The sequence below is a fragment of the Acinetobacter chengduensis genome, assembly GCF_003664645.1.
GTDB classification, from domain to species: Bacteria; Pseudomonadota; Gammaproteobacteria; order Pseudomonadales; family Moraxellaceae; genus Acinetobacter; species Acinetobacter chengduensis.
In genome coordinates this window covers 57,672-115,342 of the sequence record NZ_RCHC01000002.1, presented here as the reverse complement: position 1 = coordinate 115,342, position 57,671 = coordinate 57,672, and the positions used below count along the sequence as shown (strand labels likewise).

The window sequence follows — 57,671 nt, the reverse complement described above, 5'->3', positions numbered from 1 at the left end:
GAATTTTCGATATTCTTTTGAGCCACATGAGGAACAAATATTTTTTGAATAAAAACCAATTTTTTCTGCTTCTAATCTAAGGCCAAAATTTTCAAAACAACCACTACAAGCTATTGGCCTAATACTTTGAATTTTCATCGAACAAACCATTAAATCTATTACTTAACTCATTAAAATGCACTCTATCCATATTGATCAATAACTTATATCAAAAAATATTCATTTAAAATTTACGTATCATTATAAAGATCGAACACTTAGGACGTATCCAACTTTCAAAGTCTTTTTTATGCGTGACTAGAACCCTCATCCCCCCTTGCGTAACAGTGTTACTCATCCCAAAGGGAAAAGGCGCTTTCATTGCGAACTTAATACCGTCATAAATTTTGTAATGAATATTCCCTCTTCTGAGCGAGTTTTAAAGCACTGCTTTAAAACGAAGTGCAAGTGAGGGTTAGGGAGAGGTCAAATAACTAATACTTTAAAAAATTCTCCAACTCATCCGCCCGTTCTGCTGTCATATCCATGAAACAGCCAGCACTGGTCACCCGTACAATCGAACCACCATCAGGGTCATAATAAAACTTACAGTTTGCATCTCGATACTTGATCCATAAGCGCTGTGTATTTTGTAGCTCTTTTTTGCGTGTTGTATCTAAAGTATTCGTCAAATTTTTATAAGCCTTATTCAAGCGGACATCTTGCAATTTGGTTTCTGCGACTATGCACTCAACCATACTCGTTGTCACACCACCAGCTTTGTCCATACAGCCATTAAATTGCTTACTTAAATTAGACTCATTCGCCTGTGCCATTTGGCTAGCACCCACAATAGATAGCAACAAAAATATGATTTTCTTCAACACAATTCCCTCTGATTTTTAATTTTTTTTAAATATTTATAGCTTAAAAGCATTTATATAAATTTAAATGCCACAGCATTTCAAATGTACTTCAAAATACTGTGGCTCATTACGCATTCAAGCAAATCAGCTTTGAGCTATCGAACTTAACGAATTACGCCCAATTTATTAAATAATTCAGGCGTTAAAAAAGTCGTGACGATTTTATTTAAATCGATATAACGCACTACACCTTTTAACTGATCTTTTATTTCAGGCGTTTTTAAAATTTCTTCACCCGTAATACTACCAAGTTCCTGAAAACTTTCTCCTACAGCTTGAAAACCTTCGGCTTTAATTACGGCTTGCGTTTGGGTAGAACATTGCTCAGTTAAAATTCGTTGCAAAGTTTGCGCTAAGTTTTTATCTAACTGCGTGCGTTGCTCATCATTTACGTTACTAAATTTTTTTAATTCAGGATGTGCCGACAAAGCCACGAAGGTCCACTGCAATACTGCTGTTTTATCGGCTGCTGTAGTCGACTTGACTAAGCACTGACTAAGCTGGTCCACAGTTGGCCCTGCGTTAGCCGATTGCACACCAGCCAATAAGGTGAATGCCATAACAGCTGAATAGATGAAACCCGAACGTTTAATTTGTTGATTGACCGCCAATGCCATGTGCTTACTCCAAAACGAAAACAGCCTAGTTGTACCATATTGGCATAACGAGGCTGTTATTACTCTTGTAAATATTTAAACTAAGAGACTTACATTTGACTCAGCATGTGCTTGGCACCTGCATGGTTATAATTTGTGGCAAGGTTTTGTAATACACGTTTCGCTTGCCCTTTGGCATTAGGGAAGCGTGAGTTATAACTCGAAATACTGGTTAAACAACGTGCTACCAACATGCCAGACTCGGTATAAATACGCGTGCCGTCCGTACCTTGTTGCTTGCCATAGTTATAAGCCAATTGAGCATTATTACAGGCATTGTTTAAATTTTTACCACTATTAATATCACGACGCGCAGAAACATACAGCTTCATCTGCTGTTGCTGCGAACTTTCAACGCGTGTAGCTTGCATAGGTTCTGCTATAGGTGACTCTTTTTTTTCAATCACGTCTTTTTGTTCTTTTGCTAATGATGCTTTTGTAGGTGATACTTTGGATGCAACTGATGTCGATTTTTTAGTATTTACTACACTCGAAGCACTATTTTTATAAAATTGTTTAGCTTCATTGGCACTCATCAGTTGTACATTTAAACGAATGGCGCGTGCATCTGCATATTGTGCTGAGCGTATGTCTGCCGTAGGTTCAATCGATACAATCCAGCTATTGGTTTGTTTACATTGATATGCACCAATTGCCTGCTTCACATTCGGCTCACTAGCTAGGCTCGCTTTAGTTTTACTATTTTTAATATAAGCCAAATTACTTTTATGCAATAAAGTAAAATGTCCACCTTTGGCATGACAGTATTTCGCTAGCTGCGCGCGCGGTATAAGTGATTGTGGCTCTGCCTGCTGATTGGCACGCCCCCATGCATATACATAGTCTTGGTCGTTTAAACGATTTTCTGTAATCAATTGCTCTGCAGATGTATAACGCGTTATCGGGTCTGTGCCCAAAGAATTCATCGTTGCACAGCCATGCAGTAGCAAAGTTGCACTGCCAATCAATACCAAAGCTCTAGCTTTCACAGCCATCTACTCAATGATGATGGAAAGCTAAATTTATACGAAACGATATGAAAATTCAATTATAAGCAATTGTTTTTAAAGTTATTATTACATGAACACTGTGGTGTTTTTAGTTCAAAATAGCGATACAACTGACGCTTTTTAGTTTAAAAATGACTTGGCTAACGCTTCTATAAAAATGTCGAAGAACGTATAAAACTTCACTTATCCTGCTTAGCCGTTTCTGCTGTACCAGTCATTTTTATAAACTATTTAGGCCTATACAAATTAGCCAATCCTAAAAAAGCCTGCAAAGTGCAGGCTAAAATTCAGTTGAGTTTATTCATCCAGTGTCGATTCAAATGCTTTTAAACGCTTATAAATGGACAATAACTCAATAATTGTTGGCCACGAAGCAATTAAGTATTGGAAAGATTCTCGAACTTTTCCAAAAACGTTAACAATCTGCATCATTAAACCTAAAGTAATGGCACCTGCTGCAATACTTGGGAACAGTACAAAAATACCGTACAAATTATCCAGTTGCATATACCAAATACGCACTAAATTAAAATAGGCATAATGAAAATACAGTCTAAAATAATTAAAACGGACTTTGCTAAATAACGCTTTAAGCGTTTGTGGATCAGCACGGTTTTCATAGTCTTCGCCATAGACCAATTCTTTACGATAAGCAGCTTCCACTTTCTGATTATTAAATTCCAGCCCAGGCAGTTTATACCCCACCAACATTAAAATGACTGTGCCCAATACAGCCCAAGAGATCGCCGCCCATACCAAAGCATGAGGGATTTCACCAACGATAGGTAATGCCTTTACATGCGAAGATAAACTAAATAACACAGGCAAAAAGGCTAATAGTGTCATAAGTGCTTCAACCAAACTCACGCCTAAACTTTCCATAGTTTTGGCAAAGCGCATGGTATCTTCCTGAATACGCTGTGATGCACCTTCAATATGACGTAACTGTTCCCAATGCGCAGTGTAATAGTCATTCATAGCTGTACGCCAGCGGAACACATAATGGCTCACAAAGAACATATTAAAGACCGCAGTGGTGACATACACCATCGCCACATATAAAAAGGTCAATACACCAGTATAGAGTTGATTAACATCACCTCCACCGCTACTGAGCATTTTTTGAATGAGGTCATAAAATGGGTTATACCATGCATTTACCACAACACTCACTTGCACACCAAACCAGATGTTAAACAAAATGAAGGCCGAGCCCCATACAGACCATGCTTGCCACGGGTTATTGGATTTCCATTTCCAAAACAATGCAAACAGTGCACTGGCAACAAAAAACCATAAATAGAACCATAAAAATGATGGCGACCAAAAGCGACTTACACCAATGGGAAGCTCGGCCGTGGCATAACCTTCAGCAAAGCCTAAATAGCTCCCCCAACTTTCTCCACCGCTGTACCACAGGGATAAATTAATCACAAACCACAGAATAAGCGATCCAAAAAACCATTTTGGATTTGGAAAAAAAGACTTAAACATAACCGAATACAGTTCCTTTTATTATTGCTCTTAGCATAGGGGCTGATCATAAAGCTTAAATCAATTTTTTATTATGATAATTTCAGTATTTTGATGATTTGTTTGTAAAATTTAAGTCTGTTTTCAGCTCAGTAGGATTTTATTCTCAACGTATGCCTATAAAGTATTCATACTGATGATCATCTCTCAATTTCAACATAAACGTGATATTTTTTCTAAGCATAGTTCAATTTACCTTTTCTTTTTGACGCTCAAGCCATTGTTTTCTTAAAAAATGTATAAATAAACTCAACCGAAAAGATAAAAATTTGATTATTTTATCAACCCTCATAAATTATTTTAACCGGCTAAAAAATTAGAGACAAATATTCAATTCAAAGAAATATTTTATAAAATCACTATTTAAAATATACCTTAATGATGATCACATTTATGTATTAAAGCATGACCAACTTATTATGAATTTTTTATTTTATTGAACTATCGCTCAATATTTACAAAAATGGTTAAATAATAAAAATTATGCTATGCTGATTAAAAATACAACACCACTCGGGGAGGTATATATATGGAAAACCTTATCATTGAATTGCTTAAGCCTGTGACGCTTAAAAAAGAAAACTGTAATCCCATGATCTTTGAATCAGGTACTGTCCTTAAAGTACTGATGCATACACCTGAAGGTCTATTGGTTTGTGATGACTCTAATTTTAACTTTACGATTTCGATGAAAGATCAAAATACCATCTGGCGTGAAATCTAAAGCAGAACTGTATTGCTGTATCTTTGCTGAGCTTCCCCCAAAGCTCATTCCACTTTTAGGTACAGCATTCATTTTTTACAAACATTCAGTACTCTTACAAAACTGCTCTCTTGCTTCACTCAATTTCTTAACCACAGCTATCGTCAATATATTCCGTTAGATTGACGATTGAATAACTTTAGCTTCACATCAAACTTATATTCAAATTGTTCAAGCTGTTATCATTTTTCTAATGCATCTTAATATGCATTGAGTTTATGGTGCTCTATATATTTTCTGCCTATATATCAAAAGCTTGATTTAATGTGCAATCAATATATGCATATTCATTTAGCAACACCTTATTCTGTAAATATGCTCAATCTAACAGTCATATAAATCTGTTTGTATTTTATACAATTATATTTTTCATCAATAAATGAATTAGAAATTTATCTACCGACCAAAATCGGGAAAAGAATTTCATCAGTAACTGATACATTGCCATTGGTATTTAAAGCTAAAGCTCGATGCAAATTTACAGATCCCACGCGACGATGAATGCATTTAAAATTAAAAGACTTTTCAGTAATATTCTAACTGTGATAGGTATATTTCTAGCTTTTTAAAATCAAACATCAGGAACGTCAAACTATGTCGTTTAGCACTATAAAAACATTTCTACCCTGTTAAAATATGCATATAAAGCAAGCTCTTGCTAGCAACAATATATTATTTCGTAGTGCATTTTAGAAAAAAACCAACTGATCAGCATATTTCAAATAAATGACTCATTTTTTAAAATTTTATTTAGAGGGGTGATGAAATTTCTAGTTTAGAACTCGCCATTGCACTGGCAAAACAACACCATGCGACTCAAGTCGATAAAGCTGGCCAACCCTACATTGAACATCCCATGCGAGTGATGCACCACGTTGAAGGGACAAAGGCCAAAACTGTCGCGATCATGCATGACTTATTAGAAGACACTGCTGTGCGTAGTGCTGACTTAATTGACTTGGGCTTTGAGCCAGAAATTTTACAGGCACTACTTGCTGTGACGAAACAGCCCCATGAAAACCGCTTTACGGCCGTACAAAGAACCAAACAAAATGCCTTAGCCTGCAAAGTAAAGCTGGCTGATCTAGCAGACAACATGGACTTATCGCGTTTAAAAACCATTCATAGTAAAGATCTAAAACGACTAGCGCAGTACCGCATCGTCAAGATGCAGCTTGAGGAAGCAGATCAAATTTATTCTTTGATTCAGGCGCTGAATGTCGATCAGAACTACCCTACTTTTAGCTATTCTACACGGGCCAGTAATTATCAATATCTGTTGAATTTAATGTTCGATCAGGCCGTGCCGTACCCTGCACAAGAATGGTGGATTTTATTTGAAGATGCTTCTGGGTATTTAAGCTGGTGTAAGCGCCATCATCAAGTGGCTAAACTGTCTTATTTTTTAGCCTTAATTACTTGCACAGACCATGTATTTTTTGATGATCAATTTGCTGATACTAGTAGCCAAGCATTATTTAAGCAAATGTTTGAGCAATTTCAGCTGGCTATTTTTAAATCATAAACCAAATAACCAAATAACCAAATAACCAAATAACCAAATAACCAAATAACCAAATAACCAAAGCATGGTAAATTTTAAATTAAGTGCTATACACAGGCACATGAAAATAAGCACTTAAATTATCAACACAATCCCTTTCAAATCAATTTGATGCTATTGCATATACAAGCATAAATATCAAAAGCAATCTGAAAAGGGATTATGAAAAAATACATCTGCGTAGTGTTACACACAAAGTTCCAAATTGTACATTTCGCGCTCACGTTCAAATCCGCAAGCGCGTGACTTCACTATAAGGCGGTTTTAGACCAAATACTGCCCGCCTCCGCATTGCGCTGTCGCACCTTGGCTTGTTGATAAAAGCGTAAAAATGCGAATGCAAACAACAATGCCATCAAATCAATCCACCATAAATTCATAGGAGTAGACGTAATCAGGCTAATGACTAAGCTAACTGGAGCAAGCAAGATAAGTACAACGGCAATCCCCAACAGTAATTGAGGTAAGGCTTTTGCGACGCCAACTATAAAGCTGTAAATTACACACACGATAAAGATGAAATAATAACTATATACCAGCACGTGATTCATACTTTCTAAGCCAAGATTGGCTAGACTTCCCCATCGACCAACCGCCATACTTACAGCCACAGCCAATACACAGCCCAAACATGTCCCAATGCTTAAATTTGCAATAAACCGCACATCTTTACGCTGTGCTACAGGTGCAAGTTGTGGATTTTTTTGCCGTTTAATTCGCGATTCAATCCATAAAATATTGCCTGAATAAAATAAAAATGCACCACCGATACCCAGAACAAAATACAGCCAACGGGTTAAATCCCCCCCATAATTACCAAAATGTAAACTAAACATCGAACGGATGACTTGATCCATCGGTGTTGCATGCGTATTTAAATTATTGGTTTTATACGGTTGGGTTTGATATGGATTAAACATCATCACATCAAAGCGATCACCGCGTAGCATTTGCTCTGAGCTATATAAATTGACACGTGCCGAGGCTTTTTCAGGTTTATCCAAGTTGTTAAAACTAATGGAACTAATTTGATACTCAGGAGCTTGGCGCTGAATATTCACAAAGATTTTTTCTACATTTAAAGGCTCGACAGGCTCAACCACTTTCATCGCAGGTGGGCGTACAGATAGAGGTTTATCTTTGGATACTAAGCCTCCAATTGCGTCATAAATAACATCATGGAAGGCAAATGAAATGACTGTAACGCAAATTAAAATATGAAAAGGTAAGCTGGTAATACCCACGACATTATGCGCATCTAACCAAAAGCGCTTTTTATTTTTACCTGCGCGAATAGCAAAATAGTCTTTCACTAGCGTTGGCAATAATACAATCAGACCAGTCATTAAGGCTAAAAAGTATAAAACCGACACAATGCCCATGACATACACACCCAAGGTGTGATGGCCTAATGAACCAGGAATACCTGCCGTTTCATGTAATTGCTCAATGAGCCAACCCAATTTAGACAAATTTTCTTGTTCAACGTGTAAAGTACCCTCGCTATTGAGCGTGGCAAGCATTGCATTTTGATGTAAATCAACTCCCTCTTCAGCTTTTTTTTCGATGGGAGCTTTCCACTGCATAGGGGCATAATGGAATTCTTTAGAATCCAAATTTAACTGAAAACTTTTCAGTGTTTCAGGATATTCCGCTTGTACTTTTTGTACTAAGTCATTGTATTGTGTACTAGGAATTGAGCTTAAACTTTGTTGACTCGGAGTTGCCCATTTACTCAGATCATGTTGAAACATGCTGAGTCCACCCGCAAAAAAGCAGATGAATAATAAAATGCCAGATGTAATGCCAACCCAAGTATGTAGCTCTTTGGCATGACGGATAATATCGGTACGGACTTTCACAATGCTTACCCTCGAATGCCCAATAAAATGCCATAAGCAATACAATTGAATACGCTATAGATCAAAACTGCTTGCCAGCCTTTGGGAATAAAATATGCAATAAAAACCAAAGGCAAATACAGCCAAGGCACAGACCACATGCCTACTTGTGGCGCTAAGGATTTATCTAAATGATTCACTCCCCACATGGTGATAAAAGAGGCAAGCGCAACTGATAGACTTAAGCCTAAAATCCAGCCAGCAAAGCTTTTCGACCACCAGTCAGGCTGAATTTCGTGTTGAATTTGCTTTTTCATCTGGAATATTTTTCTTAAATAAAACAACAAAAGGAATGAATGTCCATGCCACGAGCATAGTCATGAGCCACATATATACGGCAACCAGTTTAGGAACAGACAGAAACAGTACAAGCAGGGAAATAACGATGAAGCAGATTCCCACATAAGAATAGCGCTTGCTCAGCGTCTGCTTGAATAAGTTTTGATGACGATGACTAAAATAAAAAAGCAAGCAACCGATCAAACAAAGAGTGATAGCAAAGATTTTCACGGATAATTATCCCAATCGAGATATCTAATGATGTCAAAACAGCATTCGCTGATATAGAAATGAGACAGCCTTTTGGGGTGGCTGTCTCACTACAGTTTTGATGAATGCTAAAGGTCTAAATTAGAAGTCGAAACTTACGCCAAGCTTATAGGTACGGCCTGAACCAATAGTTGTGTATCCGCTGTTAAATACACCAGCCCAATATTTTTCATTGGTCACATTGTCCACATTGGCACGGAAAGTCGTGTCTACACCGCCAATATTGGTTTTGTATTTTGCGCCGACATCAAGCAAGGCATAGTCTGGCAACTCTAGGGTATTGGTATTATTTAGATATTGATTATCAACATAATTACCACGTGCATTGATACTTAAACCATCCACAGGAAGTTTATATTCAACACCCAGACCCGCTGTAAACTCAGGCTGCCCTTCAACTGTTTTACCAACAATATTTGCCGTCGTATTTTTGGTATATTTAACATCAATATAGGCAAGGTTACCCCAAATAATCACGTCATCTGTCACATTACCTGAGAAGCCATATTCCACGCCTTTCGATTTTGTTTCAGCGCCATCAGTTGTAATCTGAGTGATGGTTGAATTACTTGGATCAGAATATGGAGAAGTTAGTGTACTTGGCTTCTCAATTTGATAAGCGGCTAAAGTGTGTAGCCATGAACCATGTTGATATTTGGCGCCAACTTCATATTGTTTAGTTTCGAAAGGTGCAAAAGTTTTACCATTATTTGCATCAATAGTGCTGTTAACTGTACTGCCTTGAGAAAGACCTTCGACATAACTTGCATATAAAGAAATATCTTCACCCCAAGGTTTAACTACAACGCCTAAGCTTGGAGAAACTTTATCGGACTTGTATTCAGTATTTTTAAATGGATTCTTTACGTCCACATCTTGATAACGTAAACCCAAAATGAATTGCAACTTTTCATCTAATAATGAAATTTGATCCGTTAGAGAGTAGCTAGTGAAAGTATTATCCGCAAGATTGAACATTTCAGGTGCATTAACAGGCATAGCTCCTGACTGACTTGGATTGTACAAGTTGGTGTCAAATTTAGTTGAATTTGCAGCATCATGCTGTTTTGTATCTCTATGCAGGTAATCTGCTCTTAAGCCAACAACATGCTGAACCGATCCCGTATTAAATGCACCTTCTAATCCTAAATTTGCGGCGGTATTGCGCTGATTCATTTTCACGTGAAAATACTGAGCATTTTTAACATCACCTTGCTCATTACTTACAATCACACGTGTTCCAAATAAATGCCCTTGATACTTTTGTTCAGTCGTTCCTACGCCTGCAATCACTTTTAGATTATCTAATAATTTATATTCCCCAGAAACTCCAACATGCGTTGCAGACTGATTACCAAATAATTTAGGGAAAAGATTTGTTCGACCATCTGGTGCATCAAGTACAGGAACTCCACTTGCAAATGAGACCATCGCAGGTGAGCCGCCTTCACGTTTATCTTTTGTAGAATAAGCGTCAAAATTAACTTTGGCTTTATCAGTTGTCCAATCAAGACCTAAAACAGCAGAAACTGTTTCATCTTCTAAACCATCGACAACATGCTCACCCTGACCATAATTGGCACTTAAACGTGCACCAAATTCCTGATCTTGACCAAATCGGCGTGCAACATCAAAACCTGATTTATAAAACCCTTCTTCTTCAAAGTTGGCAGTCACACGTGTCAATTCTTTATCTGCACGCTTAGTATTGGCAATAATAACACCGCCCACACTGCCCCCAGGCGCCATACCAGCAACTAAAGCATTCGGGCCTTTTAGCACAGTGACTGAGCCTAGAATGTCTGTCGATACTCGACCTGATGGTGCCATACCATAAGCGCCATTTAAGTTAAGGTCATCCCAGTTAACATTGAAACCACGAATATTAAAGTTTTCGTTTAAATGACCACTATTGGTTGTAGTACGAATACTCGGGTCAATTTTCAACACATCCATAATGGTATGTGCATGTGCATCTTCAATCGCTTGTTGACTGTAGTTACGAATGGTAAATGGCGTATCTAAAACGTCTTTTTCACCCAAAATATTGAGCGTCGCTTTTCTTTTTAACTTACCCGTGACATCGGTTTCTTGTGAATCTGCCTTCACTACAATTGTAGGCAATGAGAAATTTTCAGCCTCTGCAGCCACTACAAAACACGGACAAGAAAGTAAAGCTAAAATTAATATCTTACGTTCCACAGTCACTACCCCTTAGTCGAAAATTGAATTTATATAAATTTAGGGCCAAACTATATCATAATAATAATAATTCTCATTCATATTATTATTTAATATGTCTTTTTAAAAAAATTTATATAGATCAAAACTATGCTTTTTAAAGCATGCTTAAGTTAAATCTAAAGCGCTATATAAAAAATCAATATGTATTTGTTTTATTTTAATTTTATTAAAATTTTAAAATAAAAAATATGTACATATCAGTAGAAAAATATTTTTATTCTTTATCGCTCAACCCACCAAAACAGAAGAATTGAGTCGCCCGCAAAGCACGCATCAATTCTTCTAAATGGATCAAATCAATTAAAACTTCCACGTATAGTCAATATTCACACGCTGCTCTTTCGCTGGCTGGAATGTCGCTTTTGGACCAAAATCATTTTTATAGTCTTCATGACGTAGACGAATGAATAAGCCCTTTAACTTGGTACTTTGTAATTGATAACTCAGCTCAACCCCATATTTACGTTCGTTCAAGACTTCACCTGGCTTTAAGTTTTCAAGCTTAATATCCGTTCCTTTGGTATAACGTGTCATGAGCTTTAAACCTGGTATTTGATTTTTAAAATCATAGTCATAACGGACAGACCATGCTTTTTCATTTGGGTTTAAAAAGTCGGTCGCCCATGCATCAATATAGGTATTGGCCTCACCACCACTTAAATATGGAAAACCGGTATCGCCTGAGTTATGAATATAACCCGTGGTAAATTTATGATTATCTACGCCTAAAGCCAAAACCATATTGCCATGATGGCTATCGACCTCGCCTGCGAGTTCTGCACCTGATTCCACTGTACGGAAATAACGAAAATCGGTGAATACATTTACTCGCTCATTGAAGTGATGTGTGTTGCGCACCCAAAAGGTATATTGATCATAAACATCGACTAAATTTGCCGTATATAAAGCAAATGTCGTTTCAGGGCGTAAATAATAATAGCCCCCTACATAATACAAACCATCGGTTTCAACTGACTTGTACTTCATATTGGCGCCAGACAAGCGAATTTTTTCCCAATCTGTGGAGTTACGATGATTGACTCGATTCACGTAACCCGCTTCAATTTTAATGTTGTCTACATCTTTAGATTCGACTGCCACACCACGGTATTGCTGTGGCAGTAAGCGCGCTGGTGAACCCACAATCACTGGATTAAGTGGCTGTAGAGTGCCCACTTTAACTTCGGTTTCAGAAATTTTTGCCTTGGCTGTTAAGCTTGCTTCTGACCATGTATCTACAGGATCGCCATTGTCTTTGAGTGGCGAAAGCCCTACAACACCTGGAGCATATTCTTTATTACCCCACAAGTTAATTCCTGTACCTGCATATAGATCGACACCAAAACCCACTGTTCCTTCAGTAAAACCCGATTTGGCATTTAAAATAAAACCTTGCACCCACTGCTTGGCAGCCGGTGATGCCGCGCCTGGCTCTGTAAAGTTACGGTCTAGGTAAAAGTTACGTGCTGTTAATGTGACAGATCTATCCTGAACAAAATCAGCAAAACATAAACTTGGTAATATCGTGGCTATGCATAGAGCCGATAGTGCAAATCTTTTCATTGTCGTTTCCCTTAGACAAAAAAATCCCTATTCCATTGATGTATCAACAATAGAAAAAGTAATAAAAATGAGTGGTGTAAAATTTAAATTGCCTCTCGGCAATGCATTAGCGTGCGTTATAATCTTTCATTGAACTCTCCATATAACCCGAATAAAAACATCATCCTGATGCCTGAAAATGGAATACCCATCTGTGATGGATATTCCAAAACTTAATTACACGATGGTAAATGCCGCACTGGCTTTAGCCACTTCTTTACCATTTTGATAAGCCACACTTTCAATATTCGAAATTTTGCGGCCTTGGCGTACGAAGTACACTTCAACATCTACAGCTGCGATATTGCATGGGCGTAAAAATGAAACATTCATGGTGACGGTTGCAGAGGGTTGACCTTCTTGGGCAATAATGGCAAATAGCCCCATGGCATCGTCCAACATTGAACAGATCATACCGCCTTGCACATGCCCCATCGGGTTGGCAAATTCAGCACGTGGTTGGTAGCTTATACGCGCTTTCCAAACTGGTTCATGCTCTACATGCTCAACCTTTCCACCCAAAAATGTATGAATTGGCGGAGCTTGCAGATGGTCTAAGAAATCTTGAATATCAAAACTCATGGTTTATTCACCGAAGTAAGCATTATCAAATGCTGTTACAGCAGTACCTGCATGTTGCACGCTATAGGCCAAACCATGAGTTTCTGGTAATACCATGCTGTGGTAGAAGTGTGCTGTTTGAATTTTGCCTTTTAAGAAGTTGATATTAGTGTCACCAGTGGCAAGCAGTTCAGATGCTTTGACTGCACTTTGTGCCAATTGCCATGCACCTACAACATTGCCTACCAGCATTAAATACGGAACCGACACAGATAAGGCTTGTTTAGTTGACTGAAGAAATTGAGCTGCAATCTGCTGGCTATTTTCAGACAAAATATCAATCGCCACTGCAAATTCTTTGGCAATATCAGCAAGCTCTGGATTGGCTTGTACTTTTGCCAAGGTATCTTTCATCAAGCCGATTAAAACATTTAAGTTTTTGCCTTGATCTTTCACCACTTTACGACCGACCAAGTCCGCAGCTTGAATAGCCGTTGTGCCTTCATAAATCACGCTAATGACTGCATCACGTAAATACTGCGCCACGCCTGTTTCTTCAATAAAACCAAGACCGCCATGTACTTGAATACCTGTGGTGGTGGTTTTAAGTGCAGTTTCTGTTGCCCAAGCTTTAAACACAGGAATTAGTAAATCCACCAACCCTTGATTGTGTTTACGCACCTCTGCATCGGTATGACGGAAGCTAATGTCTTGTGATTGCGCAATGAATAATGACAAAGCACGCATCGCTTCAACATTGGATTTCATGCTCAATAACTGACGACGTACATCTGCATGTTCAATAATGGCAACAGATTGACCTGTTTCTACATCGACACCTTGTACACGCTCACGTGCATAATCTAAAGACGCTTGGTAAGAACGTTCTGTTAAAGCAACACCTTCCATACCTACGGTTAAACGCGCCATGTTCATCATCACGAACATCGCCATTAAACCCTTATTTTGCTCACCGACGAGGTAGCCTAGAGCACCTTCATTGTCGCCATAAGCCATCACACAGGTTGGGCTGGCATGAATACCCAATTTGTGTTCAATTGATACACAGCGCACATCATTACGCTCACCCAATGAGCCATCATCATTCACTAAAAACTTTGGTACAAGGAACAAAGAGATACCGCGTACACCTTCTGGTGCATCTGGTAGACGTGCAAGCACCAAATGAATGATGTTGTCGGTAAAATCATGCTCGCCAAAGGTAATAAAGATTTTTTGACCGCTAATACGGTATGTACCATCACCTTGATCAATTGCTTTGGTTTTGAGTGCCCCAACATCTGAACCCGCACTTGGCTCAGTGAGGTTCATGGTACCGCCCCATTCACCTGAAACCAGTTTAGGTAAATATTTTTGCTTCAGTTCATCAGAACCCGCATGGCTAATCGCTTCAATTGCACCAATGGTCAAACCCGAACACATCACAAAAGATTTGTTCGCAGACATCATAATTTCATTGACCGCAGTCGATAAAATATAAGGTAAGCCTTGTCCACCAAATTCTGGCTCTAGTGAAATATTATTCCAGCCTGCTTGTGTGTACTGCGCATACGCTTCTTTAAAACCTTTGGGTGTCGTCACCACACCATCAGCAATTTTTAAACCTTCACGGTCACCGCTGGCATTAATCGGATCAAGCACATTGGTGGCAAATTTACCTGCTTCGTCTAAGATGGATTCATACAGATCTACGCCTAAGTCTTCTAAACCCGGAAGCTGAGCCAATTGCTCTTGATCTAATAAATGATTAAAAATAAAGCTGAGATCATTTAAAGGGGCTTTGTAGCTATTCATGCGCTCATTTCCTTGTCTTGCAGTAAACGCCAGTTAATTTTTCCGCTTGCCGTTTTAGGGAGCTCATTAGTGAACTCCACTACTTTTGGCACTTTGTAGGCCGACATATTTTCTCGGCACCACTGTCTTAATTCATCTTCCGTCATCATTTGATCGGCTTTTAACACCACAATCGCTTTTACAGTTTCGCCACGGTCATTTTTATTGCAGGGAATAATGCAGTTTTCTAAAACTTTGGCGTTTTGGTACAAAATGCTTTCAACTTCTGATGGCCAAACTTTGTAACCAGATACATTGATCATGCGTTTTAAACGGTCCGCCATAAAGAAGTAGCCTTCTTCATCGAAATAGCCGACATCGCCTGTTTTAAAGAAACGCTTGCCGTCATGTTCGATAAATGAAGCTTCTGTCGCTTCTGGATTTTTCCAGTAACCACTAAATAAACATGGGCTAGTCGAAATAATTTCACCGTTTTGACGAACATCTAGCTCTTTGCCAGTTTCTGGATCAATAATGCGAGTATCTACATCAAAGAGGGGTACGCCCAAACATTGGCGCTTGCCTCGGCCATACGGGTTCAAATGTACACCCGCTGCCATTTCGGTCATGCCCCAACCTTCAATAAATTCGATGCCAGTTAAGGTTTCAAAGTCTTGGGCAATAGCATGTGGCATACCCGTACCACCACCATAAACATGCGTGAATGATTTAAAATTAAATTTATTCACATCAGGCATGGCCAACAAATCAACCACCATCGTTGGAATACAGCACCAATGGGTTAAGCCATGCATATCCACCACTTGTGCAGCACATAAGCGATCCCAACGGGTCATTAAAAATGAAGTTGCGCCTAGCCAAATCGGCAAGCACATGGCATTAATCATGCCGGTCACATGGAAGAACGGAGTCACTGACAATACTTTTGCAGTGTTGTTCCATGGACTCCAATTAATCTGAGTTAAAATCTGCGCAACCAATGCACGATGGCTCAGCATGCAACCTTTCGGATGTGCTGTTGTGCCTGATGTATACAAAATTACAGCTAGGTCTTCGCCTGCGCGTGTTGCTTCTGTTTCAATTGCAGGATGTTGTAAAGCTGCCTGCATATCCGTGACAGATTCGGTTTCAGTCACTACAGGTGCTTGAACCACCGTTTCAGGAATAACAAATTGAGTCGGAGTGAAAATATCATCGCCATAACGTGCCGCAATGATTTTTTCTAAACAGGTTTTGCCCAATAATGTTTCAAACTCACCAACCAGCTCTGAACCAATCACTGCAACTTTAGATTCTGTATCCGCTACATACCATTCCAACTCCAATGCTTTATTCATTGGATTCACAGGTACAACCACAGCGTCACAACGCAGAATTGCATAATACGCAATAATGAATGACACGCTGTTTTGCATGCTAATCACAACACGGTCACCCGCTTTTACATGGGCTTGTTGCTGTAAATAACCTGCAAATTTATTCACGCGCTCATTGAGCGTGGCATAGTCAACTTGACTACCATAATAGTTCACGGCAATTTTATTCGGATAACGCTGTGCATTGGTTGCCAAATGCTCATACAAACCCGTCTGTGGGTACGACAAATTTTTAGAAAGATGACGTGGCCAGTGTTGAAAATGTAATGTGCTCATTGTTTTACCCTCTGAGTGCCCAGTCATGTTCCCAACTGGGTCACCAAATTTATATTTTTGCGTTCAATGCCTTACTTAAGCGACTGACTGTGCTAACAGAGTTGGTACTTGCCAAAAAGACGCATCCGTTGTTGGGTCTTGGGCAAATTTTTGCATGTTCAACTTCATGTTGCTTAAGCCCTGCTGTGTTGCATAGAACATTGGCCCGCCACGCCAGCGCGGGAAGCCATAACCTGCTAAATACACTACATCGATGTCTGACTGGCGTAAAGCAATGCCTTCTTCCAATAAACGGAAGCCTTCATTGGCTAAAGCATAAATGCAACGTGCCACGATTTCTTCATCGCTAAATTGTTGAGTCTGTATGCCTTGGTCTGCGCGATAGGCTTCAATTAATGCAATCACTTCAGCATCTTCATCACCACGGCGGTTGCCTTGGCTGTAGTCATACCAACCCTTTTGTGTCTTTTGGCCAAAGCGTTTCAGCTCGAATAACTGATCGGCAAAGCCTGAGAATTTCTTCGTGGGATTCAGTTTCAACTGGTGCTTACGAATCATGTAATCAATGTCATTGCCCGCCATGTCACACATGCGGAATGGTCCCATTGCCATGCCCCAATTTTCCAAAGCACGGTCAATTTGATACGGCGATGCACCTGCATCAATTAATAATCCTGCAATACGTAAATAGGCATTCAGCATCCGATTGCCAATAAATCCATCGCAAACGCCTGCAACCACTGCGGTTTTTTTCAGGCGTTTACCTATCTCTAAAGCCGTTTTTAAAGTGGCTGAATCCGTACTGTCTGTACGCACAATTTCGAGCAATGGCATAATTTGCGCAGGGCTAAAGAAATGCAGACCCACCACAGATTCAGGACGTGAAGTTTGCTGTGACAATTGGTTCAAATCTAAAGTCGACGTATTGCTAGCCAAAACTGCATGCGCTGGCAAATGTTGGTCCATCTGCTGCAGTACTGATGTTTTCACATCCCAATCTTCAAACACTGCTTCCACAGCTAAATCAATATTTGCCAGTGCTGAATATTCAAGGCTGGTTGATAGATTGGCTTGAATAGCCTCGGCTGTTTCTTCAGTCAAACGGCCTTTAGCCACTTGCCCAGCAAAATACTTAGCAATTAAAGCCAAACCGCGGTCTAAACCTGCTTGTTGATTTTCAATGAGTGTGACTGGAAAGCCTGCCTGTAAAAAGCAAATGGCAATACCACTGCCCATAGTACCTGCACCAATCACAGCCACACGTTCAATGGCTTTGGCTGCTATAGCTACGTCTAAATCAGGGATATGTTTTGCTTCACGCTCTGCAAAGAAGGCATGACGTAAGCTCTTAGACACATCGGATGCTGTTAGTTCTTGGAACAAAGCCTGCTCTTTGACAAAACCAGCCTCAAAGTCCAAGGTCAGTGCTGCTTCAACCGCAGAAATAATCGCTTGTTGAACAATATGTTGTGGCTTATTTCCGAAAGCATCACGTTTTGCTTGTAATAATGCCTGTAGTTCTTCTGTGAGCTCTAGGTTTTGATGCTTAATATGTGTCGATGTCGTTAATGTTTGGGCAAATTCAACCGCCACTTGTTTTGCATCATTTTCTGTCAAAACATCAACTAATGCTGAATCAACCAACGTTGCTAGTTTTAAAGGTTTCCCTGTTAAAATGACATCTAAAGCCAATGCTGAGCCAATATAACGTGGCAACAATTGTGTACCTGCAGCGCCAGGTAATAAGCCTAGGTGAACTTCAGGCAAAGCCAGTTGTGCTTTGGCATGCACCACACGATGCTGACAAGCCAAGGCTAACTCTAAACCACCACCTAAGGCCGTCCCTGAAACCGCAGCCACAATCGGCTTTTTAGCATCTGAAATCAGATAAATTAAATCATGTAATGATGGAAAGTTAAGATGAGTTCCTGCTGAGAACTCTGCAATATCTGCGCCTGCGCTAAAAAATTTCGCCGAACCAGCTAGGACGATAGATTTGACGTGATCATCTGCTAACAGTTGCTCAATTGCCTGATAGAGATCTGAGCGTAATGCGTGTGAAAGCACATTTAATTTTTCAGTTTGAAAATCCACTACAGCCACATTGCCGTGTGTTTCAATCAGAATTTGATTTACAGAACCCATGCTCATCTTCCATTTTTTCAGTTGAATAAATGCAGTGCAAATCAGTTAAAATTTGCACCACAAAAAGTGTTTTAAGCTTGTGCTTGAGCACGTTTTTGCATTGTGCCCAGTAAGATCAGAATGAGAACGGCCGCTATAATAATGCCCGGAATACACGTTGCAATCAGACCAGTTGCACCATTCCCCATTGCAAGGAATTGACCCGCAACGGCAGGCCCTGCCATCGCACCAAAGCGACCAACAGTCATTGCTGTACCCACACCTGTACCACGCATTTGAGTTGGATAAACCTGACTCCCCAAGGCATACAGCACCATTTGTCCACCAATTGTGAAACAGCCCACAAGCGCTCCTGCAAAATACATCGCCTGTACTGTGCTAAAGCTATTAAGCGCGATCAAACCTAAAATGATGCCGCTATACATCAGTAAAATGACGTTTTTCATTTTCCAATGGTCAACCAGCAAGCCCAGTACAATCGTTCCGACAAAAGCACCCACCGAGAAGAACATTTGCACCATGGTTGCATCTTTTTTCTGGAAACCGAGCTCCATAAGTAACGACGGCAACCAGTTAAGCAACATGTACACCACCATCATGGTGAAGAAATAGCCCACCCAAAGTAGGATCGTTGGCATACGGAAATATTGGTTAAACAGATCGCTGAATTTGCTTTGCTGTGTGGTATCAGCGCTTTGCTGCGTTGCAAGAAATGCACGTGATTCAGGCAAAAATGCCATCATGAGTGGAATCACCATTAAAGGTAAAATACCACCTACATAGAAAATCACTTTCCAGTCGGCTGCCAATTGAGTGCTGGCAAGTAGTGATACTGCAATACCACCAATAGGCATCCCGCAGTACATCAATGAAATCGCACGTCCTCGTGCTTTGTCACTCACTGATTCAGACGCTAAAGCCACTAAATTTGGCAATGCTGCCCCTAGTCCTAAACCTGTCATAAAGCGTGCAAATAACAGACCTGAGTACGATGTTACCCAAGCCGTTAAAATTGAAAATAAACCAAATAATGCAACTGCAATGATCAGGACTTTTTTACGGCCAATACGGTCCCCTAATCGACCACCAATCAAACCACCCGGCAATAACCCTAAAATTGCAGCACTAAAAAATAAGCCCAGACTCGATTTATCTAAACCAAAGTGCGCGCTAACACCTGCAGCTGCAACACCTGCTGACTGCAAATCAATCCCCTCAATCAAGGCAATGAGAAAGCAGATTAAAATCGTCATCACAGCATTTCGCTGTGTATTTTGTTGTTGTTCCATACAACGTACCCTTCTTGTTTTGCGTTCCTAGCAAAAACAAACTAATTTGATATGAATATATTGTCAAGCATGCTTGACGTTTTAAAAATTAGAAAAAAGTCGTAGATAAAAATGGAAAAAAAAAATCATATTGCTTATATTGAACGGTCATTTTTAATCATGTATTAGCTGTGAAATCTCTAAGAACTTTGCTTCGATCTCGCCTTGAATGGATTGAAGATCATTTGATGAAAAATGCTGAAAAAAATGGCTATGGCTACGTAACTCCATCGATGGCGAGGCTTTATAGTTATCTTGGCGAGACACCTGTACCGATGTCTGAATTGGCACGTCGCTTACAAATTTCCCGTCAGGCTGTGCACCAGTTAGTCGCTGAAGGTCTTAATTCTAAGTTCTTAGAAGTCATTAATAGTCCAGATGACAAACGCATCAAGCTGGTTAAATTTTCGACGAACGGTAAAGAGATGTCAGATATTGCATTGGCAGAAATTCATCAGGCCGAACAGGAACTCGCAAAATATTTAGGTGAGGACAACATCAAACAGCTGAGACGTATATTGGAATTACCATGGCCGGAAAATTAATATTTAAGGCGCCACCTATACGTTAATAGCCTGTTTTATATAAAAATTTATTAAATTATTGCGTTCGCCAATGGATTTTTGATAGTAGGTTGAACTAAGTAAAAGACAGGCACCATGTGTGATGGTCCACACATAAGAGAGATAATCACGCAAGCTAATAGTGCAATTGCGAGAAATCAGATATTCCACCGTAATATCTTTAACAGCGACAATTCTTTTTTCTCGAACCTCGTACAATTCCTCAAATTTATGTTTTATGCCCCTTTCCTGACTGGTAATTCTCTCTTCGATACTGTGCAGTAATACGGTTCGATTTGAATTCGTCAGATGATAGAGCATGAATTGTCGAATTCCTTCTTGCACATCGGTTTTAAAATTTTGTGCGATGTCCAATAATCGCGTTTCATTTAAAATAAGCAATTCGAGATATAACTGATTTTTGCATTTAAAATATTTATAAATTGTGCCCTTCGCTATATCTAATTCTGCCGCTAATTCCCCAACCACAATATCCTGATTATTTTCGAGTAGTAGCTGTTCGGTCACGTGTAAAATCTTCTGTTTTAGCAAAAAGATCTTTTGGTGGCGGGATACGGTCATAGGATTTCAACTCTTCAGCAGCAATCAATTTAAATACATTGATGTGCGCCTATAATGAATAACCACATTACACCATGTCAAGCAAGGTTGACGTGACGTTTGCTCTTTATTGATCGAGTCATGCTAAATCTGTAGCAATTAAGCACGATGCATTTTGAGATTCATCATAAATATCCCATCGCACAGATTAAACCGTAGCTATAGCATCCAACCCAGCTAAAGCTATTCCATAATAGATAAATGGCAATCATTGAGCCAATTGTGGCCCACTAAAATAACGACCTATATAAAGTTCATTCAGGCGTGATCTTGAGTCAATGCCATACACCACATTCTGATTAGTAATATGTAATACACTTAAGGCCATATAAATCACGATCAATCATGGTTCTATGCCTTTCGATATTACATCTAAAAGCGCTTTAGCCGTCTTAGGTGCAAGCTGTGCTGATACTGGGAGCAACCTATTTTAGAACTTATAGGAGAAATTAAATGCATATTAATTCCTCCTATAATATAAATCTTATCTAGATGATTAAATTAATTAGAACAAACACCCAATTTGCTAAAAAACATAGGACAAACCAATATTCATTGCTTTAAGTGTGGTTTTTTCATTACTTTCATCTTTTTCTTGCTTAAATATACGATAAGCACTCATCACCCCTATATTTTTTGCCAGCATAGCTTTTACACCCAATCTATATTCTTGAGCATCACTTTTATGCATATCGATGTAACCAATATCAGCAAACCCTGCAACAGGAACCCTGCCAGCAATCACCCCTAATAAATGTTCAGTGTTAAGATGAATACCTATTCCTGAGTCATCCCAATCTGGCACCATCTCAAAGTCAAAATCTTGTTTCTGAGCAAAATATTCAATACTCGCTTGAATACTTCCTTTCGCAAAATGCTGTCGGTACCCGCCTCCTAAGCGATATTCTTCTGCACTAACACCTGGCTTAGGTAATGCATTAATATCAATTGATACCGTTTCATAATGGGTATAACCGAACCATTGATTTTTCTCAATCTCAGCTACAATCCCATAAGCCTCACCACTATCTTTAATTTTGGGGGCACCGGTATTTTTTATTTCAATTTTCGCATCTGGTACTGCATAGACGCCAACAAAACCCTTTAGATCAGAATTAGAAAACGCTTGGGAGCTCACTAAACCACCCAATATCATTCTCACCACTACCTTACATTTTCTCATTATTATCATCCTTGTTAATTATCAAACTTAAGCATCATCCATGCATAGCTATCGGGCATACTCACCTATATCTTTGCGTGAAAGAAGTTGATCTCTTCACTAAATATATAAAAAATAAATTTTATTCCGCTTTATATATTTAAAGATCAAAATGCCTCAAAGCATTCTTGACATGACATCTAACAAGGTTAAAAAAGAAAGAGCTATATCTAAAAAACAATATAGCGTATTGATAATTTCAATACGCCATCATTATACGGAGTCATATTTTTAATGAGCGTATTTCTTACCCAATAAAGCTAATGACTCTGCAAGTAACGCTAATGCTGACTCAAACGAATATGCGGCGTTAGCTTGCTTTTCAACAACGATCCCATCAAACCCTGCGATAGCAAAGTAGCTTAATTTATCTGCCATCATTTCAGACATTGTCATAGTTTGCTGATTAAAAGAAGATAAGATCATATATTTCATATACATACGCCCGTTATAGCGAACCTTTGTAATCATTTCACTTATTTCAGGCGCTTCAGCACTCATTACTAGAATTAAATGTAATTTTAAAAAATCTGTATGGGCTAGAAAAACGGTCCCTGTACTTTGTAAATACCAATTAAGCAATTCCAAAGGCTCCCCTTCTTTCGGGGCATTCATATGTGCTTGTTTCATTTCATTAAAAAATAAGTTTGCGTTATGCTCCATGACCGCAGAAAGCAAACCCGATTTAGATTGAAAATGATGATAAATCGCACTTTTAGGTAAACCCGTTTCTTGACAAAGTGTAGACACAGATGTTGCGGCATAACCTTTTTCCGCCATTAATCTTACAGCTACATCTAAAATTTCCTTGCGTGAGCGACGCCCTCGAATATTGCCATTAAGCTCCTTCTCAGTGCTCATATTTTGTATATCCCATCATGTATTAATCTTCACAAATAATAACATCCACCACCCTATAGAAGGCGCTAAATAAATTATTCTCACATTCCTGCAATTGTTCTAAAAATATTTTTTTAGCAATAAAAACATATAGATATATAAAAAACTTAAATATCATATTTTAAATTAAAAAACAATTAGACATTAATCCAATATATTTTCCATCAAATTGAATAAATTATACACGTTATGGACCAATAGGTCCAAAACATAAAAGTTCAAGGAGATGGATATGATGCAAGACGCATCCCCTCAATACGACACAGATGTTGTAATTATTGGCTACGGTCCCACAGGTATTATTAGTGCACTAACACTTGCAAAAAATGGCATAAAAGTCACCGCTCTTGAGCGTGAAAAATCTATTTATCCCCGTGCACGTGCAGTGACTGTTAATGATTGGACGATGCGTATTTTTCAAGATTTAGGTGTAGATCAAGATGTAACACGTGTGATTGAGCCACAACGTGCCTTGCGTTGGTTAACTTATGGTGGCCAAGAAGTTATGCGTGTTGAACACCCACATTCAACATTAGGCATCACACCACGATTTTTCAATATCTATCAACCAATTATGGAATCAAAACTGCGTGAGTGTGCCGCAAAATATCAAGACCATTTACAGGTAAATTATGGCGAAGAAGTTGCCAATATTGAACAGGATGAGCATGGCGTCACTGTGACTTCTCGTTGCGTGGATACAGGTGTTATTAAAACTATTCGTGCCAAATATGCTATTGCTGCAGATGGTGGTTCAAGCCCGAGTAGAAGCATGTTGGATATCCAAATGCAAGGCGACACGCTTGAACAAGTATGGATTGTTATTGACTGTCGTGTAAAACGTTGGTGGCCTGATCGTGATCTACTAACTTTCTGGACTGACAAAGAACGTCCAGTTGTAGATATAGCATTGTCCGCCGGAAATCATCGTTGGGAAATTCCACTCAAACCTGGTGAAACTGCCGAAGATTTTGATAGCAATGAAAAAGTATGGCCACTCCTCAAAGCCTTAGGACATGACGAAAAAGATATCGAAATTCACCAATGGGCTTTCTATCGCCACCATGTCCGTATGGCAGAAACATGGCGCTCTGATCGAGTATTCCTTGCAGGTGATGCGTGTCATTTGATGCCACCTTGGGCAGGTGCAGGTATGCAATCAGGCATGCGTGATGGGTATAACTTAGGTTGGAAACTTGCCAAAGTGATTCATGGTGAGTTACCTGAAGCATGGCTGGATACTTATGAAACTGAACGCCGTCCAAACGTCGAATTTTTCACTAATTTAGCAGTGGGGCTTGGTCGTGTCATTAAACAAGAAGCGACAGAAGAAGAAATTGCGGCGATGAATGCTGTGCCTGAAAATACGGTAACACCTCATGAACCTGCGCTGATTTCCCCACCAGTCATGGTTGCTGGCTGGTTACGTGGTGAAATTGCCGATGCAAGTATTGTCGGTCGTATGGTCCCACAACCGATCATAGGTACTGCTATGGGTAAAATAGGTCGTTTGGATGAAATTCTAAATAAAGGCTTTGTACTCTTAGGTGCAGACTGTGACCCTCGTTCATTCTTAACCGAACAAGAAAAAGTAGATTGGGATGCTTTAAATACCAGTTACATCACTTTACGCCCCAAAGACAAACATACCGAAGATGCCGATGAATTGGTGGACATTGGGCAAGGTATTTTACCTTGGATGGAACGCTACGGTGCAAAAGTCATTGCGATTCGCCCAGATAAATTTGTTGCAGCAAATGATGTCCATGGTTTAGCAGTCCCATCGTTGAACTAAGCACCAAAACAAAAGGAATTTGTTATGAGTCACATCACTGAACTTGCCTATTTAGGCGTCAATACTACGAATTTATCTGAATGGGAAAAATTTGCGGTTGATTTACTCGGTTTGCAATTAGCCAAAAAAACAGGCCAACAACTTCTTTTACGCATGGATGAAAAAGCATATCGCTGGATTATTCAACTAGATGACAGTAAGGGGCACGCATTTACAGGTTTTGCCTGTCAGGATGAAAGTGCACTCAAATCATTGGTGCAAAATCTACGTGATCACAACATCACAGTACTCGAAGGAGATGCAAACCTAGCTGCTGAGCGTCAAGTTGAACACATCTATACTACGCTTGACCCTTTAGGGAACTGCGTTGAATTAGTGTGTGGACTTAAAGATGCTGACACCCCGTTTCAATCTAAAGTCCTTCGCTCACCATTTGTGACAGGTCAAGGCGGTGCTGGGCATCAAGTCTTGGTTGAGCAAGGTGTAGACCGAAAAAAAATAATGGATTGGTATGGCTTGCTCGGTTTTAAGCTCACCGATGTGATTGATCAAGAAATGGCACCAGGCATTGTGGCATCAGTTGCATTTTTACATTGCAATGGTCGTCACCATTCTTTAGCACTGGCCAATATGCCAATCCCGATGAAGATGCACCATTTCATGATTGAAGTCTCTGACATGAGTGATGTTGGCTTAGCCTTTGACCGTTGCATGGATGCTGGTTGTGAGTTCGAGATGACTCTTGGCATGCACCCGAATGACCAAATGTTTAGCTTTTATGTTCGCACCCCTTCTCTGTTCAGCATCGAATTTGGCTGGGGTGGCTTAGTCATTGATGAGAAAACGTGGCAAGTACAACATCTTGAACAATTAAGTTCATGGGGACATCGCCCAGGCCATGTTGTGGCAGAAAAACTTTCCATGACCTCTCAACATTAATATTGATTAAAGAATTTAGATTTAAGGAATACAGCTCATGCAAATTACACAAGATAGCATTTCACGCGATATTCAAACCAAAGATTGGAAACTGCGTTATTACGAAGCAGGTGAAGGTCTTCCAGTGATTATGTTACACGGCAGTGGTCCAGGTGCGACAGGTTGGAGTAATTTCTCTGGCAATATCGGTGCATTAGCTGATCATTTTCACGTTTATGCAGTCGACATGCCTGGTTGGGGTGAGTCAGATGCAGCAACCGTCGACCAACTCGATCATGTCGATGCTGTAATCCAATTCATGGATGCTGTAGGTATTGAAAAAGCAGCGTTTATTGGGAACTCGATGGGTGGACAAACTTCATTACGTTTAGCCACTGAATATCCTGACCGTATTAGCCATTTGATTACCATGGGCCCTCCTGTAGGTAAATTCCCAACTTTATTTGGTGCAGGGGACGGTCCATCAGAAGGTTTAAAAGTCCTCATTAAAGCCTATCAAGATGCTAGCCCTGAAAATATGCAACGCTTAGTGGAAATTATGTGCTTTGACAAAGCACGTTTTGCAACCCCTGAATTATGTAAAGCTCGTTCAGATGCTGCACTTGCTCGCCCTGAACATTTGAAAAATTATGTCGCAGGATTACCGCATGGCGCACCATTACCAAAATGGGTTGATGTTACAAAATTACGTGATATTAAAGTGCCATCAATGTTTATTCATGGACGTGATGACCGTGTTGTATCGTATGAAACTTCATTATTACTGACAGCAAATGTACCGAATTCACGTTTAGTGCTGATTAACCAATGTGGTCACTGGGCGATGATTGAACATGCAGATGAGTTTAATAGTCTTGTTATCCAATTCTTGAAACAATAATGTCCAGCCCCGATGAGCCATAAGCTCATGCGGGGCTTTTTCATTTCAAAGGATATGAAAATGAACTCATCAGATATAGAAACGCGCTTAGAAGGATTAGCTTTGGCGCTACGTCAAGCTGAGTCAACCGGCATTGCTATTGCCCCTCTCTGTCAACAGATCGGCATCGACAATGCTGAAGCAGCATACACGATTCAACGACTCAATGTCGCACATGCGTGTGTACAAGGACGTCGTGTTGTAGGCCGAAAAATTGGACTGACGAATCCTAAAGTGCAAGCACAACTCGGTGTTAATCAGCCTGATTTTGGCACACTGTATGCCGATATGTGTTATGGCGATAATGAAATCGTTCCTTTTGAACGTGTGTTACAACCCAAAATTGAGGCTGAAATTGCCTTAGTACTGAGTAAAGATTTAACCCAAGCCGATTTAACCTTAGCAGAACTGATTTCTGCAGTGGAATGGGTCATGCCGGCTTTAGAAATTGTCGGTAGTCGCATAGAAAATTGGAAAATCAGTTTTGTCGATACTGTTGCTGATAATGCCTCAAGTGGATGTTTTGTTTTAGGAACACCTGCTCAGCGCATTGATGGATTGGACCTACGTCAAGCGACCATGAATATGAGTTGCAATGGTGAAACGGTATCGAGTGGCAGTGGTGCCGAATGCTTAGGCCATCCTTTAAATGCAGCCGTATGGTTAGCTCAAAAAATGGTGGCTTTAGGTGAACCATTAAAAGCAGGCGATATTATTTTAACTGGTGCGCTTGGACCGATGGCAAACGTCAAGGCTGGTGATCAATTTGAAGCCGTCATCTCCAATATTGGTCGTGTAGCGGTGTCATTCAGCAAGCCTGACTAAGGTCTGACTCCCCCTCTACTTTAAGTCATTTCCTTGATTAAATCATTTTGAGTAAATAAAAATGAGTAAAAAAATTAAAGCAGCGATTATCGGCTCAGGCAATATTGGTACGGACCTGATGATTAAAATTCTACGCAATGCCAAACATATTGAAATAGCAACAATGGTTGGAATCGACCCAAATTCTGATGGTTTAGCACGTGCCCAACGCATGGGGGTTGCAGTAACCCATGAAGGTGTTGAAGGATTAGTGAAATTGCCCGAGTTTGCGGAGATTGAAATTGTTTTTGATGCAACCTCTGCCAATGCACATCGCTACAATGATCAATTTTTACGAGAACATAAGCCCAATATTAAAATGGTGGATTTAACCCCAGCAGCTATTGGTCCCTACTGTGTTCCTGTCGTAAATCTTGAAGAAAATCTCTCTCAAAACAATGTCAACATGGTGACCTGCGGTGGACAAGCGACTATTCCAATGGTGGCTGCTGTTTCAAAAATTGTAAAAGTGCATTATGCCGAAATTATTGCCTCTATTTCGAGTAAGTCAGCTGGTCCTGGAACCCGTGCCAATATTGATGAATTCACTGAAACAACATCAACTGCTTTAGAAGTTGTGGGCGGGGCAAGTAAAGGCAAAGCCATTATTGTACTGAATCCTGCTGAACCACCATTGATCATGCGTGACACCGTGTATGTGTTATCTGATCTTGCCGATGAAACTGCAATTGCGACCTCTGTAAAAAATATGGTTGATGCCGTCAACAGTTATGTTCCAGGCTACCGTTTAAAACAAGATGTTCAGTTTGATCACGTAAAAAATTTGCATATTGCGGGCTTAGGCAAAATAAGTGGCCTGAAAACGACTATCTTCTTAGAAGTCGAGGGTGCCGCGCATTATCTACCTGCCTATGCGGGCAATTTAGACATTATGACGTCTGCAGCCTTAGCGACAGCTGAACGTATTGCCCAAACCATTGCAGTCTAAACCTAAAGTGAGCAGAACAATGAAAAAAATTTATATTTCTGACGTTACGCTACGTGATGGTAGTCATGCCGTTGGACATCAATACTCTATTCAAAATGTACAGGATATAGCACGTGCACTAGATCATGCCAAAGTCGATTCAATAGAAGTAGCACATGGTGATGGTTTACAAGGTTCAAGCTTTAACTATGGCTTTGGTGCACATACCGATTTAGAGTGGATTGAAGCAGTTGCAGATGTGATTGAACATTCACAAATTGCGACCTTATTACTTCCAGGCATTGGCACAGTACATGATTTAAAAAATGCCTATAATGCAGGTGCTCGTATTGTCCGTGTTGCAACTCATTGTACAGAAGCAGATGTATCAAAACAGCATATAGAATATGCACGCCAACTTGGTATGGATACCGTTGGCTTTTTAATGATGAGCCATTTGATCAGTCCACAAGGTTTAGCACAACAAGCTAAGCTTATGGAAAGTTATGGCGCAACTTGTATTTATGTTGTGGACTCAGGCGGTGCGATGAATATGAATGATATTCGAGATCGTTTCCGTGCAGTAAAAGATGTACTGGACCCTACAACGCAAACGGGTATACATGCTCATCATAATTTAAGTCTTGGTGTCGCAAATTCAATTGTCGCAGTTGAAGAAGGTTGTGATCGTGTCGATGCAAGTTTGGCAGGCATGGGCGCAGGTGCAGGCAATGCCCCCCTTGAAGTATGTATTGCAGCTTTCGATAAAATGGGCTGGCAACATGGTACGGATTTATATGCTTTGATGGATGCTGCCGATGACATTGTTCGTCCATTGCAAGATCGCCCTGTTCGTGTAGACCGTGAAACTTTAGCACTGGGTTATGCAGGGGTTTATTCAAGCTTCTTACGTCATTCTGAACGTGCAGCACAAAAATATGGACTGAAAACCGTTGATATTTTAGTTGAACTCGGTAAACGCCGTATGGTTGGTGGACAGGAAGATATGATTGTCGATGTGGCTTTAGATTTATTAAACCAAAAATAAATTTAAAAATTTTCCCCACTAATAAAATGCTGGTTTCCCTGCCAGCATTTTAAAATTTCAAAATTTATAGATTAAAACCCAGAAAATTCAACAATATGAATAAGCTCAAATACGGAGATTCGAGTGAAATTATGCATGTTTAACGAAAATAGATTGGGCTTGATTGAAGAAACGAAAGTATATGATATCAGCCCAATTTTAGAGCAACTGCCAAAACAGACTTACCCCTTTCCTACATACGACCTTCTTATTGCTTCTCTGGACTCTCTAAAAGCTCAAATTTTAAAAGCAAAGGAAGATACTGTTATTTATCAGATCGAAAACATTAATCTGCTTTCACCCGTATTAAACCCAGGTAAAATTATTGCAGCACCAGTGAATTATCAAGCACATTTTGATGAAGCTGCTGCTGATGAGGTAACCTTCCCTAAAAATCATGTAAAAAAGATTCAAGAATCAGGGCTATTTCTAAAAAGTACCAGTTCACTCATCGGGATGAATAAATCAATCGAAATTGGATTTGCAGATCGACGTACAGACCATGAAATTGAGTTAGTTGTCATTATGGGTAAAACGGCTAAAAATATAAAGGCTGAAAATGCACTAGAATATATCGCCGGTTATTCCATAGGGCTAGATATGACAATTCGAGGCCCAGAAGAAAGAAGTCTTCGGAAATCTTTGGATAGTTATTCCGTGCTCGGTCCATATTTAGTCACGGCAGATGAAATTCCTAATCCTCATAACCTAGAACTCAAACTCTATGTAAATGGTGAATTACGACAACACGCCAATACACAAAATCTCATTATGAATATTCCTGAACTGATCGAATTTGCTAGTAAGTTCTATACATTATACCCAGGGGATTTACTTTATACAGGGACACCCGCAGGTGTCGGAATAATTCAGTCTGGAGATCTGATCACAGCGCAGATAGATAAATTAGGGCAACTCAAAATTCATGTAAAATAAGCCAGCCCCTTTTTAAATAAAATCCTTTATATTTGTTTAGACAATTAGTAAATAGATATCATGTCAGCTGGTATGCTGAACTATCTTCCGCACATAATCATACCACTGACTAAAGCTTCATCATTCCAATAAATAGCTCCTGTTTAAACTAGAGGAGCTATTTATAGTCTTAGGCAAAGTAAATTAGGCTTTGTCTTCATTGAAACAATATGAGGCTTAATAAGACAAATTGATTGCTATAAATTTTAAATATAGACTGTTTTACATTTACTCAGTTCACTACATTTTCATCAAGATTAGTACAATCAATAGATATGCTGTGATAAACCTCATACCTCCCATCAAAGACCTGATTATTTTTAGGTAGTACAGTAGAAAAATAAAGTTTCTCTAGTACTTTAAACTCTAAAAAATCAAATAAATCATCAATAAAAACATTAAAAATAATTCACCTAGTAACCATAGTTATATAACCTAATTTAATATTCATAAATTATCATTTTATTAACTTTTATCTAAATCAAACCAAGGAATTAAAGTATCAGACATTTGCTGTAATACATTAAGAAAATTAACTCTTTGTTCAGGAGTTAAATTAGAAAAATGTTTATATTGTATTTCACGTAGACCATTACGCTGTTCCTTAACTAAATGCAGTCCATAATCCGTTAACTCTATTAACCAACTACGGGCATCATTTATATTTTTTTTTCGAATTACAATATCTTTACTTTCTAAGATTTTGAGCATTTTAGTTGCTGTTGGAACAGCAATTCCTGCATAAGATGCAATTTGGCTAATTGTTAAAACACCTTCATCGGCTAGCGCGTCTAGCAAATTTAGCTGCGATAAAGATAGCTTGGAACGCATTTGTGCATAGTAACCTCGATCACGCATCATTGCCTTAAAAAGTTTGTGAGTAATAAAAATAAATTTTTCAAAATCTTGTTCATTCATTTCACTCTCTTTTGCTGTTTGATGCACTTTTTAACTCCTATTTAATTAATTGAATTATAACAAAATATTTTAAAGATGAAATTAATGATTGATTTTAATTAGCCAGCTAAATATATTTAATTAGCTAGCTAAGTATCTGCCTTAGGAATTATCAATGAATACACAAGTAATGTCCCAAATGTACAAAAAAAGAATTCCCGATGATTCAAATGATTTATCTATTGCTTTAATCATTTGTGCAGGAATCATCTGTGCATTGCATGTCGGAAAAGCTTCAATTGCAATTCCTCAAATGCATGAATTATATCATTGGTCACTTTCTTCACTAAGTTGGATTATGTCTGTTTTTTCGATTGTTGGTATGATTGGAGGAATATTCGTAGGTAGTTTAGTTCAGAAATGGGGGGATAAAAGATTATTTTGTATAGGTCTAGCTATCTTAGCTGGAGGTAGTCTACTTGGAGCTATAACAACAAATTTCTCTTTTCTAATTACAACAAGAGTAATTGAAGGCTTGGGATTTTTACTCGTTTTAGTGTCAGCCCCATCTATACTGAATCGTTTAACACCAAAATCTAAATACAATATTGTATTTGGTTTTTGGAGCATGTTTATGGGGATTGGTATTGCTATTTCAATTTTTCTAGGTCCATTTTTAAATAGTTGGCAAAGCTTGTGGTTAATTAATGCTGGACTAACTTTTTTTATTCTATTTATTATTATCTTTAAAGTTCCTAACACAGAGATAAATAATTCAAATTTCGCTAAAAATATATCCTTAAAAAAGGATATCTTAAAAGTATTTAAATCTAGAAACCCTTTTTTATTAGCAATTTCATTCGCAGCTTATAATATTATATTTTTCTCAGTATTTACATTTTTGCCATTATTCCTCATAAACAGAATGGGAATATCTGCATCACAATCTGGGGTTGTTTGTGGAGCAGTTATCCTTTCAAGTATTGTAGGAAATATTGGTTCATCAATTTTACTCAATCGAGATATTGAAGCAAAAAAAATTATTATATTCTCTAATATTTTTATTGGAGTTTTAGGTATTGGAATATTCCTACCTTTTACACCAAATATATTAGCAATTTTATTATGCTTTTTATTCTCAATAATAAGTGGACTCATACCGGCTACAATTGTGAGTTTAGCACCACTCAGTTCTCCTGATAAAAACCTGATATCACTTTGCATTGGTTTAGTAATGCAAGGAAATTACCTAGGACTTGTTATTGGACCATTAGCTATAGGTCTCGCAATTAGTTTTTCTGGATGGACAGCAGCAATCATACCAGTTGTTATTTTTGCAATTATTGGAAGCCTTTCAAGTTTATTACTCAAATTAAAAAAAGAATAGACAGCTAGACATGAATAACTTGAATGACCTATTTCATTGGCTTTGTTGAACAAACCTAACCTAGAAGATTTATTCATCCATATAATTTTAAAATGAATAAATCTTCTCCTAAAACCTATCACACAACAAACTGGTAGTTCTATATGAGCAGTATACGGCGAAGACTGAATTAACATGCCTATTGGGTTTGATCCAAACACTCAGTGGCATGCACAACCACAAGGTAAGCAAGGTCAAAATCAAACCTACTCCAATTCTCTTTGCGGCTGGTTATAGGTTTTATTCAAAGTCTGATTAAACTTTGCAGATTAGTAGATTCAAATATTAGTGATATTGGTACAGTACGCTTTGTCGAAGACAAAAACATATAGATATTGCAATTAGCTATCAAAAAAGTAGCGATAGGTTACATCTCCTCGCGCATTCCACTGGCTTGAAGTTTCTCGGTGAAGGCGAATGGAAACGCAAGAAATATGAGGCTGAATATCACCATCAATAGCATAAGCTTCATATTGCTATCGATAGTGCAATGTACGTCACAGTGTATACGGCGTATGTAACTATAGCTAGTTATGTATAGGCACGAAAAAAGGCCTAATCCCTTTACAATCAAGCCTTTTTCTTTAAAACTCGGCATATTGTCCCATGTTTTGGAAGATATTTGGGGATATTAACCATAAAAAACCATAAGTTATTGTTATTTATTAAAATTAACATAAAAAATAGGGGTTAAAATTGCTTGTTGCTAGGCTTTATATTAGCCACAATTATCAGTATTCAAGCTACCTTTATTTTCACTATGCTTGTAAATTAACCCCCTATTTCACATATTTTCAAAATTAGTCGTAAAAAGGCTCAATGCTCTTTCACTGCAAATGCATATTTATGATGTTTGGCAACCATGTTGGGAAGCAAAATAATTGTAAATTATGAGTGAAGTTATTCAATCTTGTGCTGAATTGCCAAAAATAATACTTTTTGCACCAATTATTAAAAGCCCAACCTCCTAAAAAAATAAAAATTAATTTAACTTTTCAATAATTTAAACTAAATTATATAGCTTTGTATTCTTTAATTATTCAATTTTTATTAGCCATCAATGGAGTGCCAATATGTCATGGATACAAGATCTTTTAAGCGAATTATCAATAAACTCTTCCTCTAATTTTTGGACTCTTTTTATTCTTTTGGGTGGTGTAGCCTATGCAGGTAAATTCTTTTTTAAAAACCACAGCCCTAAATTTAGTGATGACCAAGCAAAAATCGTACTTGGTGCAATACTATCCCTATTAGGCTTACTTATAGGTTTTGTACTTTCGATCTCTATTAATGGGTACAACGACAGACAAAAAACAGAAGAAAATGAAATGCTCGTTATTAGTTCTGCTTTTCAACGAACTCAGCTTTTAGATTCTCCTCAAAAGGAAAAGGCAGAAAAACTATTACATGAATATTTAGATGCTCGGATTGAGTTTTTTAATGCAGATAGTTTACTTGAAAATAAAGAATGGCGAATCACCTCTACAGAAAAGCAGAAACAACTTTGGGACATAGCCGTTAATGAAGCGAGAGAAACACCCAATCCAGTTATTAGCTCTGTTCTAGCTTCATACAGCGACCTATATCTTTCCCAAGAAAAAACAACGGTTAGTTGGCGTGATCAGATCCCTAAAATAGTATGGGCTTTACTTATCTTCTTTGCAGTCGTATCTAATATTTTGATTGGCTACAATGCTCGACAAGAACAGAAAATGAATTTGATGATTTTAGTTTTACCCTTTTTGATGGCTCTATCTTTATTTATCATTTCAGAAATCGATGTACCAGGAAAAGGGGTTATCCATGTAACTCCTGATGATCTTTTATCATTAAAAGACACATTGGCTCATATTGCTAAAAATAAAAATTAATTCAGCATTTAAAAAGTGTAATTGTATAGCTACTCCTCTAAATGATGGGGTAGCTATTACAAAAATTTAGTAGTGGTACTTTATAAAGGTGACATTTGAAATGCTAACCTTTTCGTCATTTATGACGATAGCCTAATGACCTCTTTTAAGGGTGAATAAAGCAATTCAGCCATGTTTCCTTGAAATTACTTGCTAAAGTCAAACAATCACCAAATAGCATTAAGCCTTGCCATATATAGCTCATATTCTCTTTACATCATATTTTATTGATAACTCATCAAAGAAATAGCTAAGCCAATCGAATTGGGTATTCGATTTTCACTCCGTCGAGCTAGGCTTAACAAATTAAATATAAATGATATTTAATCAAAATAGTGCAAGTTATGTCATTTAACTTTCTTGAATTGAATAATACTTTGATCTGCTATTTCTTCTAAATGATTGGCATACCATTGCATCATATTCGCTCTGTCTTGTAAGTATTGAGCCTTGTTATACACACCCGCCACACCATCCTTAACATGCGCTAAAGCCGATTCAATATGACGCTCATCAAAACCACGATTATTTAAAAGCGTACTAGCAATATGCCTAAATCCGTGTGGTGTTTGTCGCCCCTCATAACCCATACGGCGCAAAGCCATAATAAAAACAGTATCTGACTTAGGCTTACTTTTATCTGAACGACTTGGAAATAGAAAATCTGAATTTGTATCGTAGCTTTTAAGTTCTTTCAAAATTGCTATAGCTTGAGTCGGTAAAGGCACAACATGCTCACGGCGTTTCTTCATACGTTCTTCGGGAATATTCCAAACAGCATGCTCAAAGTCGAACTCATCCCATTTTGCACCACGTAATTCACTCGGACGACAAAACAACATCGCAAGCAACTGTAAGCCCATTCGGACGTCCATCGTTGGATAGTTATTAATTGCTCTAAGCAAAGCGGGCAATTCTTTTTCATCCACATGCGCCATATTGGTTTTTTTACCTTGCTCAAGATATTTCTGAATACCCTCCAAAGGATTGTAATCAATACGCCCTGTGACCTTTGCATAATCGTAAATATCCCGACACATTGCCCGCATACGATTTACTTGCTCATAAATACCCTTTTCTTGTTGTATCCCTTTTAATAAGTTCATCCATTCAATTGGTTTAATTGTGGTGTACAAGCGTTTGCCAAAAATGGGAAATATATGCTTTTCCAATGCGCCTTTATTTCTTGTCATGGTGTCAGATACCCATGAATTTAATTTAGTGTCTAACCACTCACGAGCCAACAACTCAAAAGTTGCATTGTTTTGTTCAAGTTCTTGCTGTTTTCTTTCCAGTTTAGAAATGATTGGATTTTCACCTTTAGATACATCCTCTAAAAGTTCTTTAGCTTTCTTACGTGCTAACTGTCCACTAATTTCGGGATAACCGCCAAGCCCTAACCATGACCATTTACCATCAGGCTTTTTATATCTGAGTTGCCACGACTTGTTGCCATCAGGTTTTACTCGAATATATAAACCATTGCCATCAAGTTCACGATATTCCTTTTCATCAGCTTCAAGGTTAGCAAGTACCGTATCGGACAAAGGACGGCGTTTTATTTCAGTTCTTTTCATTAGCCTTGTATCCCTCGGATTCAATTTTTTATCAAGGATACACGGAGGGATACACGACACGCAATACTATATGCGTTTATGTTTAGTTATATTCAGGCAAGAAAAAAGGCTTAAACCCTTAAGATTTAAGCCTTTCCGTTTTATATTCAGTTATATTTCGTCATATAAAACTAGGTATTTGGTGGAGATGGCGGGAGTTGAACCCGCGTCCGCCAGCACTACGCTCGAGAATACTACATGCTTAGATATCGTCTATTGTTTTAACTCTTTGTGACCCGACGAACAGGGTACAAATCGCGATCCTCTAAGTTTAGTACAAAGCCCCGAGGCTTGGCTTTATACGGACTTGTGTGCTTGCGCTTCAGTCGGGATCTCTAACCACAAGTATTCAGAGATGCGGACAAGCTGCCCTTAGGCAGCTAGAGCGTATGATTCGTCGTTTGCGACTAAAAAATGCAAATTTGATTTACGAGAGAAAATGCGCTCTCGACATGCATCTATGAGTTTCATCACCAGCGTCGAAGCCAGAAACATCCCCAAAGTATGAACAATCATAGCATAACTGATAAAAAATACGATGTATTTTCTGAACAATTACACAATTGAATGCGCTTAATTACATAATTGCGCTAATATTTTATTTTTCAAGACATCAAAAGAAAAAGATATGAGCTATTTATTGGCCCTCGATCAAGGTACGACCTTTAGTCGTGCAATCATATTTAATGAACATGGAGAAGTTCAGGCAACAGCTCAACGTGAAACACATATTCAAACCCCACATTCTGGCTGGGTTGAACAAGACGCACAAGAAATTTGGAGCTCGCAAATTACTGTCGTACAGCAGGCACTGGCTTCTGCAGGCATTTTAGCTAAAGACATTAAAGCCATCGGTTTAACCAACCAGCGCGAAACGACTGTAGTTTGGGATAAACGTACTGGTAAGCCACTCGCTCCTGCAATTGTTTGGCAAGACCGTCGCGCAACCGATTGGTGTAATCAACTCATCCAGCAGAACCAACATGAATGTATACATCGTATAACAGGTTTAAGAATCGACCCCTATTTCAGTGCTGGGAAGCTGGTTTGGCTATTTGAAAATACAAAAGGCTTAAGGGAACTCGCACAGCAAGGCCATGTGGCTTTTGGTACGATTGACAGCTGGTTGGTATGGAATTTAACCCAAGGTGCTGAGCATGTGATTGAAGCCAGTAATGCCTCACGTACCATGCTCATGAATCTGCAAACGCAACAATGGGATGAAGAGTTGTTGCACCTTTTTGATATTCCTATATCAGTTTTACCAAAAATTATCAGTTCCGATAACTATGTAGCAGATACGGCCACAGGCCTATTGGGTGCCAATATCCCCATTACTGGCATATTGGGTGACCAGCAGTCTGCATTATTTGGACAGTCCTGTTTTGAAGCAGGTACAGCAAAAAACACCTATGGAACGGGTTGTTTTATGCTGTTCAATACTGGAAATGAAGTCCAATATAGCTCAAATAAATTGTTATCGACGCTTGCTTGGCAAGCCCAAGGCCAAACCACCTATGCCTTAGAAGGCAGTGTGTTTATGGCTGGTGCTATTGTGCAATGGCTTCGAGATGGACTGGGGATTATTCAAAAAAGCTGTGATGTAGAAAAACTCGCGAACCAAGTTTCCTCAACTGAAGGCGTTGTGTTAGTCCCTGCCTTTACGGGACTAGGTGCACCGCATTGGGATAGTGAAGCACGTGCCTTAATGTGTGGAATGTCACGAGGTACAGGTAAAGCACATATTGCACGAGCAGCTTTAGAGTCAATTGCGTTTCAAGTCTCGGATGTACTCAGCGCGATGCAATCTGACATTTCCAACCCCCTAAAAGAATTGCGTGTAGATGGCGGTGCCTCTGCCAATGATATGTTAATGCAATTTCAAGCCGACATTTTAAATGTGCCCGTGCTTCGTCCCAAACTTTTAGAGTCAACTGCATGGGGTGCTGCAGCCATGGCAGGCTTGAAGGCGGGTGTATTTTCAAACTTAGACGAAATTGCGCAATCTTGGCAATTAGAACGTGCTTTTGAGCCAAACATGCAAGCAGATCAACGCAAATATCATTTGAACCTCTGGGAGTCTGCTTTAAAACGTGCCAAATCTGATTTATAAACCCATTACACAACCATATAAAAAACCGCATTGATTGCGGTTTTTTATAATCTTGATTTAAGGCTAAGACTTAATGTGCATGCCCGCCTGCCCCTTCGACAATTTTAGGTCGTGGACATAACCAAATAATCATAGCGGCAAATATAAAAATCATCGCCAAGAGTAGAAACACATGATTGGCTGATAAGGTGAGAGCTTCTTTGTCGACTAAACTGGTGATATAGCCCAAAGCCCCTTGGGAACTCATACCTTGTTGCATCAATGTTGCTTGCGCATCATCTACATGCAAACTACCCACCATATCCGCACGTGACAATTTGGTGTGATCATCCCAAATGGTCACCGCAATAGATGCACCAATTGCACCTGCCATGGTACGCAAAAAATTCATTAAACCCGCAGCAGAGGCCATTTCTTGTGGCTGAACCGAAGCCAATGCCATATTAGACAATGGAATGAAGAAAAATGGCACAGCAAAACCTTGCAAAATTTGTGGTAATGCTAAAGAAAAGAAATCCGCATCTGTGGTCCAAAAGGCGCGCATTAGGGTTACGCCACCCAATATGCTTAAACCGAAACTTGCCAAAGCACGTTGGTCATATTTGGTGGCCAATTTTGCAACTAAAGGCGACATGGTCAAACTGCCCAAGCCCATAGTGGCAGTTAAATAACCCGCCCATGTTGCGGTATAGCCCAAGTTAATTTGTAGCCACTGTGGAATCAGTACAATACTGCCAAAGAATGCACCAAAGCCTAATGCTAGCGCTATAACTGAGATAGTAAAGCTGCGATATTTAAAAATTTGAATATTGACCACAGGATGCCGTTCTGTCAGCTCCCAAATGGTAAAAATCACTAAGCCAATCAATGCAGTCAGTGCTAAAACCGTAATACTAGGACTATTAAACCAGTCTCGCTCATGGCCTAAATCCAGCATCAGCTGTAGAGCACCAATCCATAGCACCAACAAGACCAGCCCGCCCATATCAATTTTGAGCTTGGCTGTTTCGGTTTCAGCAGGTTTCAGCAAGCGCATAGCTGCCATAGCACAAATAATCCCGACTGGAATATTGATAAAGAAAATCCAGTGCCATGACAAATTATCACTAATAGAACCACCCAAAATTGGCCCTAAAATTGGCCCAACCACTGTGGTCATCGCCCACATGCCCATGGCTTGTGATTGCTTTTCAGGTGGAAATATTCTTAATAAGAGCATTTGGCTGAGTGGCATAATCGGGCCACCAAACAAGCCTTGACCAATTCGGCAAAACACCAGCATTTCTAAACTAGTGGAAAGACCGCATAACACGGAGAATACCGTAAATCCGATTAAGCTCATGGTAAAAACTTTGACACCACCAAAGCGCCCTGCCAACCAGCCTGTTAAGGGTACACAAATGGCCTCAGCCACAGCATAGGAAGTAATAACCCACGTCCCTTGTGAGCTAGAAACAGCCAAACTACCTGTAATATGTGTGACCGATACATTGGCAATGGTCATGTCGAGCACGACCATAAAATTTGCTAATGCCAGCACAAAGGCTGCCAATATTAATCGGCTACCTTTTAAATCACCATAAGGAACATAGCTATTCATAGGTGTTTACTTCGTGCTTAAATCAATTTTTGCTTCCATCGACAAGCCCACGCGCAGTGGATGTTCGGCCAATTGCTGTTGATCCAAACGAATACGAACAGGTAAGCGCTGTACCACTTTAATCCAGTTACCTGTGGCATTTTGTGCTGGAATTAAAGCGAAGGTTGCGCCTGTTCCACCAGAAAAACCCACTACTGTGCCTGTATATTCCACGCCATCACCATATAAATCTGATGTAAGCGTGACTTTTTGCCCAGGTTTGACGCGTTCTAACTGACTTTCTTTAAAGTTCGCATCGACATATAACTGTGAAATCGGCACAACCATTAATAACACTGAACCTGGTGCTACGCGCTGGCCAACCTGAATTTTACGACTGGTAACGACACCATCAAACGGTGCTTTAATCACTGTGCGCTCTAGGTCCAATTCAGCTTGCTTTAATTTTGCTTGGGCAACCAACACATCAGGCGTTGAGTGTTCATTACTGCCTTGAATTAAAGCATTGTTGGCTGCTAATGAACTTTGTGCTGCTTTTTGACTTGATTTCGCCTGCGCCAGACCTGCTTGTGCAAGGTCAAAACCTGCTTGTGCATTGTGTACGGCGCTTTGTGCACTACTCAATTCTTCTTTCGAAATTGCACCCGAAGCGCTCAATTGCTGACGGCGATTCAGTTCATCTTGTGCTTTATTCAGCTCAGCTTTAGCTTTAGCCACTTGAGCTTCCGCACTATGAATAGCATCATCACTCACAAAGACTTGTGAATTTAATGCACTACTGTTCGCTGCAGTTTGTTTATATTGGCGCTGTGCCTTAATTAATTCTGCTTTTGCTTGTGCTAAGGCAATTTCGGCATCTCGTGGATCGACCTTCGCTAAGATCTGACCTTTTTTGACTTGCTGTGTATCACTGACCAATACATCAGCCACTTGCCCTGTCACCATCGAAGTTACAGAGGCTGTTTCAGCACCAACATAAGCATTGTCTGTTGATACGCTTTGGTTAAAAAATAATTTCCAAATCAGATAAATCGCTACAGCAATCACTAAGATTAGCGCAACAAAGGTCAAACTTTTCTTTCGTTTGGCTTTCAGTTCTGAATCGCTGATTTGAGGCATTGCCTGAGTTTCTGGCAGTGTATCTTTGGCATCTGTCATTGATTTTTCCTAAATCCAACAGACTTACTCAAACGGCAACATATTTGCATCCCGCAAATATCGGACATTTTTGTCCTCTATGATGTCGATGAAAAAGTCATTTTTATAAATTTGACGCATTTTATAGCGAGATAATCATGTTTTGAGAATATAAATGTAACTGCTCAGTCTTCATTTCTTTAAAACAGCACAGGATTCGCATCCTGCGCTGTCAATTATTCTGTATTATTATAAATTTAGCTTAAACGAATATTAATCTAGCTAATTTAATATGCATAAGATGCAATCGCTGTTGCAATTGCCTTACCTTCGTCATTCACCATGGTCATACGCATGGTGCAACCCTTACGACCTAAGCGTAATATTTCTGCACGTGCTGTAAAATATTGACCGCGACCAGGTGCTAAATAATCTACACGCATGTCCACTGTCGCTAAACGAGATACTTTTTTACTGGTTTCTGCCATATCTTCAGGTTTTGCACGCTTATAGAGCTCCCCCATCGCAGAAATTCCACCAATGCTGTCCAATAAAGTTGCAGCAACACCACCGTGCAAAATTTGAAATGCGACATTTCCAACCAAATTTGGCGTCATGTCTACACGCGCTTCGATTTGCTCGTCCACAACCGACATGTGCATGAGGCTATGGGCAAAAAATGGCGATGCATTAAAAGCCTGACACAAACCTTGTAAAATTTGTGTCATCTCCAAATTCGAGCTTAAATCCATATTACCTGTCCAATTTTTTTCTGCGTCCGTCATAGTCTGCTCGAATTACCTTAATTGAATAAAAAAATGAAGCGTGTTGTCCTAAAACAGGATTATAAGTCTACAATAGCTTTAGTTTAAGACTGATCATTGAGATTGTTATGACCTATACGTTCAATCGTCCAGCATTTCCTGCCACTCGTATGCGCCGCATTCGTAAAAATGATAAATTGCGTGCCATGGTTCGAGAGACCCAACTGACGGCTGATCACCTTATTTATCCTGTATTTGTATTGCCTGGTCAAAATCAAACCCAAGATATTCCAAGCATGCCGAAGGTTCAGCGTTTATCTGCAGATCTACTGCTTAAAAAAGCGGAAAGTTTACTGGAACTAGGCGTATCAAAATTAGCGCTGTTTCCTGTTACACCACAAGAAGACAAAAGTCTGAGCGCAGAAGCGTCTTGGCAAGATAATGGCTTAGTACAAAATACTGTCCGCTTGCTGAAAAAAGAATTGCCTGAAATGGTACTCATTACTGATGGCGCGCTAGATCCATACACGACTCATGGTCAAGATGGCATTATTGATGAAACAGGCTACGTGCTCAATGACGAAACTGTTGAGTGTTTAATTAAACAAGCTTTAAGTCATGCCGAAGCGGGTGCCGATGTGGTTGCACCGAGCGACATGATGGATGGCCGTATTGGCGCTATTCGTCAAGCACTTGAAGCCAATGGCCATATTTATACCAATATCATGGCGTATTCTGCGAAGTATGCTTCTAGCTTTTATGGTCCTTTCCGTGATGCTGTAGGTTCTTCGAGCAACTTAAAAGGTGGCAACAAGTACAATTATCAAATGGATATTGGTAACCGTGCAGAAGCTCTCCATGAAATCGCATTGGATATCCAAGAAGGCGCAGACATGGTGATCGTGAAGCCAGGTATGCCTTACCTCGATATTGTACGTGAAGTTAAGGATACTTTTGGCGTGCCTACTTTTGTGTATCAAGTGAGTGGTGAATATGCGATGTTAGCAGGTGCTATCCAAAATGGTTGGCTCTCTGAGAGTGTCATTATTGAATCCCTCATGAGTTGTCGTCGTGCTGGTGCAGATGGTATTTGGACTTATTTTGCCGAAGAAGCAGCCCTTATGCTCAAAGACATGAAATAAGTGCCCTCACCAAACATTAAAAAAGCATCTCATCAGATGCTTTTTTAATGCCTAACATAGCGTTAAAACTGGAAGCTATAGGCTAATCCTAAAATATTCTGATTCATTTTTAAGTTGGCATTGCCTGCGCCAAAATTAACAGGTATAGAACTTTGTCCATTGACTTCCGCTTCTAGTGCATGGGTATAAGCAATGCTAACATCCTGATGTGCATCTAATTGCCACGTAACACCCAAGCTTAAATGATCTTGTACCACACCTGGTGCTAAGATATTTAAGAAGGTCTGATCTGATTGAATCGGCTGATCATTATGACTATAACCCGCTCTTAAAGTCAGTTTCGGTGTTGCCTGATATGTTGCACCTATTTTATAAATGTTGATATCTTGCCAGCCAAAGCCTGCCCCTTGTGCTGTCCCCAGTGGCTCTGTCAAATTGAGTGAATTTCCGACTGAAGCCACATTTGAATAGTTAATCCGTTCGACATCCGCGGCCACGGTTAAAGCTGGTGTTAGTTTAAACGCAACGCCTACGCCATAACTTTCAGGCACATCAAATCCACCATTTTCTGCAAATAAACCACTGTATTTATCAAAATTACTTGCTTTGACCTTAGATGAATATTTAGCACCCAAGGTCAATTGGTCATTTAAAAACTGACCAGACCAGCCCAATTTAAAACCAATCCCAGTCGATGAATCTTTACCACGATTACTTAGATTCGTGCTGTCTTGTGAAAGCTGGGCAAAACCATCAATGCCCTTGGCTTCAAACTGCTGATACATAATATTAGATGCGAATGCCACAGATTGATTTGGTGCATATTTCCATGCCACAGCAGGCGAGAAAAATAATTGGGATAAATTTACTCCAGCTGGGCCTGTACTCCCGTATTTTTCAAAAGGGCTTTGTTTATAGCTGGTGTTCATCCCGCCATTACCATAAATCGCAAAACCTACAGCAACTTGATCATTCACTAGATGACTGTAAGCCACTTCTGGAATCACGAAATATTCACGACCATTAGCATCATATTCACCATCTGCAAATGGGCTTCCGTGAATAGAAGAAGAACGATCAGGTGCAAAAATAGTAGCGCCAACATTCACTTGTTGCTCGATCCAACTCAGCCCTGCTGGATTGCTGGCAATGGTCAAAGCATCATTAAAATTTGCAATTGATGTCCCTGCATTACCCTGTGCTTTAACCCCATAACCATGCATAAAATATCCAGTCGTTGCATGTGTTGCATTACTGAGTATTGCAAAGATCCCCAAAGATAATACGCTATAAATTGTTTTCATCATGACACCCTTATTTTTTAATTAAGGAAATCATATTTTGTTTATGATTTTTTGTAATCGAATAAAAAACAACAACCTTATCTGTTCTAGAGATATTAAATAGGACATCTAAATCTGGACCTTATATCAAAATTCTAGGGCTAAAAAGCTCGTGAGATGCTTTATAATCGGTTTTTATTTTTTAAAGATGCAGTAACACGGAATGCATATTGCCATTATAGGTGCAGGCATTAGCGGCTTATTGTCTGCCCTAGAATTTATAGAAGAAGGCTGTTCAGTTTCAATTTTTGATCAACAATCTGCAGGTAAAGCTGCATCATGGGCAGGTGGTGGCATTCTCTCTCCCATGTATCCTTGGCGTTACCCGCAGGCCGTCAATGATTTAGCCAAACATGGCAAAAACTTATATCTTGAATGGAATGAAAAATTACGCCCTATTTCAGGGATCGACTTCGAAATTCATGAAACAGGCATGCTGATTTTTGATCAGACTGATTTTGAAATTGGTTTAAATTACGCCAAATTACACAATGAACCAATGCAAGCCTGTGAACATTTACAACAACAGCAAATACAACAGATTAACCCACGCATTTCCAATCAATTTGAACAAGCCATTCATTTTCCACAGATTGCCAATGTGCGTAACCCGCGTCTGCTTAAATCCATCATTGGTTACTTAAAACAGCATCCGCAGGTGCAGTTTTATGAAAATACATGGATTGAAAAATTCATCATTCAAAATGCTCAAATTCATGCTGTAGAAAGCACCCGCGGTGAGCGCTTTGAAGCGGATCACTATGTGATTAGCACAGGTGCATGGTCAGAACATTGGTCGAGCCAACTTCAGCTTCAGATTCCCATCGCGCCGGTTCAAGGGCAAATGCTCCTTTTTAAAGGCCCAGAAAATTGGCTACCCACCATGTGTATGAATGAAGTGATGTACTTAATCCCGCGTCGTGATGGTCATATTGTCTGTGGTTCCAGCATGAATCATTTAGGCTTTGACCATAGACCTTCCACACAGGTACAACAAGATATTTACAAAGCCAGCCTCAATATGGTGCCTGCTCTGGCCGAGCTTCAGATTGTAAAACAATGGGCGGGCTTAAGACCTAGCTCACCTACTGGTATTCCCTATATTGGGCAAATGCCTAATATTGATAACTTATGGGCCAACTTTGGTCACTATCGTAATGGCTTATGTATGGGTCCAGCTTCTGCACAGTTACTGCGTCAGCTTGTACTCAAACAAACGACGATTGTTGACCCACAGGTCTACACACCAAACGCTTTAGTCAGCACGCTGTAAACCCCATATAGCCCAATAAAAAATGCCTGCGTATCAGGCATTTTTTATTGCTCATTTAAGTCAACTTAATGCGGAGCTAATAAATTAGCCAAGGCCTCTTTCAAAGTTGCAAACTGAAACGTATAACCTGCGTCAAGTAAAGCTTGGGGTTTCACGTATTGACCATTTAAAATCAATTGTGACTGCTCACCTAGCACCAACTTCATTAAGCCCGCAGGTAAGTTCAATAGCGGTCGTTTATTTAATTGTCTGGATGCTAAAGAGGCAAAATCTGCCTGACTTATTCGCTCAGGCGCCACCAAATTCCACACTTGTGAAGATGCTTCTGACTTCATGATAAATTCAATACTTTGCAAGACATCACGAATATGAATCCACACTACTGGCTGACGCCCATGGCCAATTTTTCCAGCCAAATTCAAGCGTATAGGCAACAGCATTTGAGGCAAAATACCGCCTTTTGCAGACAGCACGATTCCCAGTCGAATAATCTGAGTATGTTGTTGGCTAAATTGTAATGCCGTCTGCTCCCACTGCTGGCACAGCTCAGATTGAAAAATAGTCTGGCTGGTAGATTGCTCTGTACAAGCATCCGTCCACTGTTCACTCGGATCTATGCCGTAATATCCAATTGCCGAACCCGAAACAATACTTTTAGGCACAATACGGCGCTGTTCTAGGTAGCGATAAAGTTGCTCTGTACTTTGCACTCGACTGGCAATTAATTTTTGTTTACGCGCTGCAGTCCAACGTCCTTGCCCAATGTTTTCACCTGCCAGATTAATCACATAATCAATCCGATCAGTTTTTAGCTCGCTGAGTTGTGTAATCCATTGCATATCTGGATGAGGCGAAACCAAATCTTTTTTACGGCTTAAACCAATTACCGCATAATCTTTAGCTAACAAGTATTCCGTCAGGCGTGTACCAATAAAACCACTCGCCCCTGTAATTAACACTCGTTCCTTCAGCATAAACAGTCTCTAATCAATGGAGATACACGACTATCTATAAGATAAGTTCATGTTTTGTTCAAGCCTTATTCATGGCCAAACATTTTGAATGACATTCGCTTTGCTTGTGCACCGTAAAACCAATAGGTCAACAAATAAAGTGGAATAGCCAACAAAAGGCCCATAATCACCACTAAACTCATAAAATTAGGTTGCTGTAAATACAGCATAAAGTTTTGCCAAACCTCAGGGTCTTTGATGGCAAATATAGCCACACCTAAAATTTGGAAAGCAATGTTGTAACTCCAAAAAATTAAGGTATAGCCTAACGTGATTTTTTTACGCTCAGCCTGTGTGGGTGCACGTTGATTACGCTTTAGGAAAATATACAACACCCAAACCATTGCCACGATATAGGGTACAGCTGTTAAAATACCACCAACGCCCAGCGGTAATAATGCAGCCAATACGCCACAGACACAGCTCATTAGCAGACAAATCACAAAAAACAAGAAAAAATAACGAGTTAGCGACATCTGAATGATGACCTAAGAAATAAAATCGATTCAGTATAAAAAAAAATGAATTTTTTTTCATTTTATTGTCAACCAATCTCAAGTTCATAGCGTTATATAGGGTACAAGGTCTGTAGCAGCCGATGATTTGTACTGGCATCCACAATGTTTCGGTGACCTTTCTTAAAGCAATAATTTTCTTTTCAGGTTTGAGCCTTTGAACAGCAGCCAAATCTTAAACTTGGAATAGATTTTTTGACCGACGATTTCACCATCACTCGAATCGTCGGTCTTTTATTTTCTGCGTTTCTTATTTCAACACAAAACTCAGTCTTATCATTCTAATTCAATCTTTTCAACCTAAACCCAAACACTGATCTTTACAGAAAGATGCTCATAACCTGCAAAGTTATACCTTAAGATCAATCTAATCTCATTCCTTCTGCTGGAGCATCTCCGCATGAATGCTGTTATTTATTTTGAAATCCAATCTTCAAATCCTGAACGAGACACACAATTCTACAGTGAAATATTTGGTTGGACTTTTCATCGTGTTGATGGTCTTGCTATTCAATATTATCAAATTGAAACTGCAGGTATCCATGGTGGTTTACTCGAGCGACCTGCCCAAACGCCGCCCACACATTGTGGCACCAATGCTTTTACCTGTTCGATTGAAGTTCATGATTTTGATGCAACAGCAGCTAAAATTTTAGCGAAGGGCGGTCAAGTGGCTATGGAGAAATTCGCCATTGCAGGCAAATGCTGGCAAGGTTATTTCTTAGATCCAGACCACAATACTTTTGGCCTTGTACAAGTCGATCCCAATGCAAAATAACTACTGTGTAAAAATGCATCATATTTTACCATCACCCTGAGCGACTTAGCTTGACGTATGTATGATCAATAGCCCACGGAATATTGAGTATTTGTGATACTTTAGAGTCTAATCAAATCTTTTGATTTTTTGGGGCTTGCATGACTGTTCGTTTTTTTCATACTTCTGATTGGCATTTAGGACAATTTTTTTATAACCACTCGCGTGACTACGAACACGAACAGTTTCTGAATTGGTTACTTGAGCAAATACAACAAAAACAGCCACATGCCCTGCTCATTGCAGGTGATATTTTTGATGTCATCAATCCTGCTTCCAAAGCACAAAAACAACTGTATCAATTTTTAGCAGATGCGCATGATCGTGCGCCACACATGCAAACCCTAATGATCGCAGGGAACCATGACTCGGGATATCGTATTGAACAGGTTGAACCATTATTAGAAAAATACCAGGCCAAAGCTGTAGGTGTAGTACATAAAAATACTCAAGGACAACTCGACTTAGACCGATTGCTGGTGCCTATTTATAATGAACAAAAAAATATTGTGGCATGGTGCCTAACTTTACCTTTTTTACGCGCTGCTGAAATTACTGGCATTAATGAGCAAACTACAAATAGTCAAAATGCCATTGCCTATATTCATCAGCAATTAATTGCAGAAGCCAATGCACGCAAACAGCCTGATCAAGCCTTAATTTTAATGTCACATGCTCACATGCAAGGTGGCGAGACATCAGACTCTGAACGCCCCATTATTATTGGTCATGAAGAAGCGCTATCGACTGTGCTTTTTGATGATGTGATTGACTACGTGGCACTTGGACATTTGCATAAACCACAAAAAGTTGGACATTCACATATCCGCTATAGTGGCTCACCTATTCCCTTGTCTTTTAGTGAAATTAATTACAAACACCAAGTATTAGAAGTAAGCATCGATCCACATCAAGAGGATGAATCTCGCTTTCAGATTGAGTCTTTAGTCATTCCACGCAGTGTGCAACTTCATCGGATCAAAGGTACGATTGCTGAAGTATTAACGCAACTATCTGCCTTAGCCAGTGGTGAGATTGACAATATTGACCAACGTGAATATGTCGAGATTGAATACCATACCGACACCCCGCCAGCGCCTAATTTAAGACAGCAGTTTGAAGAGGCGCTGGCACCCAATCGTTATCGTTTGGTGCGCATTAGCCGCCGTTATTTAAATACAGAATCCAATGATCAGCAGCAAACTACCATTCACCTTGATCCGCCTACTCCTGAAAAGCTTTTTCAAAATTTGTGGGAAAAACAAGGCTATGGTCAGGATGAAAAAGTAATGACAGATTTTTTAAGCTTGGTGAATGAAGCACAAAAATCACTTGAAGATGATGCGAGCGTTTAAGGAATTGTCATGAAAATTTTATCTATACGCATTAAAAACTTGGCATCTTTAGCGGGTGAACATTTTATTGATTTTGAAAGTGAGCCTTTGGCCAGCGCAGGTTTGGTGGCTATTGTAGGGAAAACTGGTGCAGGTAAATCGACCATTTTAGATGCCATGTGCTTGGCGCTATTTAACCGTGTGCCACGCTTAAAAGACAGCGATGGTAAACTGGTGGATGTCGATGGTTCTGAACTGCCAACCAACTCTCCACAAACTGTATTAAGGCGTGGTACCGGCCATGGTTTTGCAGAACTTAGCTTTATCGCACAAGATCAAAAAGTCTATTTAGCACGTTGGGAAATTAAGCGTGCGCGTGAGAAAGCTGATGGCAAGCTCCAAAGCGTGCAGCGTTCCCTCCAATGCTTAACAGATGGCACTATCATTGCCAATAAACCCGACCCTGTTAAAAAAGAAATTTTACGCATTACCCAACTCAGTTTCGAGCAATTTACCCGTGCGGTTTTATTAGCACAGTCAGAAGTGACTGCCTTTTTAAAAGCGCGTGATAATGAACGTGGCGAGCTGTTGGAATACCTGACCAACTCTAATATTTTTGCCAAAATTGGTAAACTCGCCTTTGATAAAACCAAAGAAATTGCCAGCCAGCGCAAAGAGCTTGAAAATGTTTTAGGGCATATTGAAATATTATCTGAAGAAGATTTTGCAACAATATCCGATCAATTCAATACAGTTTCTACAGAATATAAAAAGCTGGAAATTGAAAAATCTGCGCTCGAAAAAAATCAACAATGGTATGAACAAAAGCAAAAGTATGAAACCGATGCTCTAGTACATCAGCAACAACTGAATATTCAACAGCAACAACTCGATGCACTTGCACCAGAAAAAGCACAACTCAGCCAGCTTGAACGCTTTGCAGCAATTCGCCCAAGTGTGCAACGACACAAAAGTATTCAGAATGAAATTGAACAATTAAAAACCCCGTTGCAAAAAGCCCAACACGATTTTAATCATATTGAACAGCAATATACCGCGGAGAAAATTGTTTTTGAAAACATTGAGGCTGAACAAAAACAGCAAAACCAATTCGAAATTCAGCATCAGGATTCCATTAAATTAATCCGTGAGCGGATTGCAGAACGTTTAGTCTTAGTGGATCAGTTACGCAAAGCGCAAAGTGATTTTAAAGAGATTGAAAATCAACTTACTCCACATTTAAATCATGAAAATCAGCTGAAGCTTCAACTTGAGCAGCTCAAAAACAAGATTGCACAGCACACAGCGCAATTAGAATGTTCAAAGCATTTTGCTTCTATTGATGATGGCCTCTCTGCACATCTTTCTCAACTGCAACGTTTTATTCAAAGCTATGCACAATTTGAAAAGACTTATGGTGATGTGCAACACGCCAATCTTCAATGCAAAGCTCAACAGAAACAGCTCGATGAATTGACACAACAGTTTGGTCAAGACGAAGTACTACATCAAAAAATCACCTCACTTCGAAATGAGCGTGACCAGCTACTACAGCAATTTAGTCAGTTCAAAGTCATTCAGCCACAATGGCAAAATTTCAAACATATTGATGCAGAACAACGCCAATTAATTGACTCATATAACACATTAAATCAACAAATTTTAGAGCATCAAGCTACCTTCGATAGTGCAGAAAAGGATTATCAGGAACAAAAAATTGCACGTGAGCAACTGCAAAAAATCTTGCAACAGCAGCGCTTGCTCAATACAGAAAATCTTGAAAAGCTCAGATCAGAACTGGTTGATGGTGAGGCATGTTTAGTCTGTGGAAGTACTCATCATCCTTATGTAGAACAAGCCAATTTTTCTGATGAATTGCTGAAATTACAAGAACAGCAAGAGCAACAAGCTGTGGCTTCTGAAAAACTTGCATTTGATACTTGGCAGAAACAACAAACAGTATTAACAGAGCTCCGAGCATCTTTAAATGCCAATCAGCAGCACCGTGCAAATCTGGGTCTCCAACAGCAAGCTTTACAAGCTGAACTAGAATCTCAACTCACATCCTTGAATATCAAATTTGATTTTTCACAAGCACATGAGGCGCTTACACAGCTTCTTGAAACGCAAAACCATACAATGCTACAAGCCCAAAAACAGCTTGAAGATAGCTTAGCCTCACATGAAAAAGTACAGAAACTTCGTCAAACACTAGCAACTTCTATTCAACACACCACACAGCATTTATCTAATGTGCAACAGGCTGAAAATAACATTCAGCATATTATCAGCCTGCTTAATGATTCAGAAAAGTACGACTGGCAACAAGCGACTTTAAAGACAGCAGAACAGATCTATCATGGCTTACAACAACGCCAGCAAACATCAAAACAACTTCATGATTTGACAACGCAGTACAATCAAACCCAGCAGCAATTTGAGCAATGCACACAGCAAGTCAAATTCAGTCAGGAGAAAATTCAATCTGCTGAAAAAGCAATTGAAGCACTGAAAATTTCAGGTAAAAAGAATACTGATATTGCGATTCAAGCCATTTTGGATATGACACAAATCACGGTTGAAAAACCACATGAATGGTTAGCCGAATTTGAACAACAAATTTTGCAACTCAAAGATAAAATTGAGCTTGCTCGCCAGCAATTCAATCAAGTGCGCCAATCTTTTGATAATGCACAAAGCATATTGAACAAATGCCTCACTGAAAATACGCAACTACACAAGCAGGCTGAACAGAGTAATGTCCAAATTCAACAGTGGCTTGAGCAAAATACTGAGTTTAATCATGCCTTATTAGAACAACTGAGCACGGTTTCACATGAGCAAGAACAGCAACTCAAACAGCGTATTTCAGCCGTTGAACGCACTTATGCAGATTTACAAGCAGGCATTAAAACAGTTCAAAATCAGCTTAAAGAACATTTAGCACATCAACCAAATATTGCATTTGAAGTGTTAACCTCGACCCTATCAGCACTTGCAGAAAACTTGCGAACTTTGGCTGAACAACGCGATGAGCTCAAACTCAAACTCGAAGTGCATCAACGCAACCTTGCCAAGCAACAGCAATTTGCTGAGCAGATTCAGCAGATCCAAACCGAAGAACACCGTTGGAACAAAATTTCGAGCCTCATGGGTGATGCAACGGGCAAAAAATTCCGTGATTTGGCACAGCAGTATAACCTTGATATTTTAATTGAATACGCCAACCAACAATTGGCCATGCTCTCCCAGCGCTATACCTTAAAGCGCCTTGAAAACTCTTTAAGCTTAGCCATAGTCGATCATGACATGGATGGCGAAACACGTTCAGTATCATCTTTATCTGGCGGTGAATCATTCTTAACGGCGCTGGCATTGTCCTTAGCCATTGCGAGTATGGCATCTGGAACAACCAAAATCGAAAGTCTGTTTATTGATGAAGGCTTTGGTACGCTGGATGCATCCAGCTTACACATGGTGATGAATGCATTAGATCAGTTACAACATCAAGGACGTAAAGTTGTACTTATTTCTCATATTCAAGAAATGCACGAGCGTATTCCCGTGCAAATTCAAGTGAATCCAATGGGAGCTGGTGCAAGCACAATTCAAGTGGTGTCTTAATCTAAAAAGCCTGCTTTAAGCAGGCTTTTTATAAATCATACCCATCCATTTTATGAAGGATTAGGCGATTGGACGCAAAGTTAATATCTGCTCACTGCGTCCAAATGGCCCATGTAAGTCATGTAGCACTGAACTGGTTAATCCAATTCCATCCTCACCATATTGTTGTACAGTTTCTAAACCCAGCCAGTGTCCCTGTGGCATTCGGTGTAAGTGAATCTGTAGATCTAAATTTGGAAAGCCCCATTTAAAGGGCCAATCTTGGCGTGGCACAATGCCGTTTGCTGTATCTACGAGTCCCATTAACCGAACAAAATCACTACTGCTTTCCCCTTCAATCATGGCATGTGCTGTACTTAGCCATACAATCCCACGCCCTGCACGGCGTTCGTGACTACGTGCTTCAATGGACTGAATAAACCCACCTGGCCATTGGCGAATGCCTTCCCAAATGGGTGCTTGTTCGGGGCCATTTACAACCTGATCTTCAAGCTCATGCACTGTTCTGCTGTTTTGCGTCAGCATGCGCCATGTTCTTGCCACAATACACACTTTAGATTGAGCCCGCATCTCCGATTCAATCAGTTCAATGGTTTTTCCAGGACGAATCACTCGCGTGACAATTTCAAATTCTCCAGCTGGAATTAAACCTAAAATATCCAGACTAATGCGCCCAATCCGCATATTTTGACGTGGTAAAAAACGGTCTAACTCTGCACAGATAATTCCTGTTGCAGGTGCCATGTGTTGCTCATGCTCGTTCCATGCACCTTGTGCTAAATCTGTTGAATGATAACGTGCCCGAACAGTACCCTGCGCATCCGTTTCACGCTGAATTAGCTGATAATATGCCATCATAAACTTCCCTATTTTTTGCAAAATTAAACATCATCAAGATCAAAATGAACGCGACATCCTGATGGTTTTGTACTTAAATTTGCGAGGGAGTTCAATTTTAAAGCAACAAATTGAACTCAATGGTTCCAAAATTTGAGAAAAATCGAATGATGTGCTTATGCAAAAGTCTGCTGTCCAGCGCTCGTTTTTATGGCCAAAAAATAAGATAAATTTACAATATGCCGAAACGACTGATTCATCATCATTTTGGCACATGAACTTTCATTATTTTGAATAATCCCTCGCACCAAATAAAGCTGTACCCACACGTACCATCGTTGAACCCGCTGCAATCGCATCAACCATATCCGCAGACATGCCCATACTCAGCGTATCCCAATCCTCAGGCTGGCTATGTTGGCCTTTAACCTGTTCAAAGAGCACTTTGGCATCAACAAAAGCTTGCGGATTGTTTGGTGCGGGAATCACCATGAGGCCACGTAAACGTAAATGAGCGAATGCCGAAATCTGCGCAACCAATTCTGCAACTTCATCTGGCTGGCAACCATCTTTGCTATCTTGTGCATCAATATTCACTTGTAGGCAAATATTTAAAGGGGCTTGGTTTGCATCTCGTTGACTCGATAAACGCTCTGCAATAATTAAGCGATCCACCCCATGCACCCATGCAAATTTTTCGGCCAAATGTTTGGTTTTATTGCGCTGTACATGACCAATGAAATGCCATTCAATCTCCAAATCTTTGAGTGCTTCAATTTTATCTAAAGATTCTTGTAAATAATTTTCACCAAATGCACGCTGCCCTGTCGCATACATTTCACGCAACATCTCACTTGGATGCGTCTTAGATACAGCCAATAACTGTACAGTTTCTGGCGCACGACCAGCCTTCAGACATGCTTGATTAATCTGCTCAAGTACCTGCTCTTTTGCGTGTTGAAGTGTATTCATTGACGAGGTTCTCATTTCATTCATCTTTTTTTCCTTTGCCCTTTAACTAACAGTTGGTTAAGCTGAGGGAAAGCCTTATTATTCTACCAAAATAATTAAGATTTAGACGTACTCGGGGATTTTATGGATATCACAGAATTATTGGCATTTTCGGCTAAAAATGGTGCTTCAGACTTACACTTATCAGCAGGTATGCCACCACTGATCCGTGTGGATGGTGAAGTTCGTCGTATTAACTTGCCAGCATTAGAACATAAAGAAGTACACAAGTTGGTGTACGACATTATGAATGACAAACAACGCCGTGATTATGAAGAAAAACTGGAAACAGACTTTTCATTTGAAGTTCCAGGCGTAGCACGTTTCCGTGTGAACGCATTTAACCAAAACCGTGGTGCTGGTGCAGTATTCCGTACCATTCCATCAAAAGTACTTTCTATGGAAGACTTAGGCATGGGACAAATCTTTAAAGAGATTTGTGAATATCCACGCGGTATTGTGTTGGTGACTGGGCCTACTGGTTCGGGTAAATCGACCACACTGGCAGCCATGATGGATTACATCAATGACAACCGCTATGACCATATTTTAACGGTCGAAGATCCAATCGAATTTGTACACCAATCAAAAAAATGTTTGATTAACCAACGTGAAGTGCATCGCGATACCCACGGCTTTAACGAAGCACTGCGTTCTGCACTACGTGAAGACCCTGACATTATCTTGGTCGGTGAGATGCGTGACCTTGAAACGATTCGTTTAGCACTTACAGCGGCTGAAACTGGTCACTTAGTCTTTGGTACGCTACACACCACATCTGCGGCTAAAACCATTGACCGTGTGATTGACGTATTCCCTGCTGAAGAAAAAGACATGGTTCGTGCCATGTTATCTGAATCACTGCAAGCCGTTATTTCACAAACACTACTCAAGAAAAATGGTGGTGGCCGTGTGGCAGCGCATGAAATCATGATCGGTATTCCTGCAATCCGTAACTTGATTCGTGAAAACAAAGTCGCTCAGATGTACTCGGCAATTCAAACTGGTGCCAACTACGGCATGACCACATTAGATCAAAGCTTAAAAACTTTAGTTTCTAAAGGCATTATTAGCCCACAAACTGCACGTACAGCAGCAAAACAGCCAGAATCTTTCTTATAAAAATTAGACGTATATTAATTGGGGAAAATTTATGGATTTTAACGGTTTGCTCGACTTTATGGTGGAAAAAAAGGCCTCTGACCTTTTTATTACAGCAGATGTCGAGCCGTCCATGAAAATTAATGGTCAAATTGTACCTATTGGTTCAACTAAGTTACCAGGTTCAACTGTCGGCCAGCTTTTAAATGCAATTATGTCGGATAAACAACGTAAAGAATTTGCTGAAACGCGTGAATGTAACTTTGCGATTAGTAACCCGTCTAAGTCCGCACGTTTTCGTGTTAGTGCATTTCAGCAACGTGATGAACCTGGCATGGTGTTGCGTCGTATTGAAACCATCATTCCAACGATGGAGCAGCTAAAGTTACCACCAATTTTAAAAGAATTGGCGATGACAAAACGCGGTATTATCATTTTTGTGGGTGCAACAGGTACAGGTAAATCGACCTCACTTGCATCGCTGGTGGGCTATCGTAATCAAAACTCAAAAGGTCACATCATCACCATTGAAGACCCAATTGAATTTGTACACGAGCATCAAGGTTGCATTATTACCCAGCGTGAAGTGGGTATTGACACTGATTCTTTTGAAATTGCACTCAAAAATACCCTGCGTCAGGCACCAGATGTAATTTTGATTGGTGAGATTCGTTCGCGTGAAACTATGGATTACGCGATAGCCTTTGCGGAAACGGGTCACTTGGTATTTGCAACACTGCATGCCAACAACGCCAACCAAGCACTTGATCGTATCATTCACTTTTTTGAAGCAGATCGTCATAACCAGTTGTTTATGGATTTATCTTTAAACCTCAAAGCCGTGGTGGCGCAACAACTGATTCCAACCATTGACGGTAACTCTCGCCGTGCCGCGATTGAAATTCTGATTAACTCTCCGTTAATTTCAGACATGATTCGTAAAGGTGATGTGCATGAGATTAAAGACCTCATGAAACGTTCACGCGAATTAGGCATGCAAACCTTTGACCAAGCACTGTTTGACCTTTATAAAGCCAAACAAATTAGCTACAAAGATGCGCTCAAACACGCCGATTCGCCAAACGACCTACGTCTACAAATTAAATTGTCTGAAGAAGGCGGAGATCGCTTAATGAATGCCAGCACGAACATTACCT

46 protein-coding genes, 1 other RNA gene and 2 pseudogenes (2 of these 49 cut by a window edge) are annotated in these 57,671 nt (G+C 39.6%); 21 read left to right on the top strand and 28 right to left on the bottom strand.

Features of this window, described 5'->3' with window-relative positions; all coding sequences use genetic code 11:
- The 5 genes from D9K81_RS02135 to sbmA form a co-directional block, all read right to left on the bottom strand.
- Window positions 1–138, bottom strand: partial view of an RES family NAD+ phosphorylase gene (locus D9K81_RS02135; protein ID WP_198488264.1) — the beginning only. The gene continues 921 nt to the left of window position 1, outside the view; 138 of the gene's 1,059 nt are visible here — the first part of the coding sequence; it begins with the start codon at window positions 136–138; the stop codon falls past the left edge of the window.
- A 335-nt stretch (window positions 139–473) separates the two neighbouring features.
- On the bottom strand, window positions 474–815 hold the full coding sequence (locus D9K81_RS02130) for a lysozyme inhibitor LprI family protein (protein WP_120373871.1): 342 nt from the start codon (window positions 813–815) through the stop codon (window positions 474–476).
- 194 nt (window positions 816–1,009) lie between these two features.
- The gene (locus tag D9K81_RS02125) at window positions 1,010–1,465 is read right to left on the bottom strand and encodes a hypothetical protein (RefSeq protein WP_227601982.1); all 456 of its coding nucleotides are present in this window, start codon (window positions 1,463–1,465) and stop codon (window positions 1,010–1,012) included.
- Between the two features lie 146 nt (window positions 1,466–1,611).
- Window positions 1,612–2,556, bottom strand: a complete 945-nt coding sequence (locus tag D9K81_RS02120) for a hypothetical protein (RefSeq protein WP_120373873.1) — start codon at window positions 2,554–2,556, stop codon at window positions 1,612–1,614.
- A gap of 312 nt (window positions 2,557–2,868) precedes the next feature.
- Entirely contained in the window at window positions 2,869–4,065 is a 1,197-nt protein-coding gene (sbmA, locus tag D9K81_RS02115) for a peptide antibiotic transporter SbmA (RefSeq protein WP_120373874.1), read from the bottom strand.
- A 568-nt stretch (window positions 4,066–4,633) separates the two neighbouring features.
- Here sbmA and D9K81_RS02110 point away from each other — a divergent pair.
- Window positions 4,634–4,828 (top strand): hypothetical protein, encoded by a 195-nt coding sequence (locus D9K81_RS02110; protein WP_120373875.1) that lies wholly within the window; start codon window positions 4,634–4,636, stop codon window positions 4,826–4,828.
- A gap of 805 nt (window positions 4,829–5,633) precedes the next feature.
- Window positions 5,634–6,035, top strand: a pseudogene (locus tag D9K81_RS18370) (guanosine-3',5'-bis(diphosphate) 3'-pyrophosphohydrolase); the annotation flags it as partial.
- Window positions 6,036–6,682: 647 nt separating this feature from the next.
- Here the strand turns inward: D9K81_RS18370 and D9K81_RS02100 are convergent.
- From D9K81_RS02100 to mhpT, 9 genes are all read right to left on the bottom strand, one after another.
- Complete coding sequence (locus D9K81_RS02100) at window positions 6,683–8,293, bottom strand: PepSY-associated TM helix domain-containing protein (RefSeq protein WP_120373877.1); 1,611 nt, start codon at window positions 8,291–8,293, stop codon at window positions 6,683–6,685.
- A gap of 5 nt (window positions 8,294–8,298) precedes the next feature.
- Window positions 8,299–8,589, bottom strand: coding sequence for a hypothetical protein (locus tag D9K81_RS02095; RefSeq protein ID WP_120373878.1), 291 nt, complete (start codon window positions 8,587–8,589; stop codon window positions 8,299–8,301).
- A gap of 373 nt (window positions 8,590–8,962) precedes the next feature.
- Complete coding sequence (locus tag D9K81_RS02085; RefSeq protein WP_120373880.1) at window positions 8,963–11,083, bottom strand: TonB-dependent receptor; 2,121 nt, start codon at window positions 11,081–11,083, stop codon at window positions 8,963–8,965.
- A gap of 342 nt (window positions 11,084–11,425) precedes the next feature.
- On the bottom strand, window positions 11,426–12,688 hold the full coding sequence (locus D9K81_RS02080; RefSeq protein ID WP_120373881.1) for an OprD family outer membrane porin: 1,263 nt from the start codon (window positions 12,686–12,688) through the stop codon (window positions 11,426–11,428).
- A 216-nt stretch (window positions 12,689–12,904) separates the two neighbouring features.
- Window positions 12,905–13,309, bottom strand: a complete 405-nt coding sequence (locus D9K81_RS02075; RefSeq protein WP_120373882.1) for a PaaI family thioesterase — start codon at window positions 13,307–13,309, stop codon at window positions 12,905–12,907.
- A gap of 3 nt (window positions 13,310–13,312) precedes the next feature.
- The gene (locus D9K81_RS02070; protein ID WP_120373883.1) at window positions 13,313–15,103 is read right to left on the bottom strand and encodes an acyl-CoA dehydrogenase; all 1,791 of its coding nucleotides are present in this window, start codon (window positions 15,101–15,103) and stop codon (window positions 13,313–13,315) included.
- Window positions 15,100–16,755: a long-chain-fatty-acid--CoA ligase gene (locus tag D9K81_RS02065; RefSeq protein ID WP_120373884.1), complete on the bottom strand. Its 1,656-nt coding sequence runs from the start codon at window positions 16,753–16,755 to the stop codon at window positions 15,100–15,102. Before D9K81_RS02065 ends, D9K81_RS02070 begins: the two co-directional genes overlap by 4 nt.
- 75 nt (window positions 16,756–16,830) lie before the next feature.
- Window positions 16,831–18,900, bottom strand: coding sequence for a 3-hydroxyacyl-CoA dehydrogenase NAD-binding domain-containing protein (locus D9K81_RS02060; protein WP_171406853.1), 2,070 nt, complete (start codon window positions 18,898–18,900; stop codon window positions 16,831–16,833).
- Between the two features lie 71 nt (window positions 18,901–18,971).
- Window positions 18,972–20,189 carry a 3-(3-hydroxy-phenyl)propionate transporter MhpT gene (gene mhpT, locus D9K81_RS02055; protein WP_120373886.1) on the bottom strand — a complete coding sequence of 406 codons (1,218 nt, stop codon included), beginning with the start codon at window positions 20,187–20,189 and terminating at the stop codon, window positions 18,972–18,974.
- A gap of 170 nt (window positions 20,190–20,359) precedes the next feature.
- Here mhpT and D9K81_RS02050 point away from each other — a divergent pair, with 170 nt between their 5' ends.
- On the top strand, window positions 20,360–20,773 hold the full coding sequence (locus D9K81_RS02050; protein ID WP_120373887.1) for a MarR family winged helix-turn-helix transcriptional regulator: 414 nt from the start codon (window positions 20,360–20,362) through the stop codon (window positions 20,771–20,773).
- A 15-nt stretch (window positions 20,774–20,788) separates the two neighbouring features.
- Here the strand turns inward: D9K81_RS02050 and D9K81_RS02045 are convergent, their stop codons facing one another.
- The 3 genes from D9K81_RS02045 to D9K81_RS02035 form a co-directional block, all read right to left on the bottom strand.
- Window positions 20,789–21,373 carry a TetR/AcrR family transcriptional regulator gene (locus tag D9K81_RS02045; RefSeq protein WP_120373888.1) on the bottom strand — a complete coding sequence of 195 codons (585 nt, stop codon included), beginning with the start codon at window positions 21,371–21,373 and terminating at the stop codon, window positions 20,789–20,791.
- Between the two features lie 565 nt (window positions 21,374–21,938).
- Entirely contained in the window at window positions 21,939–22,595 is a 657-nt protein-coding gene (locus tag D9K81_RS02040; RefSeq protein ID WP_120373889.1) for a hypothetical protein, read from the bottom strand.
- 270 nt (window positions 22,596–22,865) lie between these two features.
- On the bottom strand, window positions 22,866–23,495 hold the full coding sequence (locus tag D9K81_RS02035) for a TetR/AcrR family transcriptional regulator (RefSeq protein ID WP_120373890.1): 630 nt from the start codon (window positions 23,493–23,495) through the stop codon (window positions 22,866–22,868).
- 271 nt (window positions 23,496–23,766) lie between these two features.
- On the opposite strand from D9K81_RS02035, the gene D9K81_RS02030 reads away from it, so the two are divergent.
- The 7 genes from D9K81_RS02030 (at window position 23,767) to D9K81_RS02000 (ending at window position 31,002) form a co-directional block, all read left to right on the top strand.
- Window positions 23,767–25,329 (top strand): bifunctional 3-(3-hydroxy-phenyl)propionate/3-hydroxycinnamic acid hydroxylase, encoded by a 1,563-nt coding sequence (locus D9K81_RS02030; RefSeq protein WP_227601968.1) that lies wholly within the window; start codon window positions 23,767–23,769, stop codon window positions 25,327–25,329.
- A 24-nt stretch (window positions 25,330–25,353) separates the two neighbouring features.
- The gene (locus D9K81_RS02025; protein WP_120373891.1) at window positions 25,354–26,268 is read left to right on the top strand and encodes a VOC family protein; all 915 of its coding nucleotides are present in this window, start codon (window positions 25,354–25,356) and stop codon (window positions 26,266–26,268) included.
- A gap of 37 nt (window positions 26,269–26,305) precedes the next feature.
- On the top strand, window positions 26,306–27,148 hold the full coding sequence (locus tag D9K81_RS02020; protein ID WP_120373892.1) for an alpha/beta fold hydrolase: 843 nt from the start codon (window positions 26,306–26,308) through the stop codon (window positions 27,146–27,148).
- 60 nt (window positions 27,149–27,208) lie between these two features.
- A complete protein-coding gene (gene mhpD, locus D9K81_RS02015; RefSeq protein ID WP_120373893.1) occupies window positions 27,209–28,012 on the top strand; it encodes a 2-keto-4-pentenoate hydratase in 804 nt (267 codons plus the stop codon).
- A gap of 61 nt (window positions 28,013–28,073) precedes the next feature.
- Window positions 28,074–29,000 carry an acetaldehyde dehydrogenase (acetylating) gene (locus tag D9K81_RS02010; RefSeq protein ID WP_120373894.1) on the top strand — a complete coding sequence of 309 codons (927 nt, stop codon included), beginning with the start codon at window positions 28,074–28,076 and terminating at the stop codon, window positions 28,998–29,000.
- 19 nt (window positions 29,001–29,019) lie between these two features.
- Window positions 29,020–30,027 (top strand): 4-hydroxy-2-oxovalerate aldolase, encoded by a 1,008-nt coding sequence (gene dmpG / locus D9K81_RS02005; protein ID WP_120373895.1) that lies wholly within the window; start codon window positions 29,020–29,022, stop codon window positions 30,025–30,027.
- Window positions 30,028–30,162: 135 nt separating this feature from the next.
- Complete coding sequence (locus tag D9K81_RS02000) at window positions 30,163–31,002, top strand: fumarylacetoacetate hydrolase family protein (protein WP_227601969.1); 840 nt, start codon at window positions 30,163–30,165, stop codon at window positions 31,000–31,002.
- A gap of 504 nt (window positions 31,003–31,506) precedes the next feature.
- On the opposite strand, the gene D9K81_RS01995 is transcribed toward D9K81_RS02000, so the two are convergent.
- Window positions 31,507–31,986, bottom strand: coding sequence for a MarR family winged helix-turn-helix transcriptional regulator (locus tag D9K81_RS01995; protein ID WP_120373897.1), 480 nt, complete (start codon window positions 31,984–31,986; stop codon window positions 31,507–31,509).
- A 127-nt stretch (window positions 31,987–32,113) separates the two neighbouring features.
- Between D9K81_RS01995 and D9K81_RS01990 the strand changes: the two genes are divergently transcribed.
- The 3 genes and pseudogenes from D9K81_RS01990 to D9K81_RS01980 all read left to right on the top strand — a co-directional run bounded on the left by D9K81_RS01990 (window position 32,114) and on the right by D9K81_RS01980 (window position 35,235).
- Entirely contained in the window at window positions 32,114–33,325 is a 1,212-nt protein-coding gene (locus D9K81_RS01990; RefSeq protein ID WP_120373898.1) for an MFS transporter, read from the top strand.
- A 92-nt stretch (window positions 33,326–33,417) separates the two neighbouring features.
- Window positions 33,418–33,821, top strand: a pseudogene (locus D9K81_RS01985) (transposase); the annotation flags it as partial.
- Between the two features lie 616 nt (window positions 33,822–34,437).
- On the top strand, window positions 34,438–35,235 hold the full coding sequence (locus D9K81_RS01980) for a bestrophin-like domain (protein WP_120373899.1): 798 nt from the start codon (window positions 34,438–34,440) through the stop codon (window positions 35,233–35,235).
- 386 nt (window positions 35,236–35,621) lie between these two features.
- On the opposite strand, the gene D9K81_RS01975 is transcribed toward D9K81_RS01980, so the two are convergent.
- Window positions 35,622–36,851 (bottom strand): tyrosine-type recombinase/integrase, encoded by a 1,230-nt coding sequence (locus tag D9K81_RS01975; RefSeq protein ID WP_120373900.1) that lies wholly within the window; start codon window positions 36,849–36,851, stop codon window positions 35,622–35,624.
- 179 nt (window positions 36,852–37,030) lie between these two features.
- Window positions 37,031–37,389: a transfer-messenger RNA gene (gene ssrA, locus D9K81_RS01970) on the bottom strand.
- 129 nt (window positions 37,390–37,518) lie between these two features.
- On the opposite strand from ssrA, the gene glpK reads away from it, so the two are divergent.
- On the top strand, window positions 37,519–39,003 hold the full coding sequence (gene glpK / locus D9K81_RS01965) for a glycerol kinase GlpK (RefSeq protein ID WP_120373901.1): 1,485 nt from the start codon (window positions 37,519–37,521) through the stop codon (window positions 39,001–39,003).
- A 70-nt stretch (window positions 39,004–39,073) separates the two neighbouring features.
- Here the strand turns inward: glpK and D9K81_RS01960 are convergent, their stop codons facing one another.
- The 3 genes from D9K81_RS01960 to D9K81_RS01950 form a co-directional block, all read right to left on the bottom strand.
- A complete protein-coding gene (locus tag D9K81_RS01960) occupies window positions 39,074–40,603 on the bottom strand; it encodes a DHA2 family efflux MFS transporter permease subunit (RefSeq protein ID WP_120373902.1) in 1,530 nt (509 codons plus the stop codon).
- Between the two features lie 6 nt (window positions 40,604–40,609).
- A complete protein-coding gene (locus D9K81_RS01955) occupies window positions 40,610–41,761 on the bottom strand; it encodes an HlyD family secretion protein (protein WP_121523095.1) in 1,152 nt (383 codons plus the stop codon).
- 266 nt (window positions 41,762–42,027) lie between these two features.
- On the bottom strand, window positions 42,028–42,525 hold the full coding sequence (locus D9K81_RS01950; RefSeq protein WP_120373904.1) for a thioesterase family protein: 498 nt from the start codon (window positions 42,523–42,525) through the stop codon (window positions 42,028–42,030).
- 107 nt (window positions 42,526–42,632) lie between these two features.
- Between D9K81_RS01950 and hemB the strand changes: the two genes are divergently transcribed.
- Complete coding sequence (gene hemB / locus D9K81_RS01945) at window positions 42,633–43,646, top strand: porphobilinogen synthase (RefSeq protein WP_120373905.1); 1,014 nt, start codon at window positions 42,633–42,635, stop codon at window positions 43,644–43,646.
- A gap of 62 nt (window positions 43,647–43,708) precedes the next feature.
- On the opposite strand, the gene D9K81_RS01940 is transcribed toward hemB, so the two are convergent.
- Window positions 43,709–44,953: an OmpP1/FadL family transporter gene (locus D9K81_RS01940; protein WP_120373906.1), complete on the bottom strand. Its 1,245-nt coding sequence runs from the start codon at window positions 44,951–44,953 to the stop codon at window positions 43,709–43,711.
- A 199-nt stretch (window positions 44,954–45,152) separates the two neighbouring features.
- Between D9K81_RS01940 and thiO the strand changes: the two genes are divergently transcribed.
- Window positions 45,153–46,262: a glycine oxidase ThiO gene (gene thiO / locus D9K81_RS01935; protein ID WP_120373907.1), complete on the top strand. Its 1,110-nt coding sequence runs from the start codon at window positions 45,153–45,155 to the stop codon at window positions 46,260–46,262.
- A gap of 65 nt (window positions 46,263–46,327) precedes the next feature.
- On the opposite strand, the gene D9K81_RS01930 is transcribed toward thiO, so the two are convergent.
- A complete protein-coding gene (locus tag D9K81_RS01930; protein WP_120373908.1) occupies window positions 46,328–47,236 on the bottom strand; it encodes a TIGR01777 family oxidoreductase in 909 nt (302 codons plus the stop codon).
- Window positions 47,237–47,301: 65 nt separating this feature from the next.
- A complete protein-coding gene (locus D9K81_RS01925; RefSeq protein WP_120373909.1) occupies window positions 47,302–47,751 on the bottom strand; it encodes an ABZJ_00895 family protein in 450 nt (149 codons plus the stop codon).
- Between the two features lie 439 nt (window positions 47,752–48,190).
- On the opposite strand from D9K81_RS01925, the gene D9K81_RS01920 reads away from it, so the two are divergent.
- The 3 genes from D9K81_RS01920 to D9K81_RS01910 all read left to right on the top strand — a co-directional run bounded on the left by D9K81_RS01920 (window position 48,191) and on the right by D9K81_RS01910 (window position 53,565).
- The gene (locus D9K81_RS01920) at window positions 48,191–48,568 is read left to right on the top strand and encodes a VOC family protein (RefSeq protein ID WP_120373910.1); all 378 of its coding nucleotides are present in this window, start codon (window positions 48,191–48,193) and stop codon (window positions 48,566–48,568) included.
- Between the two features lie 140 nt (window positions 48,569–48,708).
- On the top strand, window positions 48,709–49,962 hold the full coding sequence (locus D9K81_RS01915) for an exonuclease SbcCD subunit D (RefSeq protein ID WP_120373911.1): 1,254 nt from the start codon (window positions 48,709–48,711) through the stop codon (window positions 49,960–49,962).
- A 9-nt stretch (window positions 49,963–49,971) separates the two neighbouring features.
- Window positions 49,972–53,565, top strand: a complete 3,594-nt coding sequence (locus D9K81_RS01910) for an AAA family ATPase (protein ID WP_120373912.1) — start codon at window positions 49,972–49,974, stop codon at window positions 53,563–53,565.
- 60 nt (window positions 53,566–53,625) lie between these two features.
- On the opposite strand, the gene D9K81_RS01905 is transcribed toward D9K81_RS01910, so the two are convergent.
- On the bottom strand, window positions 53,626–54,423 hold the full coding sequence (locus tag D9K81_RS01905) for a thioesterase family protein (RefSeq protein ID WP_120373913.1): 798 nt from the start codon (window positions 54,421–54,423) through the stop codon (window positions 53,626–53,628).
- 264 nt (window positions 54,424–54,687) lie between these two features.
- Complete coding sequence (locus D9K81_RS01900) at window positions 54,688–55,374, bottom strand: YggS family pyridoxal phosphate-dependent enzyme (RefSeq protein WP_120373914.1); 687 nt, start codon at window positions 55,372–55,374, stop codon at window positions 54,688–54,690.
- 123 nt (window positions 55,375–55,497) lie between these two features.
- Here D9K81_RS01900 and D9K81_RS01895 point away from each other — a divergent pair, with 123 nt between their 5' ends.
- A complete protein-coding gene (locus tag D9K81_RS01895) occupies window positions 55,498–56,535 on the top strand; it encodes a type IV pilus twitching motility protein PilT (protein WP_106985503.1) in 1,038 nt (345 codons plus the stop codon).
- A gap of 31 nt (window positions 56,536–56,566) precedes the next feature.
- Window positions 56,567–57,671, top strand: partial view of a PilT/PilU family type 4a pilus ATPase gene (locus D9K81_RS01890; RefSeq protein WP_120373915.1) — the 5' portion only. It continues 17 nt past the right edge of the window; the window shows 1,105 of its 1,122 coding nt (coding positions 1–1,105); the start codon lies at window positions 56,567–56,569; its stop codon lies beyond the right edge, outside the window.

Bases quoted from the DNA above. Each gene is read 5' to 3' on its own strand.
- D9K81_RS02130 (WP_120373871.1), bottom strand. From the start codon at position 815: ATGGCACAGGCGAATGAGTCTAATTTAAGTAAGCAATTTAATGGCTGT.
- D9K81_RS02125 (WP_227601982.1), bottom strand. From the start codon at position 1,465: ATGGCATTCACCTTATTGGCTGGTGTGCAATCGGCTAACGCAGGGCCA.
- D9K81_RS02120 (WP_120373873.1), bottom strand. From the start codon at position 2,556: ATGGCTGTGAAAGCTAGAGCTTTGGTATTGATTGGCAGTGCAACTTTG.
- sbmA (WP_120373874.1), bottom strand. From the start codon at position 4,065: ATGTTTAAGTCTTTTTTTCCAAATCCAAAATGGTTTTTTGGATCGCTT.
- D9K81_RS02110 (WP_120373875.1), top strand. From the start codon at position 4,634: ATGGAAAACCTTATCATTGAATTGCTTAAGCCTGTGACGCTTAAAAAA.
- D9K81_RS02095 (WP_120373878.1), bottom strand. From the start codon at position 8,589: ATGAAAAAGCAAATTCAACACGAAATTCAGCCTGACTGGTGGTCGAAA.
- D9K81_RS02080 (WP_120373881.1), bottom strand. From the start codon at position 12,688: ATGAAAAGATTTGCACTATCGGCTCTATGCATAGCCACGATATTACCA.
- D9K81_RS02075 (WP_120373882.1), bottom strand. From the start codon at position 13,309: ATGAGTTTTGATATTCAAGATTTCTTAGACCATCTGCAAGCTCCGCCA.
- D9K81_RS02070 (WP_120373883.1), bottom strand. From the start codon at position 15,103: ATGAATAGCTACAAAGCCCCTTTAAATGATCTCAGCTTTATTTTTAAT.
- D9K81_RS02065 (WP_120373884.1), bottom strand. From the start codon at position 16,755: ATGAGCACATTACATTTTCAACACTGGCCACGTCATCTTTCTAAAAAT.
- D9K81_RS02060 (WP_171406853.1), bottom strand. From the start codon at position 18,900: ATGGGTTCTGTAAATCAAATTCTGATTGAAACACACGGCAATGTGGCT.
- mhpT (WP_120373886.1), bottom strand. From the start codon at position 20,189: ATGGAACAACAACAAAATACACAGCGAAATGCTGTGATGACGATTTTA.
- D9K81_RS02045 (WP_120373888.1), bottom strand. From the start codon at position 21,373: ATGACCGTATCCCGCCACCAAAAGATCTTTTTGCTAAAACAGAAGATT.
- D9K81_RS02040 (WP_120373889.1), bottom strand. From the start codon at position 22,595: ATGAGAAAATGTAAGGTAGTGGTGAGAATGATATTGGGTGGTTTAGTG.
- D9K81_RS02035 (WP_120373890.1), bottom strand. From the start codon at position 23,495: ATGAGCACTGAGAAGGAGCTTAATGGCAATATTCGAGGGCGTCGCTCA.
- D9K81_RS02030 (WP_227601968.1), top strand. From the start codon at position 23,767: ATGATGCAAGACGCATCCCCTCAATACGACACAGATGTTGTAATTATT.
- D9K81_RS02025 (WP_120373891.1), top strand. From the start codon at position 25,354: ATGAGTCACATCACTGAACTTGCCTATTTAGGCGTCAATACTACGAAT.
- D9K81_RS02020 (WP_120373892.1), top strand. From the start codon at position 26,306: ATGCAAATTACACAAGATAGCATTTCACGCGATATTCAAACCAAAGAT.
- mhpD (WP_120373893.1), top strand. From the start codon at position 27,209: ATGAACTCATCAGATATAGAAACGCGCTTAGAAGGATTAGCTTTGGCG.
- D9K81_RS02010 (WP_120373894.1), top strand. From the start codon at position 28,074: ATGAGTAAAAAAATTAAAGCAGCGATTATCGGCTCAGGCAATATTGGT.
- dmpG (WP_120373895.1), top strand. From the start codon at position 29,020: ATGAAAAAAATTTATATTTCTGACGTTACGCTACGTGATGGTAGTCAT.
- D9K81_RS02000 (WP_227601969.1), top strand. From the start codon at position 30,163: ATGTTTAACGAAAATAGATTGGGCTTGATTGAAGAAACGAAAGTATAT.
- D9K81_RS01990 (WP_120373898.1), top strand. From the start codon at position 32,114: ATGAATACACAAGTAATGTCCCAAATGTACAAAAAAAGAATTCCCGAT.
- D9K81_RS01980 (WP_120373899.1), top strand. From the start codon at position 34,438: ATGTCATGGATACAAGATCTTTTAAGCGAATTATCAATAAACTCTTCC.
- D9K81_RS01975 (WP_120373900.1), bottom strand. From the start codon at position 36,851: ATGAAAAGAACTGAAATAAAACGCCGTCCTTTGTCCGATACGGTACTT.
- glpK (WP_120373901.1), top strand. From the start codon at position 37,519: ATGAGCTATTTATTGGCCCTCGATCAAGGTACGACCTTTAGTCGTGCA.
- D9K81_RS01960 (WP_120373902.1), bottom strand. From the start codon at position 40,603: ATGAATAGCTATGTTCCTTATGGTGATTTAAAAGGTAGCCGATTAATA.
- D9K81_RS01955 (WP_121523095.1), bottom strand. From the start codon at position 41,761: ATGACAGATGCCAAAGATACACTGCCAGAAACTCAGGCAATGCCTCAA.
- D9K81_RS01950 (WP_120373904.1), bottom strand. From the start codon at position 42,525: ATGACGGACGCAGAAAAAAATTGGACAGGTAATATGGATTTAAGCTCG.
- hemB (WP_120373905.1), top strand. From the start codon at position 42,633: ATGACCTATACGTTCAATCGTCCAGCATTTCCTGCCACTCGTATGCGC.
- D9K81_RS01940 (WP_120373906.1), bottom strand. From the start codon at position 44,953: ATGATGAAAACAATTTATAGCGTATTATCTTTGGGGATCTTTGCAATA.
- thiO (WP_120373907.1), top strand. From the start codon at position 45,153: ATGCATATTGCCATTATAGGTGCAGGCATTAGCGGCTTATTGTCTGCC.
- D9K81_RS01930 (WP_120373908.1), bottom strand. From the start codon at position 47,236: ATGCTGAAGGAACGAGTGTTAATTACAGGGGCGAGTGGTTTTATTGGT.
- D9K81_RS01925 (WP_120373909.1), bottom strand. From the start codon at position 47,751: ATGTCGCTAACTCGTTATTTTTTCTTGTTTTTTGTGATTTGTCTGCTA.
- D9K81_RS01920 (WP_120373910.1), top strand. From the start codon at position 48,191: ATGAATGCTGTTATTTATTTTGAAATCCAATCTTCAAATCCTGAACGA.
- D9K81_RS01915 (WP_120373911.1), top strand. From the start codon at position 48,709: ATGACTGTTCGTTTTTTTCATACTTCTGATTGGCATTTAGGACAATTT.
- D9K81_RS01910 (WP_120373912.1), top strand. From the start codon at position 49,972: ATGAAAATTTTATCTATACGCATTAAAAACTTGGCATCTTTAGCGGGT.
- D9K81_RS01905 (WP_120373913.1), bottom strand. From the start codon at position 54,423: ATGATGGCATATTATCAGCTAATTCAGCGTGAAACGGATGCGCAGGGT.
- D9K81_RS01900 (WP_120373914.1), bottom strand. From the start codon at position 55,374: ATGAATACACTTCAACACGCAAAAGAGCAGGTACTTGAGCAGATTAAT.
- D9K81_RS01895 (WP_106985503.1), top strand. From the start codon at position 55,498: ATGGATATCACAGAATTATTGGCATTTTCGGCTAAAAATGGTGCTTCA.